This window comes from Micromonospora sp. A202, from assembly GCF_006715105.1.
Taxonomy (GTDB): domain Bacteria; phylum Actinomycetota; class Actinomycetes; order Mycobacteriales; family Micromonosporaceae; genus Micromonospora; species Micromonospora zamorensis.
Map to the genome: position 1 here is coordinate 3,507,913 of NZ_VFMP01000001.1, position 55,860 is coordinate 3,563,772.

The window sequence follows — 55,860 nt, forward strand, 5'->3', positions numbered from 1 at the left end:
CGCCTGCGCATCGCCCGGGATCTGCACGACTCGCTGACCCACAGCATCTCCGTGATCAAGGTCCAGGCCGGGATCGCCGTGCACCTGGCCCGCAAGCACGGCGAGGAACCTTCGGCCACGTTGCTGGCGATCCAGGAGGCCAGCGGCGCCGCGATGCGGGAACTGCGCACGACGCTCGACGTTCTCCGCTCCCCCACCGACGGAGACCCCGTCGGACTGGCCCGGGTGGACGAGCTTGCCGAGCGGACCCGGGCGGCCGGCGTACCGGTGCAGGTGACCGTCACCGGTCGGCCCCGGGACCTACCCGCCGAGGTCGACCAGGCTGGGTACCGCGTCGTCCAGGAGGCCCTGACCAACGTGGCCCGCCACGCCGGTCCCGCCACTGCGCAGATCCACGTCGAGTACGCCCCGGCGCAGCTGACCGTCTCGGTCGCCGACGACGGCCAGGCGTCGCCGGACCGGACGACGACGCCCGGCGTGGGCCTGCGCGGCATGCGGGAACGGGTGACCGGGCTGGGCGGCACCCTGCGGGCCGCCGCCCGCGACGACCACGGATTCACGGTACGGGCGACGTTCCCCCTGGACGGCCCACCATGATTCGAGTCCTGCTCGTCGACGACCAGGCTCTGATGCGGGCCGGATTCCGGGCACTACTCGACGCCGAGGACGACCTGGAGGTGGTCGGCGAGGCCACCGACGGCACATCGGCCGTCCAACTGTCGCGACGCCTACGGCCGGACGTCGTGCTCATGGACGTGCAGATGCCGGGGCTCGACGGTATCGAGGCCACCCGGCTCATCGCCGCTGATCCCGCCCTCGCCGCGGTCCGCGTCCTCATCCTCACCAACTACGGGCTCGACTCCTACGTGTTCGCCGCACTCCGCGCCGGCGCCAGCGGTTTCCTCCTGAAGGACGCGGACCCCGCCGACCTGCTGCAGGCCGTTGCCGTCGTGGCTCGCGGCGACGCGCTACTCGCCCCGGCCGTCACACGTACGCTCATCAGCGAGTTCGTGGCCGGTCCACCGCCGGCCGAGCCGGCGGCCGGACGCGAGTTGCTGACCGCGCGCGAACAGGAGATCGTCGAACTCGTCGCCCGCGGGCTGGGTAACGACGAGATCGCCCTGCGAATGGTGATCAGTCCGTTGACCGCGAAGACGCACGTCAACCGGGCGATGGTGAAGCTGCACTGCCGCGACCGCGCCCAGCTGGTCGTGTGGGCGTACGAGTCGGGGCTGATCACACCGCGTCGCCGGTGATCACCGGTCCGGTGGCGCAGACCGTGGTCGGAAACCCCTGCCGCCCGGCCTGCCACCAGCGGAGTCAGCGCCTCAGCCCGCGGCGGGTCGGGCGCGAACGTGCAACCGCTCCCCCTGCGGCCCGAAGAGACTGAGGGCCTCCGCCGTGCCGGGGCCGGGGTTGAGGACGAGGTGCGGGACCCGGGTGTCGAACTCGGCCACCTCGCCCGGGGTCAGCATCAGGTCACGGTCGCCGAGCAGCAGGCGCAGTCGGCCGGACAGCACGTACAGCCACTCGTACCCCTCGTGGGCCTGCGGGGTTCGCTCCCCGGCGGACGGATCCGGCGGGAAGATCTGTTTGAACGCCTGCAGGCCGCCCGGTCGGCGGGTCAACGGCAGGAACGTGATGCCGTGGATGACGATCGGTTTGGGGCGTACGCGAGGGTCGCCGGTGGCCGGGGCGTCGACCAGCTCGTCCAGCGCCACCTGGTAGGCGCGGGCCAGCGGGAGCAGCAGCTCCAGGGTGGGTCGGCGGCTGCCGGATTCCAGCCGGGACAGGGTGCTCACCGAGATGCCGGTGAGGTCGGCGAGCTGGGTCAGCGTGATCGCGCGTTGATTGCGCAGGGCACGCAGCCGGGGGCCGACGGCCGCCAGCGCGGCGGAGTCCTCGTTTGCCATAACGGCAAGGATAGTTGCCACCTGACCGGGGGCGACGCATGGTGGGCTCAGCCGACAGAGTCAGAGGGAGATACCGGTGGAAGAGACATACGACGTGGTGGTGGTGGGCGGCGGCGCCGCTGGGCTCAGCGGAGCCCTGGCGCTGAGCCGGGCCCGCCGGTCGGTGCTGGTGATCGACTCCGGTGAGCCGCGCAACGCGCCGGCCGACCGGGTGCACAACTACCTGGGCCGGGAGGGGACGCCGCCGGGCGAGTTGCTCGAGGTCGGGCGGGCCGAGGTCGCCGGGTACGGCGGGCAGTTCCACACCGGGCGGGTGGAGGAGGTGACCCGCGACGACGACGGGTTCCGGCTCGGCCTCGACGGCGGGGGTTCGGTGCGCGCCCGTCGGCTGTTGGTGACCACCGGGCTGACCGACGAAATGCCCGACGTGCCCGGTCTGGCCCAGCGGTGGGGACGCGACGTGCTGCACTGCCCGTACTGCCACGGCTGGGAGGTCCGCGACCGGCGGATCGGCATCCTGGCGACCGGACCGTTCGCCGTGCACCAGGCCGAGATGTGGCGACAGTGGAGTGCCGACGTGCTGCTCCTGCTGCACGACGCCCCCGCACCGGACGCGGAGGCCGCCGAGCGGCTCGCCGCCCGGGGCATCGCGGTTGTCCCGGGCCCGATCGCCGAGATCGAGGTGACCGGGGACGCGCTGACCGGCGTACGGCTGGCCGACGGGCGGGTGGTGGCGCTCGACGCGGTGGTGGTCGCGACGCGGCTGACCCCCCGCTCCGACCTGCTGGTGGGGCTGGGCCTGGCCCCGGAGGAGGTGACGATGGGCGAGCACGTCATCGGCGCCCAGATCCCCGCCGATCCCACCGGCGCGACGAGCGTCCCGGGCGTCTGGGTGGCGGGCAACGTGGCCGACATCCGTGGCCAGGTGATCACGTCCGCCGCGGCCGGCCTCACCGCCGGCGCGGCGATCAACGCCGACCTGATCGCCGAGGAGACCCGGGCTGCGGTCACCGCGTACCGCCAGGTGGTGGCCACCGCGTTCGAGGAACCGGCGTGGGAGGAGCGCTACCAGTCCCGGCCGTCGGTCTGGAGTGGTCGGCCGAACCCGCAGTTGGTCGCCGAGGTCGCGGACCTGCGCCCGGGGCGCGCGCTGGACGTGGGCAGCGGGGAGGGCGCCGACGCGGTGTGGCTGGCCGAGCGCGGCTGGCAGGTCACTGCGGTGGACATCTCCACCACCGCACTGGACCGGGCCGCCGCGCACGCCGACACCGCCGGCGTCGGTGCTCGGATCGACTTCACGCACGCAGACCTGCGCGACAAGCCCCCCGCCGAGGAGGCGTACGACCTGGTGTCGGCGCAGTTCATGCACCTGCCGCCGGTGCAGCGACAGGAGTTGTTCGCCCGGTTGGCCGCGGCGGTGGCGCCGGGCGGAGTTCTGCTGATCGTCGGGCACCACCCGTCGGATCTGTGGACGACGGCGCGCCGGATGCACATGCCGGACATGATGTTCACCGCGGAGGACGTGGCCGCCACCCTGGAGCCGTCTGACTGGGAGGTGCTGACGGCCGAGGCCCGCCCCCGCGCAGCCACCGACGAGAACGGCGAGCAGATAACGATCCACGACGCGGTGCTCGTGGCGCGCCGCCGCTAGACCGCCGTCGACGCGCGCGAAGCCCACCCCGTCGATCATGGAGTTGTGGTGCCGGAATGGTGATGGTCCACGACCTTTGTCACTCACCACAACTCCATGATCGACGCAGGTGGGGGGTGGGCCGAGGGCCGGCGGGCTCTGAGACGTGAGAGGGGGTGGGGCGGGACTTCGCATGAGGTCGGCTCGGCGGTAGCGTTGCGCCACACTGACGGCCCGCGGGGCAGGCGACCGCCGACCCTCACGCCCCCCGATCGTACGGAGGATGGTGCATGTCCATTGGCGCTGAGCCGCGCGCAGGACGCGACGATGCGGCCTCGCGGCCACACTTCGAGCTCACCCTGCGCGGCTACGACAAACGCCAGGTGGACCGACACCTGGAGCAGCTCGACGGTCAGATCGCGATGCTCAGTGGGGAGCATGGGCGTTCCGCCGTTCGGGTCCGTGAACTGACCGCCGAGGTGCAGCGACTGCGTACCGAACTGGCCGACCTTCAGGAGCAACCGGTGCAGGTGGACCGCGCGACGATCCACGATCTGGGGCCGATGGTCGCCGAGATCATGACGCTCGCCGACAAGCAGGCTGCCATGATCATCGAGTCGGCGACCGACCGGGCGAACGAGCTGCGCAGCGAGTCGGAGCGCATCCTCGCCGACACCCGTGAGCGGGCCGCGCAGGCACGCCAGGACCTGGCCGAGGAGTTGGCGACCCGGCGTACCGAGCAGGAGCAGGCGCACGAGGAGCGGCGCACCCTGGCCGAGGCCGAGCTGACCGCGATCCGCGAGCACGCGGAGCAGTTGCGTGCCGACGGTGAGGCCGCCCACGAGCGCGCCCAGCACGAGGCGAAGCGGATCACCGAACAGAGCGCGCAGCAGCTCAACCAGACGCGGGTCGCCGCCGACGCGTTGATGAAGTCGGCGCGCACCCAGATCCAGCAGGAACTCCAGTCGGCCCGCGCGAAGAACCAGCAGGAGATGGCCCAGTGGCAGGCCAACGTGGAGCGCGAGGTCAACGAGCGTCGGACCGCCGCGGAGCGGGACATCGCCGAGCAGCAGGCCGCCGCTGAGCAGGAGCTCGCCGAGCAGAGCAACGCGACCGAGCAGCAGATCGCCGCGCTGCTGGCCGAAGCGCAGCAGCACGTGACCGAGCTGCGCAACCGCGCCGACGAGCAGGCCGCCAGCCACCAGCAGCAGCTCACCGCCCTCCAGCAGGAGATCGAGGAGCGTCAGCAGGAGGCCACCGAGCTGCGCGCCGAGCTGGACACCGGCCGCCAGCAGCTCGCCGAGATCCGCGAGGAGGGCGAGACGCTGGAGAACGAGCTGTCGAGGATGCAGCAGCGACTCAGTGAGGTCCGCCGGGACCTCACCGCCGAGAGCGCCCGGCTGGAGGAGGCCCGACGGGCCGGGGACTCCGCCGAGCGGCACGCCAAGGAGGTCCGCGCCCGGGTGCAGCGGGAGGCGAAGCGGGTGGCCGACCTCGCCGCCGCCGCGGTGATGGCCGCGGCCGCCGGGGGTACGGAGACCGCCGAGTACCCGATGGTGGGGTCCCGTTCCGGTTTCGATCGCCCCAGCGCCGACCGCTCCCCCGCCGATCGGGTCGCTGAGGTGCGCAACGAGAGCGACCGGCCTGGTGACGACGAGTCCGCCGCCGACCAGTCCGGGAGTGAGCAGTCCGACGCCGAGCGCTCGCACCGGCCGACCAACCTCGACGAGTCGGTGAACACGCCCACCGACCGGCCGGCGGACGCGCCCACGGACGAGGCCGAGCGGATCTTCGCTCGCCCCGACGCCCCGACGCCCGTCCCGTTCCTGGCCTTCGGGCAGCCGGTCAGCGAGAACGGCGCCGCCCGGCACTGATGACGGTGACGGTTGTCCCGGGCCCCTGCGATCCCGCACGGCCCGGGACGACCTCGACGGCGGTCGACCCGGGGGGATTCTGGGCCGAACCGGGCCGGCGTCTTCCGTGCAGCTGGCAGGCTGGGCTGGCCGCCGCGCACCAGCCGTGGCCGCCGGCCTCGCCGGCGACCGAGAGGAGCACCCGGTGACCGACCGACCGGAGGAGTTCGACCTGCTCGTCGTGGGCGGCGGCAAGGCCGGGAAGACGTTGAGCATGGACGTCGCCCGGTCCGGGCAGCGGGTCGCCATGGTCGAACGCGGCATGATCGGCGGCAGCTGCATCAACGTCGCGTGCATCCCGACGAAGGCGCTGGTGACCAGCGCACGGGCAGCGCGCCTGCTGCGTGACGCGTCCGCGCTCGGCCTGGTGGTGGACGGCGGCCGGGTCGACGTGGACCTGTTGCGCGCGCACAAGCAGGACGTCGTCGAGGGGATGGTCGCCGCCAACCGGCAACAGTTCCTCGACTCCGGTCTGCACCTGGTGATCGGTGAGGCCCGGTTCGTCGGCCCCCGGACCGTACGGGTGTCGCTCGCCGACGGCGGTGAGCGGCTGTTGCGCGGCGACGATGTGGTGATCAACACGGGTACGCGTCCGCATCTGCCCTCGGTGCCCGGGATGGCCGAGGCCGGGGTGCTGACCAGCGACAGCCTGCTGCACCTGGACCGGCTGCCGGACCGGCTGGTGGTGCTCGGCGGCGGCAGCGTCGGGGTGGAGTTCGCGCAGATGTTCGCCTCGTTCGGCAGCGCGGTGACGCTGATCGAGGGCGGCCCGCGACTGCTCACCCGCGAGGACCCCGACGTCAGTGACGCGGTGATGCGCGTCTTCGTCGACGACGGCATCGACGTCCGGGTGGGCGTCGCGGTCGCCCGGGTCGACCGCGACGTCGACGGCACGGTCCGGGTGACGCTGGACGACGGAAGCCTCGTGACCGGGGACGACGTGCTGGTGGCGGCCGGCCGGGCACCGGTCACCGACGGGCTCGGCCTGGACGCCGCCGGCGTACGCCTCAGTGAACGGGGCTTCGTGGAGGTCGACGAGCACCTGTGCACGAGCGCCGAGCGGACCTGGGCGGCCGGAGATGTCGCCGGCAGCCCGCAGTTCACCCACGTCTCGCTGGACGACTACCGGATCATCCGGGCGAACCTCGCTGGTGGACAGCGCAGCACCGCCGACCGGTTGATCCCGTACACCGTCTTCACCACCCCGGAGCTGGCCCGGGTAGGGCTCACCGAGACCGAGGCGCGCCGCGCCGGGTACGACGTCCAGGTCGCCCACCTGCCGGTCGCCGCGATCCCCCGGGCGCGCACCCTGCGCCAGACCAGGGGCATGTGGAAGGCGGTCATCGACGCCAGCACCGACCGGATCCTCGGCGCGGCGCTGCTCGGCGCCGAGGCCGGCGAGGTGATCACCTCGGTGCAGTTGGCCATGCTCGCCGGGATGCCGTGGACCGCCCTGCGCGACGCGGTCATCACGCACCCGACCATGACCGAGGGTCTCAACCTGCTCTTCGCCTCGTTGCAGCCCAGCCCGGTCCGCTGACCGTCAACACGTTGGCGGCCGGCCCGGATTGACCGGCGATCTCGTCGCGTACCCGTTGTTGGAAGGCTCGGGCCTGCGCCCCGGTGGGCGGCGGCCCGCCGTGCCGCGCGGCGATCGCCTGGCCGATCACCTCGGCCCGGTCACCGGCGTCGACCAGTCGTTGGCCGGCCGCCACCTTCGCGAGCCAGATGCCGTCGCGGTGCCGCACCAGCGATCGGCACGCGCCGAGCACCGCGTCCTCCGTGCCGGGCGCGGGTTGGTCCCCCGGTGGTGTCGGCAGGGCCAGCCACCAGGACAGCGCCTCGATGAGGAGTCGGCGCAGGTTGGCCGGGGTGAGGTCGGCGAAGACCTCCCCCGCTGGCGGCCCGAGCAGCGGCAGCCCACTCTGGTGCAGGATGCTGCGGTCCAGCCCGTACCAGAAGCGGCCGTCGGCGGCGGGCCGGTCGGCCGGGTCGAGGGTGCACCGGAACGGCATGCCGGCCCCGGTGTTGATCTCGACCTCGAAACCGGGTTCCGGGGTGCCCGAGGCGGCCACTGCCCGGTCGTAGGCGACCAGCTCAAGCCCTCGCGCCGGGCAGGGCAGCGCCTCGTGCCGCAGCCGCGCCACCAGCGCCCGTTTGGCGGTGTCGGTGAGCGGACCGGCGCTGACCAGCGCCACGTCCACGTCACTGCGGCCGGCCTGGTACGCGCCGAGCCCCACCGAGCCGGCCGCGTACGCGCCGACCAGGTCGGCCCCGAGGACGTCGCGGGCGGCGGCGACCAGGTCATCGAGGTAGCGCTGAAGATCGGAGTCCACGGGCCATCATGACGCACGGGTCGGAACCAGGCGGGGCTACCCCGCGTAGAGCAGCAGCAGACCGGCGACGGTGTACGCGACCATGAGCGCCAGCAGCGGCAGCTGGCCGGCCACCGCCCGGGCCCGGGGGAACAGGTACAGGGCGCGGTCGTGGGCGAGCAGCGTGCCGAGCAGGTGCCCGAGGATGATGACGGTGATCTGGAGGGTGGCCACCCCGGACGGCGTGACCAGCCCGGTGTGCGGCTCCCAGCCGGCGGTGCCGAGCCAGTTGGCGCCGGTGCCCAACGGGTCGGAGAGCAGCACGACGGTGCGCTGGCCTTCCAGGATCAGCAGCGAGTAGTAGTGCGCCACCACGTAACCCACCGCGATCGGCACGATCGAGTGGGCGATCTCGCCCGGCACGCCCCGGGCGGCGGTCGGGTCGTGGCCGATGCGCGCGGCGGCTCCGGTGGCGGCGACGTATGCCACCGCCACGGCGGCGACGACCAGGGTCAGCCCGGCGCTGCCGGTGACCGCCGGGTGCAGGCCGTTCTCCTGGCTGAACCGCAGCCAGCCGGGCGCGTTGGAGAGACTGTCGTACATGGTGGAGCCGAGCAGCACGGTCACCACGGCTACCAGTCCGGGGCGGGGCCGCAGCCCGGCGATCCCGTCGAGCGGGTTGCGCCACACCAGCACGCCGTCGGCGGCCCGGCCGACCGGGGCGAGCTGACCGATCAGGGCGCTGTACGTCTCGAACGGGTCGGCGTGGTCGAACCAGCCGGCGCCGAACACCGTCGCGCCGGCCAGCATGACCACCGCGTACGCGGCGAGCCAGGCGGTGATGACCGGCAGGGTGGCGCGGTCGGGTGCGACCAGTTCCAGCCAGACGAAGCCGAACAGGGTGGCGGCGGCCGGCCACCATCCCACGCCGGCCGGCAGCTGACGGAGCCCTCGGCGCGGGTCGCGCCGCGCGGCCAGCGCCGCCAGCAGGTGAACGGTGCGCAGCGGGTTGACCGCTCGCCAGACCGGGCCGAGCAGCAGCGACAGCGGCGCCAGCCCGACCCAGAGCAGCACGTAGAGCGCGCCGGCCGTCGGGTTGTCCGCCGTGTCCGGCCCGCCCAGCAGACCCAGGCAGAACCAGGCGGCTGCGAGCAGGCCGAGCACCCGTAGCACCCACCGGAAGGTGGGCGCGTCGACGAGTCGGGCGAGCCATTCCGGCACCGGTCGGCCCCCGGTCGCGTCCCGGTCGAGTCGCGGCTCACGCCAGAGCAGGCCCAGGGCGAGGAACGTGACGACGAGGGTCAGCGCGGCGGCGACGACGAGCTGCGACAGCGTGATCGGCAGGTCCTGGCGACCACCGACGCCGTGTGCCAGCAGCGTGGGAGCGGCGGCCATGTCGCTCAGCGGACGACGAGCTGGAACAGCACCAGCTCGGTCTCGTGCGTCTCCACCTCGAACAGCCCGGTCTTGTCGGCCCGGAACTCCACCAACCCGGGCGTGCCGGCCGGCAGTCGAGCGCCCAGGTCGTAGCCGTGCACGTGCAGTTCGTCGGACACGTCGGAGGTGACAGTGATCCGAACCAACTCGCCCTTACCCACGGTGATTCGTCTGGTCGGCGGATCGACCCGCCGCTTCGCGATCGTCACGGTGATCTCCCGGTCCGCGGCCGGGGTGCTGGCGGCGGCGCTCGGGGTGGCGCCGACCGTCGGGGTCGGCGCGGTGGTGGCGCTCGGCGGCGCGGCTGACGTCGGTGCCGCCGAGGGGGCGGCGACGGAGGGGTCGTCGTCCTGGCCGCACCCGACGAGGAGCAGGGCGGTGAGGGCGGTGGCGGCGAGAGCGGCACAGGTGCGGCCGGCGGGGGTACGGACGGACACGGGCGGGCTCCGAACGACGCGAGGGGACGGGTGTCGGGTTGATCGTCGGGGATGAGAACTGTACGTCTTGTTCGGCGGCGGGGATATGACCATGATGAACCAATGCAATCGAGGCTCGTCACTATGCGTCACATCCTGAGCCGCACCCTGGCGGCCGTGGCCGCGACGGTGGTGGTGTCGCTGTTGCTACCGGTCGCACCGGCGTCCGCGCACGGCCAGTTGGCAACCAGCACCCCGCTGACCGGCACCGTCGTGCGCGAGCCGCTGACACAGTTGGGGTTGTACTTCACCGAGAAACCGGCCTCCAACGCCCACTTCACCGTCACCGGGCCGGACGGGTCGCGAGTGGACAGTGGTTGGTCGTTCGGCGAGCCGAAGCGCCTGAACAAGCCGGTCCAGGAGTACTTCATGGTCAACGGTGTGTTCGAGCCGCGGCTCTACCACACCGGCTTCCCGGCCATGGTGACCGTCGCCCACTGGCCGGCGAAGGGTCGCTACACCGCCAGCTATCTCTCCGTCGCCTCGGACGGTGAGGCGGTGCGGGGCAACGTCACCTTCGACTACCAGGGGCCGAGTACGCCGGCGCCAGCCGGTTGGGTGGTGCCCACGGCGGGGCCGGACGCGGCACTGCTCGCCCAGGCCGAGGGCGAGGGATCGGCGAGCCCCGGGGCGACCGGCGGCCCGGCGGACGCCACCGGCGGCCCGGTGAGCGATCCGGCTGGCGCCACGGAAGAGCGGCGGGACGGCGGGTTCCCGCCCTGGTTGGTCCCGGCATTGATCGCCGCCGTGGTCTCCGCGATCGTGTTGGTGGCGGCCCGCCGTCGACCCGCCGCACGGGGAGGCGCCACCGCGACCCGCCGACCGGTTGGCAGGGCGGGCAAGACGGCCAACGCGGGGAAGGCGGCGAACACGTTTCGCAAGCCCGGCAACCGGGCTGGTGGCCGGGCCCGAGGCGGACGACGATAGGCCGCCAAAACCGCATACCTGCGCGTACTACCGCGAACTTTCGCACGGACACGAGGAACTTTTGATGCATCGAGGCGAAGCCATGGACACTCCAATCGAAACGCCTTAATGTCTCGATCCATCCACCCGGTGTTTCCGCAACGTCACTCGTCGGCGTCGAGGACGTTACGGACCCGGGCCGACGGCCATCCTCACCGCTGCTCCGCGCCGGCCGTCGGACACTCCACCGCCTCCTGGAGGAACGATGGGCACACGCCTGCTACGCCGACTCCACAAACCCGCACTGGGTGCCCTGGCACTCGTCCTCACCGCCGGCCTCTGGGCCGCTCCGGCCACCGCCGCCCCCGCGCAGGAACCGGGTGTCACGCTGCGCGTCTTCGACGTGCAGGTGCCGCTCTCCACGCTCTGCACACTCAAGCCCGCGCAGACCCCGAACGTGGACAAGCTGATGTCCACAATCAACTGGACCTCGGCTGCCGACTTCGGCTTCGAGGACAACTTCGTCTCGCAGGTGCTCGGCAACATCACCACCACCCAGGCCGGCAGCTACACGTTCCGGCTCAGCAGCGACGACGGGTCCAAACTGGCGATCGACAACACCGTGGTGATCGACCACGACGGGTTGCACGGAGCGACCCCACCCAAGGAGGGCACCGTCACCCTCACCGCCGGGCTGCACCCGCTGCGCATCGACCACTTCGAGCGTGACGGCGGGCAGCAGATCACCCTGGAGTGGAAGACGCCCGGCTCGTCGTCGTTCGTGGTCGTACCGAACTCGACGCTGAGCACCGACGCCGGCGTCGTCCGGGTGACCGCACCGGGCCGCAAGGAGTGCGAGGGCATCGCCGACACTCCCGGCGACGGCCTGCCGCTGACCGGGGTGCACCCGGGCTACACGCTGACCAACCTGCGGCCCAGCGGCTTCCAGCCGAAGGTCACCGGGATGGACTGGTTGGCCGACGGGCGGCTGGTCGTCTCCACCTGGGGCGGCAGCGACCAGTCCGGCACGTCCCAGGACGGTGAGGTCTGGATCCTCGGCAACACCGGCGGCGCCACCACTCCGGGCGCCGTGACCACCAAGAAGATCGCTGGCGGGCTGAAGGAGCCGATGGGGCTGAAGATCGTCGACGGGGTGGTCTACGTCTCGGAGAAGCAGCGGCTGACCCGGCTGGTCAACACCGGCGGCGACGAGGTGGCCGAGCGCCTGGAGACCGTCGCCACCTGGCCGTACGGGGGCAACTTCCACGAGTTCGCGTTCGGCCTGCTCTACCAGGACGGGTTCTTCTACCTAAACCTGTCGGTGTCGATCAACTCCGGCGGCGCCACCACCAACCCGCAGCCCGCCGCCAACCGGGGCAGCACCCTCAAAATCAACAAGGACACCGGCGCGGTCAGCTACGTCGCCGGCGGCCTGCGTACCCCGCACGGCATCGGCTGGGGCCCGGAGGGCGGCATCTTCGTCACCGACAACCAGGGCGGCTGGCTGCCCTCGTCGAAGCTGGTGCACGTCAAGCAGGGCCGGTTCTTCAACCACTACACGAACCCGGCCGGCCCGTTCGACACCAACCCGGTCACCCCGCCGGTGCTCTGGATGCCACAGAACGAGATCGCCAACTCGCCCAGCACCCCGCTGTACCTGACCACCGGCCGCTACGCCGGCCAGTTCGTCATCGGCGACGTGACGTACGGCGGCCTGCAACGGGCGAATGTGGAGAAGGTCAACGGCGAATACCAGGGCGCCCTGTTCCGGCTCACCCAGGGCCTGGAGGCCGGCGTCTCCGAGGTGAACATCGGCCCGGACGGCGCGATCTACGTCGGCGGGCTCGGCGCGGGCGGCAACTGGGGCCAGACCGGCAAGCTGTCGTACGGCCTGCAGAAGCTCACCCCGAACACCGCCACCACGTTCGAGATGCTCGCCATGCGCGCCACCACGACCGGCTTCGAGGTCGAGTACACCCAGCCCGTGTCGACGGCGACCGCCGCCGACCTGGCCGCGCGGTACAAGCTCAAGCAGTGGAGGTACGTGGCGACCTCGAACTACGGCGGTCCGAAGATCGACGAGGAGACGCTGACCGTCACCTCGGCCACCCTCTCGGCGGACGGCAAGAAGGTCAGCCTCACGGTGCCCGGACGCAAGGCCGGCAGGGTGGTGCACCTGCGGTCACCGCGCCCGTTCACCTCCACCAGCGGGCAGTCACTGTGGAGCACCGAGGCGTGGTACACGCTCAACTCGATCCCCGGCAGTCCCCCGCCGCCGACCGGTGGGACCATCACCGGCGTCGGTGGCAAGTGCCTGGACGTCGACAACGCGGGCACCGCCGACGGCACGAAGATCCAGCTCTGGACCTGCAACGGCACCACCGCGCAGTCGTGGACGAAGGTCGGCGACACGTACCGGGTGCTGGGCAAGTGCCTGGACGTGGACAACGGCGGCACCGCCAACGGCACGAAGGTACAGCTCTGGACCTGCAACGGCACCGCCGCTCAGGTCTGGCAGCCGCAGTCCGACGGGTCGATCCGCAACCCGCAGTCCGGCAAGGTCCTGGAGGCCGCCGGCGGTAGCAGCGCCGACCGCACCCAGATCCAGCTCGGCACGTACGCGGGCGGCGCCCACCAGAAGTGGGTGGTCAGTGCCGGGGTAACCGGCTGACGTCGGGGGGCGTGGTCCGGCCTCCGGGTCGGGCCGCGCCCCGAACCGTGTGGCGCAGGGTCACCGGCGCGCCGGCCGTACAACGCCAGCGCGGCGGTGAGGCCTGCCGTCGGTCAGGGACCGTGCGGCAGCGGCTGCGCCAGCGCGCGGAGATCCGAGGGGAGCTGGGCCAGGGCGTCCTCGAACTCCCGGTGCCCGACCACCCGGTGCATCGTCTGGAGAACCGCCCGAATGCCCCGCTCTGCGGCTGGACGGTCGATCCCGGCGCGGTCGGCGACCCGGCGGAGGAACTCGTCGTAGCCGAACGCCTCCGGCGGCTCGGCGGCCTTGACCAGCAACGGGCTCAACTCGTCAGCCAGGTGGGGGGCCAACGCGCCCGCCTCACCGCCGCTGAGCCGCTCGGTGAGGGTCCGCAGAACGGCCTCGGTCAGTGGGCGCGCCTGCTCCGGCGGGACGCCCGCCCGTGCCGCGACCTTGTCGACGAACCCCAGCTCGGCCATTCCCCCGCCCTTCGTTTCGGAGATGCGTGGCTACCCGGGCCCGTCGACGGCAAACCCGGCGGGCGGAGCCGGACGGGTCTGATGGTTGCTCCGCGCGGCGCCGTCGGAGTCTCGTACGGTGAGGTCGGACCGGGAACCCGACGGCTGCCCGACGGCGGCCCGTGCCGCAGGAGGAGCAGATGGCCGTCGACCTACCCGACGTGATCGACCGGTACTTTCGGGCCGTCAACGACCGGGACCTGGACGCCTTCGTCGCCTGCTTCGCGGACACCGCGAGCGTCGCCGACGAGGACCGGCTGTACGACGGACGGGCCTCCATCCGCGCGTGGCGGCAGAAGACGATGGATGCCCACTCCTACACGGCCGAGCCGGTACGCGTCACACCACAGGCCGGCGACTCGTACCTGGCTCTCACCCGGGTCTCCGGCGACTTCCCCGGCAGCCCGGTCGAGCTGCGGTACCGGTTCACGCTGCGCGACAACCTGATCGGCGCCCTGGACATCCGCCCGTAGCAGCGGTCGCTGCTCGGCGCCGACGCGGCCCCCTGACCGCCCGGTGCCGGATGCCTGGCCGGTCCGGCGCGCGACGTGATCAACCGCCGAACGGACGAGACGGCCCATGGGTCGGCGGATGACATGATGTTGCGACAACGGCTGTGGCTACGGAAAAGGGTTGCTGGTGTCCGATGGCGCACGTCGAGGCGAACAGGTCCACGGCACCCGGGCGGATCGTGGTGACGCTGACCGGCGACCCGCGGCCGGAGGGCTGATGCCGGCCGGGGGGCTGATGCCGGCCGAGCGGCGCGACACCGTGGTCGAGCAGAGCGTTCCCGCCCATGTCACGGACACCATGGGGTACCAGGTGGCGACCGACGTGCGAGCGCTGCGCGCGTTCGTCAGCGCCGGGGCGCTGGCCCGGGGCCTGCCGCCGCATCGGGTGGAGCTGCTGACACTGGCGGTCAGCGAGCTGGCCACCAACACCCTGCAGCACACCAACGGCGGCGGCCGGGTCCTGCTCTGGGCCGAGTCCGGCCAGTTGTTCTGCGACGTCGTCGACCGGGGGCCGGCGCGTGAGTTCGGCCAGGGAATGCCGTCCGCCGACTCGATCCGCGGCCGGGGGCTGGCGATCGTGGAGCAGGTCTGCGACGAGGTCGCCGTGCTCACCGGACCCGGCGAGACCGTCGTACGGATTCGCCTGAGCCTGTGAGCCGGGCGGCGATCCACGCCCGCTCGGGTCGCGTTGCCTGCCACAATGCGGACAGCCCGGGCCGACGGTGACCCCGGGTCGGACCCGACCGGGAGGACGGCACGATGCCGGACAGCGCACGCGAGGCAGAGCTGCTCGATGCCGAGCGCACCCTGCAGGCCGCCCAGCGGGCCGGCGACGTCGATGCTCTCGATCAGCTGCTGGTCGACCAGCTGATCGCCATCGGCCCGGACGGCCGTCCGCACACCAAGCAGGACGACCTGGCCGCGCACCGGGACCGCCGTTCGGTGGTGCAGGAGCTGGTCGAGGAGGAGCTGGACCTGCTCGTCGTGGGGAAGACCGGGGTGACCTTCTTCCTGGGCCGGGTGTCCGGTGTGTTCGAGGGGGCACCGTTCGCCGCTCGCCTGCGTTACACCCGGACCTGGGTCCACGACGACCCGCACGGCTGGCGGGTCCTCGCCGCGCACATCAGCCCGGTCTGACTCAGTCCTCGTCCTCGTCGTCGAGCAGGCCCTGCTCGTCGAGGAACGCGAACCACCTGTCGTCCGCCGGAGTCAGGTCGGCGTAGCCCGGGCCGAGCAGGTAGTAGTCCACGAAGGATCCGAGGTCGGGGGCCAGCTCCTCGAACGCGTCAGACATGAACCACTCGGTGCCGTTGGGCGGGAAGTACCAGATCGCTCCCGTGCCACGGTCCATGAAGATCGGCTCGTCGCTACGGGTGCCCACCACCAGCCAGCCCGCCCGGTCCTCGGGGATGGTGGAGAAGTCCGGCACGTAGTCGAGGTGGTACTGGATTCCGGCGAGGGTCGACGTGGACGCCAGCTCAAGCCGACCCGCCCGCAGTCCGTCGGCCACCAGCAGGAGATCGCGCAGGTCGGCCGGGAGGCTCGCCGGCACGACATCGATGGCGGCGCCCTCGCCGAACTCGGCGTACGCCAGGCTCGCCGGCTGGTCGGCGAGATCGGCTCGCAGCTCCTCGATGAGCTGCCGCAGCTCGGGATGCACTGCACCACCTCTGTTCGGATGAGGTCCTGTCCGGCAAGCTCCCGGCTGCCCGGAGGCCTGCGAGCCGATGTGCGGATTGGTTCTACCACGCGGCAGCTCGCCGGGGCGTCACCTCGCCGAATCCGCCAACCGGGCCGACACCACCTGTCCAAGATCTGGTGGTGAGGGCGTCCGGGCCGCTGGCGTCGAGCCCTTCCTCAGCTGACGACCGCGTCGACCGGGCCGACGCGCAGCGTGCCGTCGTTGAGGGGCGTGCAGCGGATGCCACCGGTGGTGCGCAGCGCCTTCCACGCTCCCGGGCCGACGGTGACGTCCATCCACGCGCAGGGCCGGGCCGCCCGGTTGACCCGCAGGCTGACCGGGCCGTTGCCGGAGTCCAGCACCAGCACCCTGCCGATCAGCTCGTCCACGGCGATCCCGGTGGTGAGGATGTTGCGCCGGACCTCCGCCAGGCCGATGCCGACCGGCAGCGACTCCTGGGCGATGACCGTGACGCTGGCGTCGCGGTGTGCCTGCTGGCCGAAGTACCGGTCGCCGACGATGCCGAGGCCGGCCCGGATCCGGACCACGTCGACCAGCTCACCGGGCGGAGCCGGGGTCGGGCCGTCGGCGGGCCGGCCCAGGAAGCGGTGCACGGGCGAGGCCAGCAACTCGACGATCTCCGGCATGGCTGGAAGTCTACGAAGCGGACCAGGTCGTCCGGGGCAGGTCGACGGATGACCCGGTGGGGACAGCGGCACGTTCGCCGCCGTCCCCACCGCGACACCGCTCAGGCCGGCGTGCCAGTCACGGTCAGGTTCCGTACCCGGCCGACGTTGTCGAACGAGCCGAAGCCCACCCGCCCCGAGCCGAACGTGGTGTCCTTCGCGGTCATCAGCGGGTCCCGGTTTCCGTCGACGTAGACGGCGATCTCACCCGTGGACGGCAGGTGCACCACCCGGACGCGGTGCCAGTCGGCATCGGTGATCGCCGGGTTGGCGCCCCGGGAGCGGCCGTTCCACTGGTGGTCGATGCGCTCCCGGTCGGCGTTGTCGACCTTGAAGATGCCGTTGTGCGGGTAGATGGTGTTGTCGGTGGAGAGGTGGGCGTAGTAGAACTCGGTGTCCGAGCGCCAGCCGAAGACGATGATCACGTCGCGGTTGCTGACGTCCACCGGCGTGTCGAGGCGTACCCGGGCGTCGACCTGCACCGACGACCACGCCGGGCCGGCGGTCAGCACGGCGTACTCGAACGGCCGGCGCGGGCCCGGCCGGCTCTCCCCGGCCTCGGCGAGGATGACCTGGTCGCGGGTGAACTGCCACTTCGCCGGGGTCACCGGTGCCCAGTTCGACGCCCCGGCGGTGCGGCGCACTGTGGTGTCGCCGACGTCGCCGCTGGCGAACTCCCTCGTGCCGGTCACCTTCCAGATCTTCCCGTTGGCCTTCGCGACGAGGTAGAGCTCACCGGCGGCGTCGGTGCCGAAGCGCAGGTCCACCCGGTTGGGGTCGCCGGGCGCTCCGGGTCCGGAGAGGTCCCGCATCCGGACCGGACCGCCCGCCGCGTCGAAGAGCGCAAGTTGGTGGATCGGGGCCAGGCCGTGGCCGCGGCGCATCTCGTTCGCCTCGGTGTAGAGCACCCGGCCGTCGACCAGGTCACCGAAGACGTACTTGCCGCGCAGCGCGGGCAGCGTGCGCCCCCGGTAGACGAACCCGCCGGCCACCGCGACACCGACGTCGTCGGTGCAGTTCCAGCCCGGTGCGGGGTCATGGTCGTACGCGGCGACGGGGTACGTGTAGCCGTACCGGTCGTCGTCGGCGGGCAGTGGGAGCAGCCGGTCGCAGGGGCTGGTGGCGGCCTTGTCGAAGACGAAGGGGCCCTCGCGCTCACTCCAGCCGAAGTTGTCGCCGGCGCGGACCTCGTAGATCGCCTCGACGGCGTGCTCACCGATGTGTCCGAGGTACATCCGGCCGGTCGCCCGGTCCCAGCTGAACCGGTGCGGGTCACGGAAACCCACGGCGTAGATCTCGCCGAGCGCGCCGGTCTGGCCGACGAACGGGTTCCCCTGTGGGATGCCGTAGCGCCCGTTGGCGGAGTTGGTGCCCCGGGGGTCGATCCGCAACAGCTTGCCGTGCGGCAGCGCCAGGTTCTGCGGGTCGGTGTTGCGGGCGCCCTGGCCGCCGTCGCCGACCGCGAGGTACAGCAGGCCGTAGTCGCTGTCGTGACGCTTGGCCGTGGGGTTGAAGTTGATCTCCTGGATGCCGTGCACCTGGCCGCCGAAGCCGATGCGCAGCACCTCGCGGTGCCTACCGGCGAAGGTGGCAGCGGTCGGATCGGTCGCCGTCCACTCGGTGATGACCCCGTGGAAGAGCGTGTTGGGCTGGGCGTGGTCGGGTGTGGCGGTCGTCGTGGAGGCCAGCTCGGTGTGGATGGTGTAGAACCGTCCGTTGACGCCGAACTCCGGGTGGAAGGCGACGTAGCCGAAGCCCTGGCCCAGCCCACGACCGGAGAAGAACTGCGGCGCGAACGTCGCCGCCACGTCCAGGTAGACGTGCGGCACGCCGCCCTCGACCAGGTAGAGGTTGCCGTTGAGGTCGGGCACCGCCCGCCGGCCGGAGCCGTCGGGCAACTCCATCACCGTGTTGATCCGCGCGGTCCGCATGAGCCGCGCATCGGTCGGGGTGGGCGTGGGGTACGACTGCGGGAAGCTGGCGTACTCACTGAGGACCAGCCCGATCCGGGACTGGACCGGCATCTCGGGGACCGGGTCGTCGACGGCGTCGGCGGCCCGGGCGGGCGACGCGAGCACTGTGGACAGGATCAGCACGAGGGCGGTGAGGCCGGCCGTCAGCGCGGGCCGGCGGGCACCTCGGGCGCGGCGGTGGAGGACGAGCACGCGTGTCTCCTTCTCGGTGGGACGGTGCCGAGGGTGGTCAGCGGGCCAGGTGGTGGTACTGCCTCCGCACGTCGCTCGCGGAGACCACGCTGTCGAGGAACATGAGGCCGTCCATGCGGCAGTCGCACGGGTTGCGCTCCAGGGTGTCCTGGGGGAAGCTCCCGCCGATCTTGATGCCGCGCGGGTCGGAGGCGGTGGTCAGGTGTGGGCCCGGCCCGGACACCAGCCACGGGTCGTCGGTGCGGGTGTAGAAGCCGTCCACCGGCTCGCCATTGCGGTAGAGGGCGAGGGCGCCGGTGTCGAAGTCGAAGGTGGCGGCGAGGTGCACCCACTCCCCCACGGGCAACAGCTCGCGCCAGTCCTGGTTGGCGGCGAAGGTCTGCGAGTTGCCGCCGTCGAGTCGCCGCCCGAGCGCGACCAGGCGCAGCTCCCCGTCGACGTCGATCAGCTCCAGCAGGGCACGCACGCCGTGGCCGTCGGAGTCGCCGGTCAGCACCCCGGCCAGCCCGATCGCGTTGTAGCGGTCAGCTGGGTCGGCGGTGGTGGAGTTGGGCAGCGGGCTGTCCATGTTGAGCTTGAACCAGCCCATCACGGTGGTGCCCGCGGTGGCGCTGAAGGCGCGCAGCGTCCGCACCCCGCTGGCCGACCAGGTGCCGGCCTTCCAGTCGTCGTTGCCGGCAACCGCCGGGTCGACCTGCCGGGTCTGCACCGCGTTGCGGCTGCCCCGGTAGGCGCGGTCCGGCACCCGCATGGCGGCACCGCCGTTGATCAGCTCGATCTCGGTGCCGGAGCGGCCCTGGTCGCGTTCCAGCGCCGGATCGCCGGGCACCGGGTGGTCGAAGTCGTACGCGGCGACCAGGTGTGCACGCAGGGCCGGGTGGACGTCGTGCGAGATGCTCCGATCCGCCTGTGCGGGCGGCGCGGCGGCGCCGGTCAGTGCGCCGATCGCCAGGAGGGAGACGGCCGCTTGGCGGGCCCTGGACATGGCTGTCACCTCGTTTCGCGGCATGACTGATGCCGGTCACGTAAGCGCTTACGTAAGCGCTTACGTACCCTAGGCTCCGATGAATGGCGCTCGCAATAGATCGGGTGACATGGATGTTTCCGGAGGGTTGCGGATGCCCAGGGCCAACCAGCGGCCGCGCCTCGTGGACGTCGCCGAACACGCCGCCGTCTCGCTGGCGACCGCCTCCCGCGCCCTCGCCGGCCGTGAGGGGGTCAGCACCGAGGTGGCCGACCGGATCCGGCAGATCGCCCGTGAGCTGGGCTACGTCGCCAACCCGTACGCCCGCACCCTCGCCGGCGGGGCCAGCTCCACCGTGGGGCTGATCGTCCACCAGGTCGACGACCCGTACTTCGCCGAGATCGCCGCCGGCGTCATCCAGCTCGCCGCCGAGCAGGGGCTGCTGGTGCAGATGTGCCAGTCCGGCCGCGACCCCGGCTACGAGCTGCAACAGCTGCGGCACCTGATCGCCCAGCGGGTGGGCATCGTCCTGATCAGCGGTTCCGGCTACGACGACCCCCGCATGGAGGCCGCCGCCCGCGCCGAGCTGGCCGCGTTCCAGAACCACGGCGGACGGGCCGCCGCCATCGGACGGCACGCGCTCGGCATCGACGCCGTCCTGCCGGACAACGAGGCCGGCGGTCACGCGCTCGCCCAGCACCTGATGGACCTCGGCCATCAACGGATCGCGGTCGCCGCGGGCAGCGCCGGGCTCACCACTGTCGCGGACCGACTGGCCGGCGTGTCGTCGGCCCTGCGGCAGCGCGGGCGGTCCCCGGCCGACCTCGTCGTCGTGCACAGCGACTTCACCCGCGGTGGCGGGCGGGCCGCCGCCGAGCAGATCCTCAACGAGCACCCGGCAACGACGGCGATCATCGCGCTCAACGACGCGATGGCCATGGGTGTGCTGTCGACGTTGCGCTCCCGCCGGGTGCCGGTGCCCGCGCGGATGTCCGTCGTCGGCTTCGACGACGTCTCCGTGGCGGCCGACCTCGCGCCCAGCCTCACCACCATCCGCCTGCCGATGACCGAGATGGGCCGCACGGCGCTCACCCTCGCCCTCAAGCCCCGCTCGACCCGCCCCCGCCGCCGTCCCACCGGGCACCTGCTGGTCGTCCGCGACTCGACCGGGCCCGCGCCGACGACCTGACCGGCGACCACGCTGCCCGAAGGGTCAGACGGCCAGGGCCGCCCGGACGTCCCGTTCCGCGGTGACACCACCGTCCCCCTGCGAGGTGACCCGGCCGGATTCCAGCACCTGGTAGCGGCTCGCCACCCGCAGCGCGAAGCCCAGATGCTGCTCGACGAGCAGCACGCTGAACCCGGACTGCCGGGTCAGCTCGACGATCCGTTCCTGGATCTCCGCGACCACCGACGGCTGGATGCCCTCGGTCGGCTCGTCGAGCATCAGCAACCTCGGCCGGGTGATCAGCGCACGGGCGATGGCCAGTTGCTGGCGCTGACCGCCGGAGAGCAGCCCGGCCCGGCGTCGCAGCAGCGGGCGCAGCGCCGGAAAGAGGTCCAGCACCTCAGCGGTCGCCACCGCGCCGTCGCGCCGACCGTCGGCGACCAGCCGCAGGTTCTCCGCGGCGGTCAGGTGCGGGAAGCACTGTTGACCCTGCGGGACGTACGCCATCCCCCGCGCCACCCGCTCGTGCGGCCCGAGGCGGGTGACGTTCTCGCCGTCCAGCTCGACGGTGCCGGCGCTCGGGCGCAGCAGACCGGCCGCGACCCGCAGCACTGTGCTCTTGCCAGCGCCGTTGTGTCCGAGGACCGCGGCGACCCCGTCGGGCGGGACGGCGAGGTCGATCCCGTGCAGCACCCGGCTGCGCCCGTACCCGGCGTGCACCCCGCGCAGCGTCAGCATCATGCCTCCAGACCGGTGCGGGCCGACCCGGCGTCGACCGGGTGGCCAAGGTAGACCTCCTGCACGCGCGGGTCTGCCTGGACCTGCGCCACAGTGCCCTCGCTCAGCACCCGGCCGGCGTGCAGCACTGTGACGCTGCGCGCGAACCGGCGCAGGAAGTCCATGTCGTGCTCGATCACGACGACTGTGCGGTCCCGGCTCACCGTCTCCAGCAGGACCCCGGTGGCGTCGCGTTCCTCGTGGCTCATGCCGGCGACCGGCTCGTCGAGAAGCAGCAGCCGCGCGTCCTGCACCAGCAGCATCCCGATCTCCAGCCACTGCTTCTGCCCGTGCGCGAGCGTCCCGGCGAGGTGCTCGGCCCGTTCGGCCAGACCGATGGTCTCCAGCGCCGCGGCCACCTCGTCCGGGACGCCGCGACGGCGGCGGGCCAGGGTCGCCCAGCCACGCCGGGCGCCGGCCGCGATGTCGAGGTTCTGCAGCACCGACAGCTCCTCGAAGACCGAGGACGTCTGGAAGGTACGCCCGACGCCCAGCCGGCTGATCCGGTGCACCGGGCGGCCCAGCAGCTCGTCGGCGCCGAAGCGGACCGAGCCGGTGGCCCGGACCAGGCCGGTGATCGCGTCGACCAGCGTGGTCTTGCCGGCGCCGTTCGGCCCGATCAGGAACCGGATGTCACCGGGGGGTACCTCCAGCGAGACGCCGTCGACGGCGGTGAAACCGTCGAAGCTGACCCGCACGTCACGGACGGACAACCCGTCCAGTCGGTCGCCGCTCATGCCGCCGGCACCTCCGTCCCCCGCGGGGCGCGTCGTCGGGCCAGTGGCAACCACCCGCGCCGGGCCGGTGCCGTGCTGCCGTCGCGGCGGCGGGCCAGCGCCCACAGCGACGCCAGGCCGCCGGGAAGGAACGCCACCACGACCACGAAGAGCAACCCCTGAAGGTACGTCCAGGTGCCCGGGAACCGCTCCGAGAGGGCGGTACGCGCCCAGGCCACCGCCACCGCGCCGAGCACCGGCCCGAGCAGTGTGGCCCGACCACCCACCGCGACCCCGATGACGAACTCGATCGACGGGACGATGCCGATCAGCGCGGGCGAGATGATGCCCACCGCGGGCACGAACAGCGCCCCGGCCAGGCCGGCCATCCCGGCCGCGACCACGTACGCGACCAGCTTGACCGAGGCCGGGTCGTAGCCGAGGAACCGGACCCGTTCCTCGCCGTCGCGGACCGCCACCAGCAGCTCGCCGTAGCGGCTGTGGATGAGTTGACGGGTCAGCGCGAGCAGGGCCAGCAGAGCGCCGGCGATGATGAAGTAGACCATCCGCTGGTTGACCGGGTCGTCCAGGTCGTAACCGAAGAAGCCCTTGATGTCGGTCAGCCCGTTGGTGCCACCCGTGGTGCCCTGCTGGCCGATCAGCAGGATCACCATCGCGGCGGCGAGGGCCTGGCTGAGGATGGCGAAGTACGCACCGCGCACACGGCGGCGGAACACCAGCGAGCCGAGCCCGAAGGCCACCGCCATCGGCAGCAGCACCGTCGCGGGCAGCGCGAACCACGGGCTGGCGAAGGGCCTCCACCACAGCGGCAGTTCGTCGAGCTGCCCGTACAGCTGCATGAAGTCCGGCATCCCGGCCGGGCCCGCGTCGGCGAGCTTGAGGTGCATGGCCATCGCGTAGCCGCCGAGGCCGAAGAAGACGCCCTGGCCCAGGGTGAGCATGCCGCCCCGGCCCCAGGCGATCCCGATGCCGACCGCGACCATGGCGACGCAGAGGTACTTGGCGAGCAGGGACAGCCGGAAGTCCGACAGGACCAGCGGCGCTACGGCGAACAGCAGCGCCGCGCCGAGTGCGAAGCCGGCCGCCGTCCGCAGTCGCGAGCGGCCCGCGGGCCTGCTCGGCAGTACGGCGCTGACGGGTGCCGGGCCGAGGGCGGTGTCGGGCGGCGCGGGGGTGACGGCTGTCATGCGAGGCTCCTGGTCCGCAGCGTGAACAGACCCTGTGGCCGCCACTGGAGGAACGCGACGATCGCCACGAACACGATCACCTTGGCGACGCTGAGGGTGGTGAGGTATTCCCCGGTGGCCTGGAGCACGCCGAGGGCGAAGGCGACGATCACGCTGCCCTTGAGCTGGCCGATTCCGCCGACCACGACGACCAGGAAGGCGTCGATGATCAGGTTGGTGCCCATGGTCGGGCCGATCGGGCCGAGCAGGGTGAGCGCCACCCCGGCGAGCCCGGCCAGGCCGGAGCCGACGAAGAAGGTGGTCCGGTCGACCCGGGAGGTGGCGATGCCGGACACCGCCGCGAGGTCGCGGTTCTGCACGACCGCGCGGATGCGACGCCCGAGCGGGGTGAGGCGCAGCGCCAGGGTGAGCGCCGCGACGGCGGCCAGCGCCAGGGCCAGGATGAACAGCCGGTTGTTGGCGATGGTCAACCCGCCGGGGAGCGCCACGTTGCCGGTCAGCAGCTCCGGCGCGCGGGTCTGCACGTTCGGGCTGCCGAAGACGTCGCGGGCCAGTTGTTGCAGCATCAGGGACACACCCCAGGTGACCAGCAGGGTGTCCAGTGGTCGGGCGTACAGCCGGCGGATGAGCAGCATCTCCAGCAGCGCGCCCATCGTGCCGGCGACCACGAACGCCACCGGTAGCGCGACGACCAGCGACCAGCCGGCCCCGGTGATGCTCTGCTGCAGGACGTAGGTGGTGTACGCCCCGGCCATGATGAACTCACCGTGCGCCATGTTGATCACGTTCATCTGGCCGAAGGTCAGCGCGAGGCCGAGCGCGATGAGCAGCAGCACCGCGCCGATGCTGATGCCGGTGAAGAGTTGACCGAAGAGGACTGTCACGGTGGGTACTCCGAACTGCTGGTCGGGTGGCCCGGGCGGGCCGCGCGGCAACGCGCCTCGCCCGGGCCGGCGTCGTCAGCTCAGGCCGCTCGCCCACGGGTAGGTCTTGAGGTACGGGTCCGGCTGCACCGGCTTGCCGGAGTTCCACACCTCGGTGATCAGACCGTCCGCGCCGATCTTGCCGATCCGGGCGGTCTTGGCGATGTGCTGGGTCTTCCCGTCCACCGTGACCAGGCCCTCCGGCGCGTCGAAGGTGATCCCGTCCGAGGCGGCACGGACCTTCTCCACGTCGAAGGCGCCGGCCTTCTCGACCATGGCCTTCCAGAGGTACACGCCGACGTACGCGGCCTCCATCGGGTCGCTGGTGGGCTTGTCCGCGCCGAACTTCGCCTTGTACGCGGCCACGAACTTCGAGTTCGCCGCCCCAGGGGTGGTCTGGTAGTAGTTCCAGGCGGTCAGCTGACCCTCCAGGTACTGGGTGCCGATGCCCTTGACCTCCTCCTCGGCGATCGAGACGGACACCACCGGCATCGCGGCAGCGGTCAGACCGGCGGACTTGTATTCCTTGAAGAAGGCCACGTTGCTGTCGCCGTTGAGTGTGTTGAAGACGGCATCGGCGCCGGACGACTTGACCTTGTTGACGATGGTGCCGAACTCGGTGGATCCGAGTGGGGCGTAATCCTCACCGAGCACGGTCATCCCGTTCGCGGTCGCGTACGCCTTGATAATTTTGTTGGCGGTGCGGGGAAAGACGTAGTCGCTGCCGACCAGATAGACCGACTTCGCCCCCTGCGCCTTGAGGTAGTCGAGCCCGGGAACGATCTGCTGGTTGGTGGTCGCACCGGTGTAGAAGATGTAGGGCGACTGTTCGAGGCCTTCGTACTGCACCGGGTAGAACAGCAACGCCTTGTTCTTCTCGAACACCGGCTTGACCGCTTTGCGACTGGCCGACGTCCAGCAGCCGAAGACGGCGGCGACCCGGTCCTCGGAGATGAGCTTCTCGGCCTTCTCCGCGAAGGTCGGCCAGTCCGAGGCGCCGTCCTCGCCGACCGGCTGGATCTTCTTGCCGAGGACGCCACCGGCCGCGTTGATCTCCTCGACGGCGAGCATGATGGAGTCGCGGACGGTGACCTCGCTGATCGCCATGGTGCCGGAGAGCGAGTTGAGCAGCCCCACCTTGACGGTGTCGCCGGAGATGTCGGCGGTGACGCCTGTCGCGCCACCCTCGTCGGTGGTCTTGCTGCCGCACGCGGTCATCGCGGCCGCGGCGACCAGGGTCATGGCGCCCGCCAGGATGCGGCGGCCCCGGAATAGTGACATCTACTCTCCCTGCGGTGCACTCAAGTGGCGAAAGGACGGTCGGTGCGGTCCGGTGGAGCTGACGTGGGCGATGCCGAGGTCGACGGGTGGACGCCGCTCAGGGCACCGGTTCGGATATGGGCACCGAAAGCGTCGACCGACATGATTGCGCTCATGTTTCCCGGCCCTTAATTGGCTGTTTCCGCGCGGTCGATTCGACGCGCACGAGAAAACGGCCGGCACCGTTGGGGAGGAAACGCTGCCGGCCGTTCGGAAAAACGCAGATTTGGTGTCACCACAATGGTCGGCGGGCGATTCCGTCGATGGTGGGGACACAGTGGTGACATCTGACCCGAGGCCAGATACTTCACGCAGGAAGCATCTTAGGACGGGATCGGGTGGCGCTGTCAAGGGTCCGGGCCGGCTGGTGGCCCCTGGTCTCAGAGCTGGGCGAGCACTGTGAAGTCGAGCCCGTCGGCCTCGGCCAGGTAGATGCGCTGACGGACGTGCCGTTGGCGTAGCCGCAACCGCCCGCGTGGCCCCTGGTAGGCCACCGTGTCAGCGGCCGTCTCGATGGCCCGCACGTCGAGGGTGCGGGCCTGGCCGATCAGCGCGGCGAGCAGCATCACGCCCTCGTAGCAGGACTCCCCGAGGCTGCCCAACGGCGGCGCCTCCACCCCGAAGCGACGGACGAACTCGCCGTGGAAGTCGAGGTTCTCCTGGGTGACCAACCCGGCGAAGAAGCCCGCCGTGCTGTACAGCCGCCGGGTCGCACCGGCACCGCTGGCGAGCAGCATGTTCTCGTCCATCAGCGTGCTCAGCCGCAGGCACCGCTGATCGAGGCCGGATCGGGCGAACGCCCGGTTGAACCGCACGGCGTCCGCACCGACAAGCAGCATCAGCACCCCGTCGGCGTCACTGTGCTCGATGCGGCGCAGCACCTCGGTGAAGTCGTGCGCGTCCAACGGCAGGAAGTGCAGGCCCACCACCTGCCCACCGCCGCGCAACGCGTACCGCTGGGCCGCCCGCGCGGTACGGCGCGGCCACACGTAGTCGTTGCCGACCACGAACCAGCGACGCACCCCCTGCTCTTCCGCGAGCAGCCGCATCGCGGGCCACAGTTGGGCATCCGGCGTCTCGCTGGTCAGGAAGACCCCCTCGGTGCGTTCACCGCCCTCGTAGAGTGCGGTGTAGACGTACGGCACCCGGTGCGCGACGCGTGGCGCCAGCGCCTGACGCACCGACGAGATGTGCCACCCCGTCACCCCCTGCACCGCCCCCACCGACACCAACGCCTCGACCTCGGCGGCCACCTCGGCCGGCGGTGCGCCGCCGTCGACCGGCACCAGCCGCACCTCCCGGCCCAGCACACCACCACATCGGTTGATCTCCTCGACCGCGAGCTGCGCGCACAGCTCGCAGGTGGGGCCGAACATGCCGGCCGGCCCGCGCATCGGGTAGACCAACGCGATGCTGACCACGGCACGGTCGACGGTCAGCCACGGCGGTGCCGGCGCGGACATGAGCACATGATTGCCCGGCCCACGACCGAAGGCCAGGACTCACCACGGACCGGGACACTCGCTACCATGACAGGGCCACCGGACCAGGGAGTTCCATGTCAGACGTGCCCGGGGCGCCAGCCGACCTGCTGCGCTCGCTCACCCGCGCCGAACGGCTGCTCTCTCGCCGGCTGGGCGCCGTCCTCGCCGAGGACGCGCTGAGCATCGAGGCATGGCGGGTGCTCTGCCTGCTCGCCGACGGCCAGGGCCATCCGATGAGCGAGGTGTCCGCCGAGGCGTCGCTGCCTCCCGGCACCCTCACCAAACTGGTCGACCAGCTCGTCGACCGTAACCTCGTCTTCCGCCGGATAGACCCGATGGACCGTCGGCGGATCCGCGCCTACCTCACGGCCCGCGGCCGTCGCGAGCACGATCGCCTCGATGAGCGGGTCCGGGCCAACCTCGCCGAGCTGGGCATGCCACAGGTCGACGATCTGACCGTTCAGCTCGCCGACCTGATCGGTCGTCTCGACCCGGCCCGCCGCCGCGCCGACGCGGTCGGCCCACACCGCTGACGAGGCTCAGTCGACCCTGGTGAGAAGCGGCTTGCCCTTCTCCACGACGTACGTGGCCAGTTCGACGGCGACGCCGTCGCCAACGTTGCGGGCCTGGTGGTGGACGCCGTACGGCACGGTCAGCGCGTCACCGACGTTGCACACCATCGGCGGCTGACCTTCGAGCGTGTACTCCAGAGTCCCCTGGAGCACGCAGATGATCTCTTCGCCCGGGTGGAAGTGCTTGAACGGCGGCGAGTCCGGTGTGAACTCCACCCGACTCTGGACGACCTCACGTCCCGGGATGCTGAGGTCGTGTTTCTGGAGATCGACACGCCACAGCCCCGGCGCCGCCTCCACCGCCGTCGGACTGATGCCCTCGGGCCGATCTTTCCCACTCATCACGGCCTCCTGTGAGCCGTCGCGGAACGGCAGTCGCCCCGGTTGGCATGGCCTTCCGAGGATATGAGCCGCAGACCCGTCCCGGGCCGGGATGGGCGAACACGAAAGCCGAGGACGTGCCGGGGTCGAGTGGGCGCTCGCGTCACACGGTGAGGTGGGCGCGCAGGGTATGCGCGTCGGGAGCGGTGGCGGTCCACAGTGTCGCCGGGCCCCCGGCCAGCGGCAGTCGGGCGACGGTCCCGTCGACCGCGGCCAGTTCGGCGGGCCGCGACGGGTCGACCACCAGCAGCGAGCCGGTGGCCGGTGCGCCGCCGAGCACCGCGGGCCCGGCCCAGCCGGGTGCGCGCGGCCCCACGGCGAGGGACTGGCGCAGCAGCGGCCGGCCCGCGTAGTCGACCTGCGTGTGCACGACGGCACCGCCCGGCGCCTCGCCGTACCGGCCACAGATCAGCTCGTCGCGCCAGCGCAGGCTCGCCCCGGCGGCCACCGCGACGCGGGACCCGGCGAGGTGCGCGCAGCCGGCCGCCGCGACCAGTTGTTCGGGGAGCCAGTGCAGCGTGGCACCGGCGTGCACCACCGCCGACACCGCCATCCGGGACACCGCGCCCGGCCGTCCCGGCAGGGCGATCGACGCCGCCACCGTGTGCACCCGCACCGCGGCGCCCGGTCCCACTTCGATCTCCAACCGCAGGTCGTCGCCGGCCAGCGGGCCGGCCGCCCCGCCGACGAGGTGCACAGTGGCGACACCACCGTCGGCCGGGGTCTGGCGCAGCAGGAGCGGCGTCTCGCCGTGCAGCTCGACCAGGACCGTGCCACCCCGGCCGTCGGCCCGGGCGACCAGCCGGGCGAGCGCCCGCATCAGACCGGTCCGGCCGGTACGGCGAGCGGGTGCAGGGCCGCGTGGTGGGCCAGCTCGTGCCGGATCCAGTCGGCGACCCGGCTCGCCGTCGGGTCTCCCACGATGGACAGGAAGAGGGTCGGAAGGTCGCCGCGCCGAGCCCGCGCGTCACGGTCCATCACGGCGAGGTCCGCGCCCACCATTGACGCCAGGTCGGTCTTGTTGATCACGAGGAGGTCGGCGGCGGTGACCCCCGGGCCGCCCTTGCGGGGCACCTTGTCCCCGCCCGCCACGTCGACCACGAAGATCTGTCGGTCGACCAGGCCCCGGCTGAAGGTCGCGGTCAGGTTGTCTCCTCCGCTCTCCACGAGGACCAGGTCCAACGGGCCGACCGCCTCGGCCAGTTCGTCGACGGCGTCCAGATTGGCGCCGATGTCGTCGCGGATCGCGGTGTGCGGGCAGCAGCCGGTCTCCACCGCGCGGATCCGGGCCGGGTCCAGCACTCCGGCCCGCCGCAGGAAGTCGGCGTCCTCGGTGGTGTAGATGTCGTTGGTCACCACGCCGAGCCGCAACTCGTCGGCGAAGGCCCGGCAGAGCGCGGCCACCAGGGCCGTCTTGCCGGACCCGACCGGGCCGCCGATGCCGACCCGCAGGGCACGACCGGCGCGGGCGAGTGGAGGGTGCGGGTCGACCCCCGGCTCGGGATGGGTGTGCGGGACGCTCTCGTCGTGCGGCGGGGCGGTCGGTGGTGGCGTGGTCGGGTCGACGGGCGCAGCGCTCGGCACAACAGTCTCAGGACGCAAAGAGACGCACCTCCCAGGTGGCATGGATTTCGGCATGGATGTCGGCGAGTGGAGCGGCGGCGGCGGGCAGCCGCTCCGGTGGGTCGTCGGCGGCGCGGGCCGCGTCGGCAGCCGTGCCGTCGCAGACGTCGGCCAGGCTGACCAGCAGGGCCTGGACCTGGTAAGGGTCGAGGCCGAGCAGGCGTACGCCGGCGCTGGCCGCCCCGGTCACCGTCCCGTAGGCGGCGACGGTGGCGGTGTCGAGACGGGACAACCCCGCCGTGGCGCAGAGCAGCCCGAGCACCAGCGGCTGGTGTGTGCCGGCGGGCGTCGTGGGCAGATCGCCGAACGGAGCGTCCGGCCAGATGGCCCGCCCGGCCCGCAGCAGCGCTCGGCCCTGCCGGCGGGAGACGGTTCGCAACGTCGGCGCCGCGGTGCGCGCGTCCAGCTCCGCGTCGAGCTGGGCCAGGGTGGTTGCCAGCGTGGCGGTCCCGGCGGATTCGGCCGCGCCGACGGTCCCGGGCACCGCGGCCCGGTGTGCGGCCGCCGCGAACGCCGCACCGACCAGCCCGGCGGTGGCCAACCGTCCGGCCAGGAACGCCTGCAACGAGGCCAGGTCGGTGACCCGGCCGGCGGCGACGGCCGCCTCCAGACCGCCGGAGTGCGCGTGCGCCCCGGCCGGAAAGCGTCCGTCGGCCAGCAGCAACAGCAGGCTCGGCGTGGCCATCAGAACAGGAAGTAGCGCTGGGCCATCGGCAGCCGGGTCACCGGGTCCGGCTCGACCACCACACCGTCGATCCGCACCGTGAAGGTGTCCGGGTCCACCTCGATGCGCGGCATCGCGTTGTTCTCCGGCAGGTCGGCCTTGCCCCGCGACCGCACGTCGCTCACCGGCACCACCCGGCGGCGCACGTCCAGCCGAAGCCCGGCGTCCAGGGCCGCCGGGGCCACGAACGCCAGACTGGTGGCGGCCGCCGCGGCACCGTACGCCCCGAACATCGGCCGCGGCAGCATCGGCTGCGGCGTCGGGATCGAGGCGTTCGCGTCACCCATCTGGGCGTACGCGATCATGCCGCCCTTGAGCACCAGGTGCGGTCGTACGCCGAAGAACGCCGGGTCCCAGAGCACCAGGTCGGCGAGCTTGCCGGGTTCGACCGAGCCGACCTCGTGCTCCAGCCCGTTGGCCATCGCCGCGCAGATGGTGTACTTCGCGACGTACCGCCGGGCCCGGTGGTTGTCGGCGGCCCCGTCGCCCGGCAGCGCGCCGACCCGCTCCTTCATCACGTGCGCGCTCTGCCAGGTCCGCAGGATCACCTCGCCGACCCGGCCCATCGCCTGCGCGTCGGAGCCGATGATGGAGATCGCACCGAGGTCGTGCAGCAGATCCTCGGCGGCCATCGTGGACGGTCGGATCCGGCTCTCGGCGAAGGCCAGGTCCTCCGGCACGGACGGGTTGAGATGGTGGCAGACCATCAACATGTCCAGGTGCTCGGCGAGGGTGTTGGCGGTGTACGGGCGGGTCGGGTTGGTCGACGACGGCAGCACGTTCGGTTCACTGGCCACCGTGATGATGTCCGGTGCGTGCCCGCCGCCAGCACCCTCGGTGTGGTACGAGTGGATCGCCCGCCCGCCGATCGCGCGCAGGGTGTCGGCGACGAAACCGGCCTCGTTGAGCGTGTCGGTGTGGATCGACACCTGGACCCCGGACTGGTCGGCTACCCGCAGGCAGGCGTCGATCGCCGCCGGTGTGGTGCCCCAGTCCTCGTGCAGCTTGAAACCGCCCGCACCGGCGCGCAACTGTTCCCAGAGCGCCTCGCTGGAGACGGTGTTGCCCTTGCCGAGCAGCAACACGTTGACCGGCATGGTGTCCAGCGCCTCGTGCATCCGGGCCAGGTGCCAGCCGTTCGGGGTGACAGTGGTCGCCCGGGTCCCCTCGGCCGGGCCGGTGCCGCCACCCACCAACGTGGTGACGCCGCTGGCCAGGGCCTCGGTGACGATCTGCGGGCAGATGAAGTGCACGTGGGTGTCGACCGCGCCGGCGGTGAGGATCCGCCCGTTGCCGGCGATCACCTCGGTCGACGGGCCGATGACCAGGTCGGGGTGGACGCCGGGCATGGTGTCCGGGTTGCCGGCCCGGCCGAGCGCCACGATGCGCCCGTCGCGCAGCCCCACGTCGGCCTTGACCACTCCCCAGTGGTCGAGCACCACGGCGCCGGTGATGACGGTGTCCAGTGCCCCCTCGGCGCGGGTGGCCCGCGACTGCCCCATCGACTCGCGGATCACCTTCCCGCCGCCGAAGACCGCCTCGTCACCACCGACGCAGTGGTCGGTCTCCACCTCGATGAGCAGGTTGGTGTCGGCCAGCCGGATCCGGTCGCCGGTCGTCGGGCCGTACAGGTCGATGTAGCGGTCCCGCCGCACGGCGCTCACTCCGGTGACCCGTCGGCCGTCGGCGGGTCCAGTGGGCCCGCACACGCGCCACGCAGCCCCGGCACGACGCGCGCGCCGCCGAACGGGACGAGGTCGACGCTGCGGCTGATGCCCGGCTCGAACCGGACCGAGGTGCCCGCCGGCACGGCGAGCCGCTGCCCCCAGGCGACGTCCCGGTCGAACGCCAGGGCCGGGTTGGCCTCGGCGAAGTGGTAGTGCGAGCCCACCTGCACCGGCCGGTCGGCGGTGTTGACCACGAGCAGCGTGGTCACCGGGCGGCCCGCGTTGATCTCGACCGGGTCGGCCGCCGGCAGGATCTCCCCCGGAATCATGGGATCGGGTGGTGCACCGTCACGAGTTTGGTGCCGTCCGGGAACGTCGCCTCCACCTGCACCTCCCTCAGCAGCTCGGGGATGCCGTCCTGGACGTCGTCGCGGCCGAGCACGCTCCGGCCGGCCGACATCAGGTCGACGACGGACCGGCCGTCGCGGGCCCCTTCGAGCAGGAACGCGGTGATCACCGCGACGGCTTCGGGGTAGTTGAGGCGCAGGCCGCGCTCGCGGCGGGCGCGGGCGACATCGGCCGCGACGTGGACGAGCAGGCGGTCCTGCTCGTGCGGGCTGAGAAACACGGGCTTCTCCCGGTGGCGTGGGCGTGCCCGGCTCGCCGTCGGCCCCGCAGGGGGCCGCACCGGGCAGCAGACACCCGGGGTACGAGCTGGAGTCACACGACCGCCGAGTCCCCGCCGACGGGGCGACCCGGGACTCCACCATCCCGGCCCGCGTGACGGGCAACCGGCGGTGTCTCGGTCGGATGCGGACCGCACCGCCCACCGCTGAGCCGACCGTAGAGGATCACCACCGGCCGGGGCAACAGCCGATCCGGGTTCGCGCCGGCCACTTCTGGGTGCCGGTGCTCATTCCCCTCGCGTACGACCCAGGGCATGATCGCCGGATGACGGTGACAAGGGGTACGCGCGCACTGCTCGGTGTTCTGTTCCTGGCGGCGGCCACTGTCGGGGCGTGGCTGCTCTGGCTGGGCTGGGACACCGACTACACGGTCGATGCGGAGACCGGCGCGAGCAGCGGCCCGTACGAGGCGTGGCAGGTGGTCGGCTGTGTGCTGACGCTCGTCCTGCTGGCCGCGCTCGCCGCCACGCGACTCAGCCCGTGGCTGGTGGCGACGGTGATGACTGTCGCCTTCACGGCGGCCTGGGGGTGGCAGGCCGCCTCCACCGACGACACCGGCCTGTGGGCCGTCGGGGCGGTGCTGGTGCTGGTAGGGATGGCGGCCGGCAGCACGGCCGTGAGTCTCGTCGCCCGGCGGGTCGGTCGACGCGTCGCCGGCCGACCCAGCTAGCCGCTGCCCCGCTCCCGCTCCCTCGTTGCCGCCGGCCGGGGCCCGCGCGCTCAGCGGGTCGCGACGGGTGCCGCCGCCGGCCGGGGCACTCCGGCGAAGGGGATGTCGACGTTGTCCGTCAGGCCGGACTGGCCGTCGGGGTGCCGCCACAGGCCACTGTCGCGCAGGATCGGCAGCACGCCCTCGCCGAACCAGTACGCCTCCTCCAGGTGCGGGTAGCCGGAGAGGATGAACTCGTCGATGCCGAGCGCGTGGTACTCGGCGATCCGGTCGGCGATCTCGCGGTGACTGCCGACCAGCGCGGTGCCGGCCCCGCCCCGGACCAGCCCGACGCCGGCCCACAGGTTGGGCGAGACCTCCAGGCTGTCGCGGGAACCGCCGTGCAGGTCGAGCATCCGGCGCTGCCCCTCGGACTCACTGCGGCGCAGCCCGTCCTGCACCGCCCGGATGTCGGCCTCGTCGACGCCGTTGAGCAGGCGGCGCGCCTGCGCCCACGCCTCATCAGAGGTGTCCCGGGCGATGACGTGCAGCCGGATGCCGAACCGCAGTTCGCGCCCGGCGTCGGCGGCCAGCGCCCGGACCCGGGTCAGCTTCTCGGCGACCTGGGCCGGCGGCTCGCCCCAGGTGAGGTAGACGTCGCTGTGCCGCACCGCCACAGGCAGGGCCGCGGCGGACGAGCCACCGAAGTAGACCGGCGGGACCGGGTCGGGCAGCCGGTGCAGCCGCGCCTGCTCGACGCGCAGGTGGGTGCCGGTGTGGTCGACCGTCTCACCCCGCCACAGCGCGCGCACCACGTGCAGGAACTCGTCGGCCCTCGCGTACCGGGCGTCCTTGTCCAGGAAGTCGCCGTACGCCCGCTGCTCCTGCGACTCGCCCCCGGTGACCACGTTGAGCAGCAGTCGGCCCCGGGACAGCCGCTGGAAGGTCGAGGCCATCTGGGCGGCCAGCGTCGGAGCCAGCAGCCCGGGTCGGAACGCGACCAGGAACTTGAGTCGCTCGGTCACCTCGGTGAGCATCGCGGTGCTCAGCCAGGCGTCCTCGCACCAGGCGCCCGTCGGGGTGAGGGCGCCGACGAAGCCGAGCTGCTCGGCGGTGCGGGCGATCTGGCCGAGGTACGCGACGCTGGCCGGGCGGGCGCCTCCGGCAGCACCGGTCGGTACGCCGTGGCCGCCCCCGACGATGTCCCGGCTGTCGCCGTTGGTGGGCAGGAACCAGTGGAAGGTGAGGGTCATCGCGGCTCTTTCCTCCAGTGCGCGGCGGGTGCGGGTACGGGTGCGCGCGCCGCCGGCGGGCACCTCCTGAGGGGTGGGACGATCCCGCCGACAGCCTACCCATAAAACCTATCGGGTTAGTAGGCTACCGGCCACGGCGCCGACACCTGTCGATGCGCCCCGACCCGCATGCCCGACCCGAGGAGCCGCCATGCCCACCCCGCCGACGAGCCGTCCCCCGCATCGCCGCCTCCTGACGGCCGCCCTCACCACAGTGGCGCTGCTCGCCACGGCAGCGGTGAGCGCGTGCGGCGGGTCCGCCGATGCCGGCGGCACCGCCAGCAAACTCCGGATCGGCTACCAGCGCTTCGGCGGGCTGAGCCTGGTCAAGGCGCGCGGCGCGGCGCCGGATGTGGAGTGGTCGCTGTTCGAGAGCGGTCCGGCGCTCACCGAGGCGCTCAAGGCCGGCTCCATCGACATCGGACAGGTCGGCGAGGCACCACCCGTCTTCGCCGCGGCCGGGAAGATCCCGTTCTCCATCATCGGCACCTCGGAGCCGATCCCGCAGGGCGAGGCCGTGCTCGTCAAGGCCGATCGCGGTTACCGCACCTTCGCCGACCTGAAGGGTAAGACGGTGGCCCTGAACAAGGGGTCGAACGTGCACTGGCTGCTCGTCCAGCTGCTCAAGGCGAACAACATGACCCTGAAGGACATCCAGGTCAAGTACCTCAAGCCCGCGGAGGGGCGGCCCGCGTTCGACGGTGGCCAGGTCGACGCCTGGGTGATCTGGGACCCGTACTTCGCGCTGGCCGAGCAACCGGGCGTCCAGGTGCTCGCCGACGCGATCGGGCTGGCCAGCAACCGCGAGTACGTCCTGGCCGCCCCGGACGCCGTCACGAAGCAGCCGGACGAGATCCGGGCCTTCCTCCAGCGCTACCGCGAGGTGACCGACTGGGGCATCGCCCATCCCGAGGAGCGGGCCAGCACGCTCGCGCCGGAGCTGAAGATCCCGCAGGACGTCACCGGTCGGGCCCTGGCCCGCAGCGCCAGACCCCTCGCCCCCGTCACCCCGGCCATCGGCGACGAGCTTCAGGCGATCACCGACAGCTTCATCGCCCTCGATCTCATCCCGGGCCCGGTCGACATCCGGTCCCGGGTCGACAGCCGGTTCAGCGCGGTGTTCCAGTGAGCCGCACGACCCTGGCCGAGGCGCCCGCCGAGATCGCGGCGGCGCCGCCGGTCGCGCCCCGACGTCTTCGGCCGGCACGACGGTGGTGGCGGTTGGCCAGCCCGGTGGCACTGGTCCTGGGCTGGGAGCTGGCCTCGCGGACCGGCCTGCTGGCACCGGAGAAGCTGCCCGCGCCGAGTGACGTCCTGGCCACCGGCTGGCGGCTGAGCCGGGACGGAACGCTCGGCGTCCACCTGCTGGACTCCCTCACCCGGGCCGGGGCGGGGCTGGTGATCGGCGGCGTCCTGGCCCTTGCCCTGGGCGCCCTGGCCGGGCTGCTGCGGCTCGGTGACGACCTGGTCGACCCGCCGGTGCAGATGGCCCGGATGCTGCCGCACCTCGGGCTGGTCCCGTTGCTGATCATCTGGGTCGGCATCGGTGAGTCACTCAAGATCAGCCTGGTGGCTCTGGGTGCTTTCTTCCCCATCTACTTCAACACCTACGCCGGCATCCGGGACATCGACGAGCGGCTGGTGGAGGCGGCGCGCACCTGCGGTCTGGGGCAGGCCGCCCGACTGCGGCACGTGGTGCTGCCCGGCGCGCTGCCGGCCCTGTTCCTCGGGCTGCGCCTGGCGATCGGGGCGGCCTGGCTCAGCCTGGTCGTCGGCGAGCAGGTCAACGCCCAGACGGGGATCGGTTTTCTGATGATGGAGGCACGCGAGTTCAGCCAGACCGACGTGGTGGTGCTGGGGCTGCTCGTCTACGCGCTGCTCGGGCTGATATCCGACAGTGCGTTGCGCGTCCTGGAGAGGAGGATGTTGACATGGCGTCGCGGACTGCGGGCCACCTGAACGACACCACGCCGGTGCTGACCGCCCACGCGGTGCGCCGGGCGTTCGGGCCGACGGTCGTGCTGGCCGGGGTCGACCTCGCCATCGCACGCGGCGAGGTGGTGGCCCTGCTGGGCGGCAGCGGTTCCGGCAAGAGCACGCTCCTGCGGATTCTCGCCGGGCTCGACGGTGAGGCCAGCGGCACGAGCGTCGTGCACGGCACCGCCGCCGTGGTCTTCCAGGAACACCGGCTGCTGCCCTGGAAGCGGGTGGCGGACAACGTCGGGCTCGGCCTGTCCGGGCCGGACGCCCACGAGCGGATCCGGCGGGCGCTGGCCGAGGTCGGGCTCGCCGATCGGCACCGCGCCTGGCCGGCGGAGCTGTCCGGCGGGCAGGCGCAACGGGTGGCCGTCGCGCGAGCACTGGTCCGCGAACCGGACGTGCTGCTGCTCGACGAGCCGTTCGGCGCCCTCGACGCGCTGACCCGCCTGCGGATGCAGATCCTGCTGCGCCGGCTGCGCGCCGAGCATGGCTTCGCGGCCCTGCTGGTCACCCACGACGTGGAGGAGGCGCTGTTGCTCGCCGACCGGATCCTGCTGCTCGACGAGGGCCGCATCGCCGCGCAGCTGCCCGTCGACCTGGCCCCGACCCGTACGCCCGACGACCCGGCCTTCGGCGCGCTGCGCCGCCACCTGCTCGACCGACTCGGCGTTCCCACCACCTGACGAGCGGAGCTGTGATGACCCGCTGGACCCCCGACCCCACGTTCTATCCCTCGCCCCGGGAGGCGGTGACCGCACCGGCCGAGAAGCTCGCCTACGTGGCCGCCTTCGACCGTACGGCAAGCCGCCCGGACGCCATCGTGGTGCTGGACACCGACCCGGACTCCCCCGACTACGGCCGGGTCGTGGGTTGGACCGACCTGCCCTACGTCGGCGACGAGCTGCACCACTTCGGCTGGAACGCGTGCAGCAGCGCGCTCTGTCCGACCGCCCCGCACCCGCACGTCGAGCGGCGCTACCTGATCGTGCCCGGCCTGCGGTCGTCACGGATCCACGTGGTCGACACCCAACCCGACCCGCGTCAGCCGCAGGTGGTCAAGGTGATCGGCCCGGAGGAGCTGGCGAAGCGCGCCGGCTACTCGCGCCCGCACACAGTGCACTGTGGGCCGGACGGCATCTACCTGTCCGCTCTCGGGGGCGCGGACGGCGCGGAGGGTCCGGGAGGCATCGCCATCCTCGACCACACCACGTTCGAGGTACGCGGGGCGTGGGAGGCCGACCGGGGTCCACAGTTCCTGGCGTACGACCTGTGGTGGCACCTCACCCAGGACGTGCTGGTCACCAGCGAGTGGGGCACCCCGTCGATGATCGAGGACGGCATCATCGGCGAGTTGCTGCTGGGTCGACGCTACGGCCACGCCATCCACTTCTGGGACCTCGCGAAACGTCGGCACGTCCAGCGGGTCGACCTGGGCGATCAATATCAGATGCCGCTGGAGCTGCGCCCGGCGCACGACCCGTCGAAGTCGTACGGGTTCGTCGGAGTGGTGATCAGTGTCGAGGACCTCTCCGCCTCGGTCTGGCTGTGGCACCGCGACGGCGACGCCTGGGCGGTCACCAAGGTGATCGACATTCCGGCCGAGCCGGCGGACCCGACGGATCTGCCCGACCTGCTCAAGCCGTTCGGAGCGGTGCCGCCACTGGTGACCGACATCGACCTGTCCGTCGACGACCGGTTCCTCTACGTCTCCTGCTGGGGCACGGGAGAGCTACGCCAGTACGACGTCAGCGACCCGCTGCGTCCCGTACTGACCGGCTCCGTGCATCTCGGTGGGATCGTGCGCCGCACGGCGCACCCGTCCGCGCCGGACGAGGCCCTGGCCGGCGGCCCGCAGATGGTGGAGGTGAGCCGGGACGGGCGGCGGGTCTACGTCAGCAACTCGCTCTACGGCGCGTGGGACGACCAGTTCTACCCCGACGGGGTGGGTGCCTGGCTGGCCAAGCTCGACGTGGACGTCGAGGCCGGTGGGCTCACCCCGGACCAGCGGTTCTTTCCGCACGGGGACGAGTTCCGGGGCCTGCGGGTGCACCAGACCCGGTTGCAGGGCGGGGACGCGTCCTCCGACTCGTACTGCTTTCCGTGACCGTCTCCACACTGGCGACGCTTGCCGCGCTCGGCGCGTTCCATGGTCTGAACCCGGCGATGGGTTGGCTGTTCGCGGTGGCCCGGGGCCTGCAGGAGCGCAGCCGGGCTGCGTTGCTGCGCGCCCTGTCGCCGATCGCGGCCGGGCACCTCGCCTCGGTGGGGATCGTCGCGGCACTGGTCACCGCGACCCGTTCGGTGACGGCGAGCACCGCCCTCGCGGTGGTCGGCGGCGTGCTGCTGGTCGCGTTCGGGTTGTGGCGACTGCTCTCCGAGCGGCACTTCCGCTGGGCGGGGATGCGGCTGTCCGCGGCGCAGCTCGCCGGCTGGTCGTTCCTCATGTCGTCGGCCCACGGCGCGGGGCTGATGCTGTTGCCGGTGCTGGTGGCCGAGCCGGTGCCCGGGGGCCACTCCGGGCACCTGGCCAGCGCGCCGGTGGGTGCCCTGTCCGGGCTCGCCGCCGCCGGCGTGCACACGGTGGCGATGCTCGGCACCGCGCTGGCCATCGCGATTCTGGTCTACCAGGTGCTCGGGGTCGGTGTGCTGCGTCGGGCCTGGTTCAACGTCGACCGGCTCTGGGCCGGGGTGCTGGTCGCCGCCGGATTGGTCACGTTGCTCCGGGCGTGAACCGACCATCGTGGACGGAGTCGATCTGTGGTCTCATGGCGGCATGATCACTCCGACTCCCCTCATGCGTCTGGTGGCCGGTGTGTGGGGGTTCAAGACCCTCGCGGCCGGCGTCGAACTCGGTCTGTTCACCCGGCTCGCCGGGGGTCGGACGATGACCGTCGAGCAGGCCGCCGCCGAGTTCGGGCTGCCGGACCGGCCCGCGGACCTGTTGCTGGCCGCCAGTGCCTCGCTCGGCCTGCTGGAGAAGGCCGGCGACGGATACCGCAACTCCGAGCTGGCCGAGCAGTTCCTGGTCGAGGGTCGCCCGTACTACTTCGGCGCGCAGGTCCGTTACTCCGACCTGCGCACCTATCTGCCCTGGCATCGCATCGGCGAGGCCCTGCGCACGGATCGGCCGTTGACCTGGGACCCGGAGGCACAGCAGTCGATGTTCGACACCGCCGACCCGGAGATGCTGACGCAGTTCTGGGACGCGATGTTCTCCACGTCCAGCTTCACCGCCGCCGCGTTGGCCGACGCGTACGACTTCTCCGCGCACCGCCGCCTGCTCGACGTCGGGGGCGGGGCCGGGGCGTTCCCGATCGAGTTCTGCCGCCGCCTGCCCGAGCTGCGGGCCACCGTCCTGGATCTGCCGCACGTCTGCGTACGGGCACGGGAGCGGATCGCGGAGGCCGGCCTGACCGAGCGGATCGACGCGGTGGGCGGCGACTTCCTCGCCGACCCGGCGCTGCCGGACGGGCACGACGTCATCCTGCTCAGCATGATCCTGCACGACTGGGACGAGCCGACGAACCGGGCGCTGCTGGCCCGGTGCCACGCGGCGCTGCCGCCCGGCGGGGCGATCGTCGTCTGCGAACTGCTGCTCAACGACGAGCGGACCGGGCCGCCGGAGGCCGCGCTGATGGGGATGAACATGCTCGTCGAGACCGAGGGTGGCCGCAACTACTCGGGCGCCGAGTACGCCGCCTGGCTCACCGATGCCGGTTTCGTCGACGTGCGTACCGTCCCGTTCGACGCCCCCGGCGCCAACGGCGCTGTGGTGGCCCGGCGGGCCTGACCGACGACAACACCCGGCCCCGGTGCGAACCGTGGGCCGGGTGTCGCGGCGCCTCACGGCGCTGGCGTCCGATCGGCTACCGGTACGGGTCAGGCGCGAGCCTTGGCCGGCTGCTTCATGAAGTCCATGATCGCCTTGTTGACCTCGTCAGCGTGGGTCCACGGGATGCCGTGCGGCGCGCCCTTGAGGGTGACGAGCTGGCCGGTCGGCATCATCGGCCCGAGCCGCTGACCGGTCACCGGGTAGGGCAGCACCCGGTCCTGGTCACCCTGCACGATCAGCACCGGAATATTGATCTTCGGCAGGTCCGGACGGAAGTCCTCCTGCCAGGCGTCCACGCTGTCGTGGGTGGCCTTGCCGGACGCCATCGCACCGATCTGCCAGTGCGCCCGGTACGCCTCCTCGCTGACCCGCTTGCCCATGTTCTGATCCGGGTTGAAGAACGCGTCACAGAAGGACGTCAGGTACGCGAAACGGTCCTTGATGATGGCGTCCTGGAAGCCCTTGAAGAGGCTCCGATCGACGCCCTCAGGATTGTCGTTGGCCTTGGCCAGCATCGGTTGCAGTGGGCTGAGCAGCACTGCCCGGCTCACCCGGCGCGCGCCGTAGTTGCCCAGGTAGCGGACCACCTCGCCGGTGCCCATCGAGTGACCGATCAGGGTCACCTCGTTGAGGTCCAGCTCGGACATCAACACGTCCAGGTCCGCCGCGAACGTGTTGTAGTCGTACCCGAAGGTCGGCTGGGCAGAGTTGCCGTTACCGCGTCGATCGTAGGTGATCGTCCGGTATCCGGCGTTGAGCAGCTGGGTGGTCACCTTCTCCCAGGTCGCCCCGTTGAACGGGAAGCCGTGGATCAGCACCACCGGCTTACCGGAACCGTGGTCCTCGTAGTACAGGTCGATGGGCGCGGAGTTTTCCGTTCCCACGGTGATGAAAGGCATGTTTGTCTCCTGCTCCGGTATCGGGCTGTCGGACGTCAGCGCGCTTTCCCGCCGGGTCGGCGGATATGCCGGCCGCCGAAAGCACAGCGACCCCTCCAGCCATCGACAGATATCGACGCTCTCGATAGGGTCGGAGGTAGGAAAGTTTCGGCGTACGGGAGGTGGGCATGCCCCGACGAATCCGGACGACGGTCGCCGCGTTGGCCCTCGGGTCAGCAACGGCCGCGCTGAGCGCCACGCCGGCCCACGCCGACCCGGTGGTGCCCCGACACGCCGTCGTGGTGTGCCAGAGCGCCAGCTTCTACGCCAACTACGACTCCGCCGGCGGCCCCACCGGCCTCAAGCGCACCCTCGCCTACCGCAACAAGATCGGTCACACGCCGGGCGCGCACCCGGTCTACAACGGGTGGGCGGCATCGTTCGACTTCGGCCCCAACGACTGGGGCTACCTGCGCGCCGAGTGCATCGGCGGGTACGACTCATGGTGATCAGACGTCGCGCCCTCGCCGGCCTGCTCGCAGGGATCGTCGCCGCCACCGTGGCCCTGCCGTCCCCCGCGCGGGCCGCCAACGGCACGATCGGGCAACGGGAGACGGTGTGCGCGAGCGACCTGTTCGTCCGCACCCAGCCCGTCGGCGCCTGGATGGGCACCCTCTACCAGGGTCAGACGTTCCTGGTCGAAGGCCCCCGCAGCGGTGGCTACGTCTACGGCTTCGCCTACGGGCACATCAATCGCCGCGGCTGGGTGCAGGACGGCTGGTTCTGCTGACCCCCCGCCCGTCGGTGGACCCAGCCCGCCGGGCTGACCCTGCGAGCGGCGGCACGCGCGGTGTTCGGCTTGCGCGGTGTTCGGCTTGCACGGTGTTCGGCTTGCGCGGACGTCGGCACGAGCATGGCGCCGCCCGCGAAGATGAACACGGGCTTGCTGAAATCGCGGTGTCCCCGCGACCTGGATACCCCGATTTCACGAAACCCGAGTCGATCATCGCCGCCGTCCCGAGAGGCGGAAGGCCCTGACCGAATGCTGGACAGACCGCTCGGTCAGACCGTGGCACCGCCCAAAACCGACGGCCGGACTGCCGACCCGGCCATTGAGGACCCGAGCCGGACGACCCCAGCCGGACGACCCCAGCCGGACGACCCCAGCCGGACGACCCCAGCCGGACGACCCGAGCAGGGCGACCGCCGCTCCCCCGGCGGTCGCCCTGCTCGTCGGCTCAGCTCTGGTAGACCTCCAGGGTCGACAGTTGCCCGGCCGGCCAGCCGGTGTTGCCGGTGACCGTGATGCGCACGTACCGGGTCTGCGCGGCGGTGAAGGTGATGCTCACCTGGTTGCCGGTGGCCGGGTTGAAGGTCCGCCCCGCCGAGCCGGCCAGTGTGCTGAAGCTGCCGCCGTCGGTGCTGCCCTGCACGGCCAGGGTCTGCGTGCGGCTGGCCCAGGCGGCGGCCGGAGGCAGCTTGAGCACCACCCGCCCGACGGTACGGGAGGAACCCAGATCGACCTGGACCCACTGCGGGAACGCGTTGTTGGCGCTCTCCCAGTAGCTGTTCGGGTCGCCGTCGACCACGTTGCCCGACCCGTAACTCTGGACGTGGCTGCTCTCGCTGGTGGGTCGGCCGCGGGCGAGGTCCGCGTTGGTCGGGGCGTCCGTGGTGGCGGTGACCGTGTTGGACGCGCCGGACGTGTTGCCGGCGGCGTCGCGCGCGGTGACCGTGAAGGTGTACGCGGTGGACGGGTTGAGCCCGCTCACGGTCGCCGTGGTGCCCGTGACGGTGGCGACGACAGTGACACCCTGGCGCACCTGGTAACCGGTCACCCCGGTGTCGTCGGTCGACGCCGTCCACGCCAGAGACACGCTGGTCGACGTTCGTCCGGTGACCGTCAGGCCGCTCGGCGCGGTCGGCGGGTTGTCCGGTGTGGTGGTCCCCGCGTACACCTCGACCTGGGCGAGTTGGGCGGCCGGCCAGCCGGTGTTGCCGCCGACGCTGAGGCGGACGTAGCGGGCGGTCGCGGTCGGCAGCGTGCGGGTGACGGTGTTGCCGGTCGCCGGGTCGAAGGCGAACGCGGAGGCCCCGGCGATGGTGGCGAAGGAGCTGCCGTCGACGCTGCCCTGCACGGTGATGGTCTGGGTGCGCGCGCCCCATCCGGCGGGCAGCCGAAGCACCAGTCGGTTGACCTGGTGACCGGCGCCGAGGTCGACCTGCCACCAGTGCGGGAAGGCGCCGCCGCTGCTCTCCCAGTAGCTGCCGACGTTCGAGTCCACCGCGTTCGACGCCGGGAACCCGCCGCCCTGGCTGCTCGCCGAGGTGGGCCGGCCGGCGGCCAGGTTCCCGCCGGTCGGTGGCGGCGTGCCGATCATCGGTGGCGTCGGACGGACCGCGGTGAGCGCCAGCTGCCCTTTCAGCATCCGACCGCCGTCGGCCGTGATCCGCAGGTAGTAGTCGGAGGAGCAGGCCACGCCGTCCTCGTCCAGGGCGCGGATGTTCGCGCCGGCCGGGGTGGTGGCCTGGGTCTCGGAGGTCTTCGCGATCTGGTTGCCCTCGTTGTACTCGTCGTACATGGACACGTAGAGGCCCTGGGAGCCAAGTCGGACCATGTTGTAGATGTGCCGCCAGTAGAAGTCGCCGTGCTTGCGGTGGCCACCGGCGAGGTCCCCGGGCATCACGCAGGGCAGGTAGTCGATGCCGCGTGCCGCGCAGTCGGCCATGTCGCCGACGTTGACGTTGTTGTAGTACGAGTCGAGTTCCTCCACGGTCCTGGCCCGGTAGACCATCCATGGCGAGATCGCGTTGAACGCGTGGTAGACGTCGAGGAAGCCCGGACGGGAGTCCTCGATGCCCTGCCGCCACCAGGTGGGCACGCCACCGATGACGTAGCAGCCCTGCGCCTTGAACCAGTTGATGACCTCCAGGCAGGGCCCGGGGGTGAACGGTCGGCTGGGCTCGCTGAAACCGAAGCCCCAGATGCACACGACCGGCTTGCCGTTCTGCCGGGCGTACGCGGAGGACGCGACGTGCGCCGACATCTTCGTCGTCCAGTCTGTCTTGATGTCCGACTGGAAGGTCAACCAGTCGGTGACGTCGTACATGATGTAGAACTTGCGGCCGTAGCGCTCGGCGGCGGAGCGGACCTTCTGCGTCATCGCGTCGCGGGTCGGCCCCTCGTCGCCCGTCGGGTTGAACCGCTGCAACGCGGCGGTGTCGCACCCGTACTCCTGCATCCACCGGAAGTGGGTGTCCACCGTCTGCTGGTCGTAGGAGGAGAACAGGGTGGCCGGCTGGCCGTTACCCAGGTTGGGGTACGCGGTGGGATAGGTGCGCGTGTACTCGCGCATGTCCGGCCAGGACACGATGGTGGTGTTGGCGGGCGAGGGCGGCTGGAAACGGTCGCGGCTCCAGTGCCACCAACCGCCGATCGGCGCCGAGTCACCGGGGGCGCTGAACCAGCCCTGGTAGCCGACCGTCACCTTGCCGACCACGTCCCCGGGAGGACTGGCGGCGGAGGCGGGGCTGGCCAGGGTGGTGAGCAGCTCGGTGCTGGAGGCGGCGGCGAGGGCGGACCCCGCCATCACGGACGTGACGAACCTGCGGCGGGAGACCGCCATGACGACCACTCCTTCGGGACGGAAGGCATTGACGGCCATCGTGGCAGCAGCGGATGCTAACCCGCAAGAGTTAGACTGATCGATGAAATTCCAGCTCAGATGACGGGAATTTCACGCTGGGTCATGAGTGGGTCAGGGCCTGGTCCAGGGCGCGTACCGGGGACAGAATCCGGCTTCCGGCCTGCCAACGGCGGGCGTCGCGCACCGTCAGCCGTACGCCCTCGGTGAAGCCGAGCTTCGGCCGCCAACCGAGCAGCTCGCGCGCCTTCCTGGTGTCCAGCGCCATGTTGCGCACCTCGCCCGGCCAGGGCAACGACTCGTAGCGGGCGGTGTTGTCGACACCGGACGCCTCCCGGACGGTGTCGTACACGTCGTTGATGCTCGTCTGCTGGCCGGAACCGATGTTGACCATCCCCACCCCGCTGTGGTGGCAGGCGACGGCCACCGCCTCGGCGACGTCGCTGACGTGGATGAAGTCCCGAGTCTGCCTGCCGTCGTCGTAGATCACCGCCTGGCGGCCACCGAGCAGGGCATCCACCATCAGGGACACGACGCCGTAGTCGCCGCCCTCCTGCCGGGACCCGTAGACATTGCCGAAGACCATCGACGTGTACGGCAGGCCGTGCTGGCGTCCGTACCAGTCGAGATAGTGCACGCCGGCGGCCTTGCTGATGCCGTACGGGTCCACCGGTGCGATCGGGTGGTCCTCGCGGACCGGCAGGTCGTGGGCGGGGACGCTGCCGAAGATGGCGCTGCCGGCCGCATTGACCACCAGTCGTACGCCACTGCGGGCGCACGCGTCCAGCACGTTGGCGGTGCCGAAGACGTTCACGTCGGCGTCGTACAGCGGTGAGCGGCGACCCACCGGAGCGTTCGCCTGCGCGGCGAGGTGCACCACGACGTCCGGCTGCCACTGGTGGATGACCTCGACACCCTCCGGCGTACGGATGTCACCGGAGACGACGTCCGCATCGGTCAGACCGCCGCACACGGCGTCCGCCAGATTCTCGAGCCGGCCGGTGGAGAAGTTGTCGAGCACCCGGACCTGGCTGCCCATCAGCATCAGCCGGGCGACCACGTGGCTTCCGATGAAGCCGGCACCTCCCGTGACGAGAACACGCCGGGGCGTCAGGTCGGTCGCCGGGTCGACCCCGACGGCAGTAACTGGCAGGTCCACCTGGAACTCCTTGGACGACAGAGCCTGTCGGCCCGCTTCGCACACCAAGACGGCCAGGCACGACAGTAACCCACCAAATAACCACGAAAGAGACTTTTCGCCTAATGCAGCGGAGCGGACATGAGGGTTCGTCGCGGCCACGGTCGGCTGGCAGCGTTCCCGCGCGGACTGGATCCGTTGACCGTTCCACAGCCGACGGGGCCGGAGCCATGCCGGCTCCGGCCCCGTCGGTACACCCGAGACCCTTACGGAGTCGGGTACTGCGCGAGGTAGACCGGCGCACCCACCTTGGTCATGTCGGCCGCCTCGCCGACGCCGTTGACCACGTGGTCGATCGTGCCGGCGCTGAGGTTGACGGTCATGACGTGGTGCAGCTTCACGCCCGGCCGGTTCGGCACCTCGAAGCCGTTCTCGGTGTGGATCGACGGGTTGTTCTGGTTGAAGACGTACACCCCGCCGCCGTGCAGGGTGTGGTGACGCACCCGGTCACCGACCTTGTACCCGGCCCAGCCCTCGACCGCGCCGTTCATCCAGTCGGCCTGCGTCGGCGGGTCGTACGGCAGCTCGTTCTGGTAAAGGATCGTGGTGCCGTGCTCGCCGTTCCAGACCGTGTTGTAGCGCTGGAAGTGCTCGACGAACAGACCGGTCGCGGTCACGTGGTCGCCGTTGATGACGGCGCCGTAGCGACCGGTGTTGGTGCGCCAGCGGTCGGTGTCACCGTTGACGCCCTCGGTGAAGCCCTCGACGCCGTGGTCACCGCGCCAGACCCAGGTGTGGTCGATGAGCACGTTGTCGCTGTTGACCTCCAGCGCGGTGTTCGTCCGGCCGATGTGCGGGCCGCCGACCCGGAAGTACACGTCGGACAGCGTGGTCGGGTTGTGCGGGCTGCTGGCGTTGTGGCCGTGCTGGCGGCCCACCCGCAGCAGGACCGGCGACTCGACGAGACCGGCGTCGATCGTGACACCGGCGACGATCACGCCGGGGACACCGGCGACGTCGAGCGGGATGGCGCCGTTCACCGCGGTGAGCGTCGCGTGGCCAATTCCGAGCACCACGGTGCCGGGCCGCCGCACCTCGATGCTGCGGGCGATGTCGTACGTGCCGGGGGTCAGCAGCAGGTGCTTCCCGCGCGCGAGTTGGGCGTTGATGACGCGTACCGGGTCGGACGGCTTGGCGACGAAGAAGTCGTCGATCCCGATCGTCCGTCCCGGCGTCATGCCGTCGGCCCAGGAGACTCCCCGGCTGTCGCGCTGCGCGGCGGGAACCCGCACGTTGTAGCGACCCTTGCCGTCGACGAAGAGGTACGGCTTCTCCCGGCTTAGCGGGGTGGTCTCCAGGGTGGTGTACGGCGGGTCGGGGAACGTGGCGTCGTCCGGCGCGCCCTCGACGCCCGCGAAGACCTGGTTCCACACCGCGTTGGACCAGCTGCCGACCTCACTGTTGCGGGTCAGCCACTGCTGTTGCGAGCCGTTGGTGGTGGCCGGCAGCCGCGAGTCGGCGATGAAGCCGCCGCTGGCGAACTGCGGGCCTGCCGTGCAGTAGTCCATCAGCGACAAACCGCCACCGTTGATGTTCAATCGGCGCATCGACACCGCTTGGGACACCGCCCAGAAGTTCGCCGTCGACCGGCAACCGTCCTGACCGGAGGCGTTGATGGTGAGCGACAGGTTGGACAGGGTGCGCCAGAAGTTGACCAGCGCGAGGCAGTTGCCGGTGCCGCCGTCGGCCAGGCAGCGGTTGTAGACCTCGAGCTTGCCGTTCACCGTGACGTCGGTGGGCGAGGCGCCCAGACCGGACACCTCGGTGTAGTAGCCGACCTTGGCCTGCAACGGCTGCTCGGCCGTGCCGTACGTGCCCGGCTTGAACAGGTAGGCGTGCCGCTCGGTGCCCATCTCGTTGTCGACCTGCCGGGCGTGGGCCGCGTCCAGGGTCTGCTGGATCTCGGCGACCGGCATGCCCGGGTCGAAGATCGTCACGTTCGGGCCGAAGTCGGGTGCGCCGTGCGTCGGGCGGCCGGCGCTGGCCGCCGTGCTGGTCATCGTGGTGGCGGTGGTCAACACCAGAGCGAGCAGGAGGGTACGACCGGATCTCCGGCGCACGTCTCGGGACGGGGTTGTCATGTGGTTCGTCCTCTCCGCTGACCGGGCGTACTACCGGCGCAGCTGGGGGCGGTGAGAGCGCTCTCTGACCCTTGCCGCCGGAGGTTGGGCCGGGCCGGAAGGGGTTGAGATGTTTCTACCCGTTAATGCGCCCACACGCCACGACCGGGGGGCGAAACTTCACGCCGAGCCCCGACGCGAGCCCCTCTTCCCGCGATCTTGTATCTTCTGCGGGCGTTATGCGGCTTCGAGCCTTCTGGCACTAGACAAAGCGCAAGATCGACGAGTTGGTCGGAGCGAGGGACGTTTCACGGACTCATGGGCGTGACTGCTATACAGATCGCCATGACGCGTGATCGGATCGTCGCGGGGCTGTTGCTGGTCATCGCACTGCTCAGCCTGGCCGCCTCGAAGGCCGCCCCGTTCCTGGACGATGCCCCGACGGCGGCACGGACGGCGATCGTGATCCTCGGCGTGGTGTGCGGCCTCGGCGGCGTCTGGCTGTGGCTCCGACAAACCCCCGAACAGCAGTGACCCCTCCCGCCCCCACCCCTCCCGCCCTCACCCCTCCCGCCCTCACCCCAACCGCTCCGTCGATCATGGAGTTGTGGTGGTGTACGAAACGGCTTGGCTGTCAAAACTGGCACCACAAGTCCATGATCGACGCTGAGCGGGGCGGCGCGACTGTTTCGGATTAGGCGGCCTCGGTCAGGAACTCGTCGATCATTGGGGCCAGCCAGTCGGCGCGCTGGGGGATCGACGTGTGCGTCGTGCCGGGCAGGATGGCCAGACGGCAGGCCGGCAGACCGGTGAGGTCGCCGGGCACCCCACCGCCGAGCAGCCGGAACATGTGCACCGCGTGCTCGGGTTGGACGATGTCCGCGTCGGCCAGCACGATCATGGTGGGCGCGCCCAGGCTCCAACCGAACACGTCCGCCCGTACGACGCCCTGACGGTCGAGCAGCTCGACCACGTCGGCTGCGAAGTGGCCGGCAGCATCGTGCCGAACGAGGTGCCGATGCCGGCGAGCGCCCCGTGGATCAGCACCAGCGGGCGGCCCTCGTCGTTGCCGTGTGTCTCGTGGTAGATGTCCATGCCCACGCGGTGCCCCGGCGCGCTTTCGGTCCGCTTTCGATCCCCTTGTCGAGGCTGGACGGCGGCTGCCGTACTTAGGCAGCCGGGTTGAGTTCGGTACCCGCCTGCAGCTGGATGAGGTCGGTCGGGGTGACCACCTCCCACGGCTCGCCGACGGTGACCTCCTCGCCGGGCCGGTCGAGGGCATCGCTGACCAGATCGTCGATCGGCGGGTAGGGGTTGTGTCCGCCGCGCCACGGCCTCGGGGTCAGCGCCGGAACTTCCGACGTGGCGAGGTACCGGCCGATGACGTGCTCGTACCCGGCGCGCACCGGCACCATCACCCGGGCCGCGCCGGCCTGCAGGAACACCTGGTGCAGCGGGTCGGAGCTGGTCCGGGTACGCAGTGTGGCCCAGCGGTCCCGACCGGCCCACTGGTACGAGTAGCACAGGTAGCTGATCTTGTCCCACTCGAACAGGTCTTCGCAGAACTGGATGTGGTCGGCCTCGGCGATGAGCTCCAGCCGGTCGATCCGCGGCGCCTCGTCGGCCGGGAAGTCGAGCGAGCCGTACAGGTCGAACTCCTGGCCGGTCAGCAGGGACTGGCAGGCGCGCTTCAACTCCAACTGCTCGACCAGCCGCATTGCCGAAGCCGGCTGGTCGGCCCGGTAGGCGGTCCGGGCCTGCCGGCGAGCCTGGTCGTTGTCGTAGGCGGTGCGCTGGGCGAGGTACCCGGCCCGGATCGCCTCCCAGGCGCGCAGCTGCCACGCGGTGTACGAGGCGGTGGTGCGCTCGCAGCGCACCCGCACCACGACGGTGAGGCCGCCGCGCTGGTCGGCGCTGATCCCGATCGGTACCGGCCCGGGGATCACGTGGTCGAGCGGGACGACGTGCTCGCCGTCGTCGGTGTCGTTGTCGACGATCCGGTCCTCGCCGATGGCGATCTGCACGGCCTGCGGCGGGCTGCCCTCCTCGGCGCTGTACTCGCCCTCCTCCAGCGACCAGGTGACCGTCACGTACGCCTCGGTGGCCGCGTACCCGGCCGGCACGGCGACCTCACCGGTGTACGAGGTGTACCCCCACTCCGGCTGCGACTTGTCGGTGGAATTCTTGCTGTACTCGAACGGCCGGGCGGCCGGGTCGAGGAACGTGGCGGTCGCGAAGATCTCGAAGTCCGGCGGCGGCTCGACGCCGAAGATGTCCCAGCGGGCGGCCTTGTCGGCGTAGTTGTCGTCGTGGAGATCACCCACCTCCAGGAACCAGGCCGGCGGCTCCGGTACGGCGCCCAGGCTGCTGGTCTGCTCCGCCTGCTCGGCGAGCCAAACCAGGGTGCCGGCCGGCTCCGGAACGATGAACTCCAGGATCAGCCGCTCGCCGTAGTTGTACACCTGTGCCTGGTCGACCTTGTTCAGCCACCGGTAGATCCCGGCGATGTTGGTCGCGCCGTCGGCGTTGTCGAACCGGTGCTCGTTGGTCTCGGTGACCCGGGTTCTGCTGGTGGTGGTGCGGCGCTGCGAGGTCTCGGTGCGCAGCAGCTCCGAGGCGCTCTCGGCGAGCGTCTTGGCATACGAGACGGCCGAACTCATGCTGGTCTCGGTGGTGTTGGAGCGGTCGGCGTTGACCTCGATACCGGCCTGGATCGGCCCGAACCCGCCGGAGACGCTGACCCCGAGCGAGGTCGAGGTCTGCTGGGTCGCCGCCGTCTGCAGCGCCCGATCCAGGCTGTTCTGCTCGGTGGACTCCAGCTCCTCGGTGGACTCGGCGATCGTCTGGCTGGCGGTGGTGACGGTCTCCTTGGTGCTGGCGTCGACCGTGTGCACCCGCCCCCGGACCTCGCTGGCCAGCACGTTTTCGACGTGCGAGATGTCGGCCGCCTCATAGCGCAGGTGCGTCGTGCGGATCAGCATGAGGTCGCCGCGGCCGGCGACGCGGGCGTACGCGTCGAACACTGGCACCCGCGGCGGCAGGTAGGGGACGGTGTTGCCGTTGCCGGGAATCGGATTGCCTGGGCTCGAGTCGACGTCCGGGATGCCGGTGGCGGTCCGGGCCGAAGCGCGGCGGCGGGCGTCGTCGCGCTCGGCGTCGAAGACCCGCTGCAGCCCGCGCAGCGTGGTGGCGGCTGGCGCGCCCAGCTCGTCGGCGGCCTGCGCGGTGGCCTCGACTGCCGCGCCGAGGTCGGGGAAGCCGTCGGCCTGCAGGTCCCGCAGCGTCGGGTTGGGCCGGCCGGTCACCCGGGCGCGGGCCAGCAGCCGCTGCGCGGTACCGCCGAGTTCGGCAAACCGGTCGGCGCGCTCGGCGTTCGGGTCGGCCGGCCGCTGCGGCGACGCCGGAGGATCGGGCAGCACCAGGTCCCGCCCGCCGAGCAGGGCGCGCACCAGGCACGCCTCCTGCGCCGCCGAGCGGGCCAGCCGGAGCAGCGTCACGCCCCGCAGTACCCGGACCAGCGTGTCGGCCAAGGGCTGCTTGCGAAGCCGTAGGAATCGGCCGAGCACGAGCGCGTCGACGGCCCAGGCGGTCAGCCGGGCGACCGCGGTGCGCAGCTGCTCCCCGCCGATGTCCCGCTGGGCCGCCCAGCCGGTGAGGGCCTCCCGCAGCTGCCCGACGGTGAGGCGGGCGTCGACTCCGGCGCGGCGCAGCAGCAGCAGGGCGAGCCGGCCGGTCTCGTCCAGCAGCTCGTCGTGCTGCGCCAGCAGTGCCTTGAAGAGCTGCTGGGCGGCGTCGCGGTCACCGGAGGTGATCGCGTCCCGGACCGGCCCGCTCCAGTCGTCGCGGAAGTCGACGAGCGGACCGGTGGTCTTCGGGCCGGTGGTGCAGGCGTCCTCGTCCGGCCCGCCGACGCGGCGTAGCTGGACGAAACGCACTGTGGCTTGTGCCGGTGTGGTCATCGGATCGTCCTCTCCACCCGGCGGGGTGGTCCCGCCGGCGACTTGCGATCAGATCGTGGGCAGTAGCAGAGCCTTCGGCATGCCGTACGCGACGAGCTGGGCGTTCAGCCGCCTGACGAGGTCGTTCCAGTCGGCCTGGGCGCCCGTGGTGGCCCGCACGGCGGCCTGCCACTCGTGCTCCTGCAAGGCGGCGGTCAGCTCGGCGAGGGTGTGCTGGTCGAAGGCGACGATCGGCTCCTCCGCCCGGGCCAGGTCGGCGAGCGAGAACGCGCTGAGCGGTTCACCGCTCTTCGAGGCGTAGTCCGCGGCCCGCGCCGCCAGGTCGTACTCCTCGGCCCCGGCGATGGTGGCCACCGCCCGGTTGGCGTACCGGTCGACACGGGTCGCGCCGCCGAACATCCGTCCGGCGACCAGATCGGTGCGGGCATGCTCGTACGGCGAGAGCAGCTGCAGGTTGCCCGGCTCGGACGCGCCGGTGAGCATGGACAGCCGGCTGCTCCAGAAGTCCTCGGCCTCGGGCAGCTGATCGCCCAGCCTCCGGACCCAGCGCTGCATCTCCCGGATGAACCGTTGCGGCCTGGCGTGCTCCCACTCGTACACCACGTCCCGGACGTCGATCGCGTGCGGCAGGCCTAGCGCCATCTCGAACAGCTCGTCGCGGGAGAACCGGTAGTAGGGGTCCCGGCCGTAGCGGGTGCTCAGATTGGTCGGGTCGCCGGTGCGCCGGGCCGCGTCCGAGCCGTGGGACTTCCAGAGCCGCTGAAGGCCCGCTTCGTCCGCGTCGAGGATCGCGTCGTCGCCGAGCCGGGCGGCCAGCTCCCAGCGGGCCTGCGACCGCGCGCGCGGCCGAGGCGGCCCGCTGAAGATCTGGAACCGGTACGCCGGCCCTTCGCCGGTCGAGATCATGTGCGCAATCTGCACCTCGGACATCAGCAGGTCGGGGTCGTAGTCCCAGCCGTGCAGCACGTCCCTGCTCTCCAGCCCCAGCTCGTTGAAGAGCTCCTTGCCACGGGCGGTGAGGGAGATGTCCCGGCCCCACGCTCGGCCGGCCATCACCGTGCCGATCGCGCGGTGGCCGCGCGCGGTGACCACGCCGCCGTAGGCCGGGTAGCGCAGGTCGCTTCCCACCACGATCGGCGCGTTCATCGGCAGGACGTTGAGGTTCTCCGGCAGCTCGACGTGCAAGCCGGTCTGGTAGCGGTAGGAAGCGTAGGCGACGCCCCCGTCGAACGGGGTGGGGACGACCCGAAACTCGCGGTACACGTCCTGCAGCGCCCGAACGTACCGGGCGGCGTCGATGGTGCGCAGCATTGTGGCCGAGGCGTGGCCGAGCAGGTCGTCGACGACCCCGCGGAAGATCGAGTCGAATCCACCGCCGGCCAGGTACTCCAGCAGGGTCAGGTCGGGGTCCGCCTCCCGGGCGGCGACGAACCCGTTCTGCAGGTACCCGGAGCGCAGGGCGATGCCGGACCGATCGATCAGCTCGGTCGGGTCGCGAACGAACGCGGGCAGCGGTGGCGGTGCGCCGTCCGGCATGCCGGACGGGAACTGCCGGGTGAGGCGCTGCTCCGGGATGAGCAGGCCCAGTTCCTCGAGCATCGACATCGGCCGGGTCATCGGGTCGCCTCCGAGAGCGTGTGGACGAACGCCTCGGCGACGCGCGCGTCCACCGGCTGGACGGCCGCGGCGGCGCCCCGCAGGCGGTACAGCGGGGTGTCGCCCAGGGTGAGCACGCGCCGCGCCGCAGTCAGCAGCGTCCCGCCGGCCCGTTCGGCGATCTCGGGCAGCAGCACCCCGCCCAGCGTGAGGGCCGCCTCCAGGCCGGTCATCGGCTCGCCGTACAGGTTCCGGCCGGTGAGCACGTAGGCGGCGACGCTGCCGAGGTCCTCCAGGTCGTACATGTTCTGCACGATGGGGATCGGCACGAACTGGCCGAGTGTGTGGATCACGTGGACGATCTCGGCGAGCGTTGCCGGACGGTCGGGCAGCACCGCCTCCGGCACCAGCGTCTCCTCGGTGATCTCCAGCGGTACGTCGTCGAAGTACTTCACCTCCCGCGCCCGGTACTCGACGATGCCGCTGATCGCGTCCGGCCCCTCGGCTGCGGCGTTGCCGACGGCCAGGTCCAGGAAGACCTCTACCCCGGGGGTGTGCACGACGGAGAGCCGGAATGCCGCCCGGCCCTGCTCGGCGGGGACCGGCCGGCCGGTCGGCTTGCCGTCGGCGTCGAGGTGGTCGAGGCGGTACGCGAAGCGGTCTTCGGCGCTGGCCGGATCGACCCGGATCCGGATCGGCAGCGGCGTCGTGTCCGGCAGCCCGCCCAGCCACTGCACGTACGAGTCGTACATGTCCTTGGCCAGGGCGAACAGGGCGTCGTCGAGGATCGTCGCGGCGGTGACAAACCAGGCCGGCTGCCACGACCACGGTTGCGCGCGCGGCGCGCTGCGCTGGTCGGGCTTCACCAGCAGCAGATCGATCCCGTCGGCGCGGACCTGGTGCGTGGCGGTCGCCAGCGGGCCGCCACCAAGGTCGAAGCCCGCAAAGCCCTCGAAGCCCGCAAAGCCCTCGACGTCGGGTTCGCCACCGCCCGCGTCGGGTCCGGCGCTGGCCGCGGCGCGCATCGCCACGGCACCGGCGACCAGGTCCGCCTCGGCGGCCGGGACGGTACGCAGCGGTTCGCCGAGCGGCGGCACCGTGCCGGGGTGGCGGTGGCGTTCGAACTCGAACGACAGTGCCTGGTCGCAGGTGGTCGGCCCGTCGCCGATCACGTACGCCGCGCGCAGCGTCGTCAGTGCGGCGGTGCTGAGCAGCGGCCGGGCGGAGTAGGCGACGCCGGGCGCCGCCGCCAGCCGCAGCCGCAGCGCGCTCCAGTGCACCAGCGGCGTGGATCCGGCCCGCGCCTCCTCGATCAGGTACCCCCGTGCGGGCGTGAACGCGTACCCGAAGGGCAGCGGCCGGTACGCGACGGCCTCGCCGGCAACAGTGACGCTGCGGTACGCGCCGTCGATCGGGTTCTCGACGGTCAGTTCGAACACCAACGGCTGGGCCGAGTCCAGGTCGGCAACCAGGATCTCCGGCGGGTCCGGGCGCCGGTCGGCGTGCGCCGCGGTGGCCGCCTCGTAGCACCAGCCGGGCAGGTAGCTGAGGGTCAGCGTGGTGGCGTCGCGGAACTGAACGTGCAGTACGTTGCCCATCACGTCGATGCACACGAAGACCGGGTCGGCCGGGGCGCCGCGGTACACCTCCAGCCACCGGCCGTCGCCGACGGGCCGGGCGTCGAGCGTCAGCCAGGCGTCCTCCAGCACGCCGCG

Annotated in this window: 53 protein-coding genes (2 of these 53 cut by a window edge); 22 read left to right on the top strand and 31 right to left on the bottom strand. The window is 71.6% G+C overall.

What is annotated here, in order from left to right:
• Both FBZ33_RS16410 and FBZ33_RS16415 read left to right on the top strand, forming a co-directional pair.
• Positions 1-597: the 3' portion of a sensor histidine kinase gene (locus FBZ33_RS16410; RefSeq protein WP_141909727.1), read on the top strand. The gene continues 534 nt to the left of window position 1, outside the view; 597 of the gene's 1,131 nt are visible here — the last part of the coding sequence; the start codon falls outside the window, past its left edge; its stop codon occupies positions 595-597.
• Positions 594-1,256: a response regulator transcription factor gene (locus FBZ33_RS16415; RefSeq protein WP_141909728.1), complete on the top strand. Its 663-nt coding sequence runs from the start codon at positions 594-596 to the stop codon at positions 1,254-1,256. Before FBZ33_RS16410 ends, FBZ33_RS16415 begins: the two co-directional genes overlap by 4 nt.
• A 72-nt stretch (positions 1,257-1,328) precedes the next feature.
• Here FBZ33_RS16415 and FBZ33_RS16420 read toward each other — a convergent pair whose 3' ends face one another.
• Entirely contained in the window at positions 1,329-1,913 is a 585-nt protein-coding gene (locus FBZ33_RS16420; protein ID WP_141909729.1) for a helix-turn-helix domain-containing protein, read from the bottom strand.
• 70 nt (positions 1,914-1,983) lie between these two features.
• Between FBZ33_RS16420 and FBZ33_RS16425 the strand changes: the two genes are divergently transcribed.
• From FBZ33_RS16425 to FBZ33_RS16435, 3 genes are all read left to right on the top strand, one after another.
• Positions 1,984-3,564: an FAD-dependent oxidoreductase gene (locus tag FBZ33_RS16425; protein ID WP_370453092.1), complete on the top strand. Its 1,581-nt coding sequence runs from the start codon at positions 1,984-1,986 to the stop codon at positions 3,562-3,564.
• Between the two features lie 269 nt (positions 3,565-3,833).
• Positions 3,834-5,417 (top strand): DivIVA domain-containing protein, encoded by a 1,584-nt coding sequence (locus FBZ33_RS16430; protein ID WP_141909731.1) that lies wholly within the window; start codon positions 3,834-3,836, stop codon positions 5,415-5,417.
• Positions 5,418-5,601: 184 nt separating this feature from the next.
• Positions 5,602-6,996: an FAD-dependent oxidoreductase gene (locus FBZ33_RS16435; RefSeq protein WP_141909732.1), complete on the top strand. Its 1,395-nt coding sequence runs from the start codon at positions 5,602-5,604 to the stop codon at positions 6,994-6,996.
• Here FBZ33_RS16435 and FBZ33_RS16440 read toward each other — a convergent pair.
• From FBZ33_RS16440 to FBZ33_RS16450, 3 genes are read right to left on the bottom strand one after another with little or no spacing between them, the layout of a single operon-like run.
• Entirely contained in the window at positions 6,953-7,792 is an 840-nt protein-coding gene (locus FBZ33_RS16440) for a nucleotidyltransferase domain-containing protein (protein ID WP_255508897.1), read from the bottom strand. The genes FBZ33_RS16435 and FBZ33_RS16440 overlap by 44 nt on opposite strands.
• 36 nt (positions 7,793-7,828) lie before the next feature.
• Positions 7,829-9,166 (bottom strand): hypothetical protein, encoded by a 1,338-nt coding sequence (locus tag FBZ33_RS16445; RefSeq protein WP_141909733.1) that lies wholly within the window; start codon positions 9,164-9,166, stop codon positions 7,829-7,831.
• Positions 9,167-9,171: 5 nt separating this feature from the next.
• The gene (locus tag FBZ33_RS16450) at positions 9,172-9,645 is read right to left on the bottom strand and encodes a hypothetical protein (protein ID WP_141909734.1); all 474 of its coding nucleotides are present in this window, start codon (positions 9,643-9,645) and stop codon (positions 9,172-9,174) included.
• 123 nt (positions 9,646-9,768) lie between these two features.
• On the opposite strand from FBZ33_RS16450, the gene FBZ33_RS16455 reads away from it, so the two are divergent.
• Positions 9,769-10,611, top strand: a complete 843-nt coding sequence (locus FBZ33_RS16455; protein ID WP_185755321.1) for a copper resistance protein CopC — start codon at positions 9,769-9,771, stop codon at positions 10,609-10,611.
• Positions 10,612-10,855: 244 nt separating this feature from the next.
• Complete coding sequence (locus FBZ33_RS16460) at positions 10,856-13,261, top strand: ricin-type beta-trefoil lectin domain protein (protein ID WP_141909736.1); 2,406 nt, start codon at positions 10,856-10,858, stop codon at positions 13,259-13,261.
• Positions 13,262-13,374: 113 nt separating this feature from the next.
• Here the strand turns inward: FBZ33_RS16460 and FBZ33_RS16465 are convergent, their stop codons facing one another.
• Complete coding sequence (locus FBZ33_RS16465; RefSeq protein WP_088948561.1) at positions 13,375-13,761, bottom strand: DUF2267 domain-containing protein; 387 nt, start codon at positions 13,759-13,761, stop codon at positions 13,375-13,377.
• A gap of 179 nt (positions 13,762-13,940) precedes the next feature.
• Between FBZ33_RS16465 and FBZ33_RS16470 the strand changes: the two genes are divergently transcribed.
• From FBZ33_RS16470 to FBZ33_RS16480, 3 genes are all read left to right on the top strand, one after another.
• The gene (locus FBZ33_RS16470; RefSeq protein WP_141909737.1) at positions 13,941-14,273 is read left to right on the top strand and encodes a nuclear transport factor 2 family protein; all 333 of its coding nucleotides are present in this window, start codon (positions 13,941-13,943) and stop codon (positions 14,271-14,273) included.
• Positions 14,274-14,529: 256 nt separating this feature from the next.
• Entirely contained in the window at positions 14,530-14,967 is a 438-nt protein-coding gene (locus tag FBZ33_RS16475) for an ATP-binding protein (RefSeq protein ID WP_255508898.1), read from the top strand.
• Positions 14,968-15,071: 104 nt separating this feature from the next.
• Positions 15,072-15,449: a nuclear transport factor 2 family protein gene (locus tag FBZ33_RS16480; RefSeq protein WP_088948564.1), complete on the top strand. Its 378-nt coding sequence runs from the start codon at positions 15,072-15,074 to the stop codon at positions 15,447-15,449.
• 1 nt (position 15,450) lies between these two features.
• Here the strand turns inward: FBZ33_RS16480 and FBZ33_RS16485 are convergent, their stop codons facing one another.
• From FBZ33_RS16485 to FBZ33_RS16500, 4 genes are all read right to left on the bottom strand, one after another.
• Positions 15,451-15,972 carry an SUKH-4 family immunity protein gene (locus tag FBZ33_RS16485; RefSeq protein ID WP_141909738.1) on the bottom strand — a complete coding sequence of 174 codons (522 nt, stop codon included), beginning with the start codon at positions 15,970-15,972 and terminating at the stop codon, positions 15,451-15,453.
• Positions 15,973-16,169: 197 nt separating this feature from the next.
• Complete coding sequence (locus FBZ33_RS16490; protein WP_141909739.1) at positions 16,170-16,640, bottom strand: molybdenum cofactor biosysynthesis protein; 471 nt, start codon at positions 16,638-16,640, stop codon at positions 16,170-16,172.
• Between the two features lie 101 nt (positions 16,641-16,741).
• Positions 16,742-18,844 carry a sorbosone dehydrogenase family protein gene (locus FBZ33_RS16495; protein ID WP_255508899.1) on the bottom strand — a complete coding sequence of 701 codons (2,103 nt, stop codon included), beginning with the start codon at positions 18,842-18,844 and terminating at the stop codon, positions 16,742-16,744.
• A 37-nt stretch (positions 18,845-18,881) separates the two neighbouring features.
• Positions 18,882-19,829 (bottom strand): LamG-like jellyroll fold domain-containing protein, encoded by a 948-nt coding sequence (locus FBZ33_RS16500; protein ID WP_199177133.1) that lies wholly within the window; start codon positions 19,827-19,829, stop codon positions 18,882-18,884.
• 109 nt (positions 19,830-19,938) lie between these two features.
• Here FBZ33_RS16500 and FBZ33_RS16505 point away from each other — a divergent pair, with 109 nt between their 5' ends.
• Positions 19,939-20,997 carry a LacI family DNA-binding transcriptional regulator gene (locus tag FBZ33_RS16505; RefSeq protein ID WP_255508901.1) on the top strand — a complete coding sequence of 353 codons (1,059 nt, stop codon included), beginning with the start codon at positions 19,939-19,941 and terminating at the stop codon, positions 20,995-20,997.
• Between the two features lie 24 nt (positions 20,998-21,021).
• On the opposite strand, the gene urtE is transcribed toward FBZ33_RS16505, so the two are convergent.
• The 6 genes from urtE to FBZ33_RS16535 form a co-directional block, all read right to left on the bottom strand.
• Entirely contained in the window at positions 21,022-21,714 is a 693-nt protein-coding gene (gene urtE, locus FBZ33_RS16510; protein ID WP_141909740.1) for an urea ABC transporter ATP-binding subunit UrtE, read from the bottom strand.
• Positions 21,714-22,490, bottom strand: coding sequence for an urea ABC transporter ATP-binding protein UrtD (gene urtD, locus FBZ33_RS16515; RefSeq protein ID WP_141909741.1), 777 nt, complete (start codon positions 22,488-22,490; stop codon positions 21,714-21,716). The genes urtE and urtD overlap by 1 nt, the downstream gene beginning before the upstream one ends.
• Positions 22,487-23,677, bottom strand: coding sequence for an urea ABC transporter permease subunit UrtC (gene urtC, locus FBZ33_RS16520; protein ID WP_141909742.1), 1,191 nt, complete (start codon positions 23,675-23,677; stop codon positions 22,487-22,489). Before urtC ends, urtD begins: the two co-directional genes overlap by 4 nt.
• The gene (gene urtB, locus FBZ33_RS16525) at positions 23,674-24,561 is read right to left on the bottom strand and encodes an urea ABC transporter permease subunit UrtB (protein WP_088948572.1); all 888 of its coding nucleotides are present in this window, start codon (positions 24,559-24,561) and stop codon (positions 23,674-23,676) included. The genes urtC and urtB overlap by 4 nt, the downstream gene beginning before the upstream one ends.
• Before the next feature lie 75 nt (positions 24,562-24,636).
• Complete coding sequence (urtA, locus tag FBZ33_RS16530; RefSeq protein WP_088948573.1) at positions 24,637-25,881, bottom strand: urea ABC transporter substrate-binding protein; 1,245 nt, start codon at positions 25,879-25,881, stop codon at positions 24,637-24,639.
• Between the two features lie 419 nt (positions 25,882-26,300).
• Positions 26,301-27,383 (bottom strand): substrate-binding domain-containing protein, encoded by a 1,083-nt coding sequence (locus FBZ33_RS16535; protein ID WP_099854274.1) that lies wholly within the window; start codon positions 27,381-27,383, stop codon positions 26,301-26,303.
• Between the two features lie 95 nt (positions 27,384-27,478).
• Between FBZ33_RS16535 and FBZ33_RS16540 the strand changes: the two genes are divergently transcribed.
• Complete coding sequence (locus tag FBZ33_RS16540) at positions 27,479-27,937, top strand: MarR family winged helix-turn-helix transcriptional regulator (RefSeq protein ID WP_141909743.1); 459 nt, start codon at positions 27,479-27,481, stop codon at positions 27,935-27,937.
• Between the two features lie 6 nt (positions 27,938-27,943).
• Here the strand turns inward: FBZ33_RS16540 and FBZ33_RS16545 are convergent, their stop codons facing one another.
• From FBZ33_RS16545 to FBZ33_RS16575, 7 genes are all read right to left on the bottom strand, one after another.
• Positions 27,944-28,318 (bottom strand): cupin domain-containing protein, encoded by a 375-nt coding sequence (locus FBZ33_RS16545; RefSeq protein ID WP_141909744.1) that lies wholly within the window; start codon positions 28,316-28,318, stop codon positions 27,944-27,946.
• 142 nt (positions 28,319-28,460) lie between these two features.
• Complete coding sequence (locus FBZ33_RS16550) at positions 28,461-29,177, bottom strand: urease accessory protein UreD (RefSeq protein ID WP_141909745.1); 717 nt, start codon at positions 29,175-29,177, stop codon at positions 28,461-28,463.
• Positions 29,177-29,959, bottom strand: coding sequence for an urease accessory protein UreG (gene ureG, locus FBZ33_RS16555; RefSeq protein WP_370453016.1), 783 nt, complete (start codon positions 29,957-29,959; stop codon positions 29,177-29,179). The genes FBZ33_RS16550 and ureG overlap by 1 nt, the downstream gene beginning before the upstream one ends.
• Positions 29,949-30,665 carry an urease accessory protein UreF gene (locus FBZ33_RS16560; protein WP_141909746.1) on the bottom strand — a complete coding sequence of 239 codons (717 nt, stop codon included), beginning with the start codon at positions 30,663-30,665 and terminating at the stop codon, positions 29,949-29,951. The genes ureG and FBZ33_RS16560 overlap by 11 nt, the downstream gene beginning before the upstream one ends.
• Positions 30,665-32,368 carry an urease subunit alpha gene (locus FBZ33_RS16565; RefSeq protein ID WP_141909747.1) on the bottom strand — a complete coding sequence of 568 codons (1,704 nt, stop codon included), beginning with the start codon at positions 32,366-32,368 and terminating at the stop codon, positions 30,665-30,667. The genes FBZ33_RS16560 and FBZ33_RS16565 overlap by 1 nt, the downstream gene beginning before the upstream one ends.
• On the bottom strand, positions 32,365-32,700 hold the full coding sequence (locus FBZ33_RS16570; RefSeq protein ID WP_141909748.1) for an urease subunit beta: 336 nt from the start codon (positions 32,698-32,700) through the stop codon (positions 32,365-32,367). Before FBZ33_RS16570 ends, FBZ33_RS16565 begins: the two co-directional genes overlap by 4 nt.
• A complete protein-coding gene (locus FBZ33_RS16575) occupies positions 32,697-32,999 on the bottom strand; it encodes an urease subunit gamma (RefSeq protein ID WP_088948581.1) in 303 nt (100 codons plus the stop codon). The genes FBZ33_RS16570 and FBZ33_RS16575 overlap by 4 nt, the downstream gene beginning before the upstream one ends.
• Before the next feature lie 323 nt (positions 33,000-33,322).
• Between FBZ33_RS16575 and FBZ33_RS16580 the strand changes: the two genes are divergently transcribed.
• Positions 33,323-33,727: a hypothetical protein gene (locus tag FBZ33_RS16580; protein WP_141909749.1), complete on the top strand. Its 405-nt coding sequence runs from the start codon at positions 33,323-33,325 to the stop codon at positions 33,725-33,727.
• Positions 33,728-33,777: 50 nt separating this feature from the next.
• Here FBZ33_RS16580 and FBZ33_RS16585 read toward each other — a convergent pair whose 3' ends face one another.
• Complete coding sequence (locus FBZ33_RS16585; protein ID WP_141909750.1) at positions 33,778-34,959, bottom strand: LLM class flavin-dependent oxidoreductase; 1,182 nt, start codon at positions 34,957-34,959, stop codon at positions 33,778-33,780.
• Positions 34,960-35,149: 190 nt separating this feature from the next.
• Between FBZ33_RS16585 and FBZ33_RS16590 the strand changes: the two genes are divergently transcribed.
• Genes FBZ33_RS16590 through FBZ33_RS16615 form a run of 6 tightly spaced genes read left to right on the top strand, consistent with a single transcriptional unit; the run spans position 35,150 to position 40,768 of the window.
• Entirely contained in the window at positions 35,150-36,127 is a 978-nt protein-coding gene (locus FBZ33_RS16590) for an aliphatic sulfonate ABC transporter substrate-binding protein (RefSeq protein ID WP_141909751.1), read from the top strand.
• Complete coding sequence (locus FBZ33_RS16595) at positions 36,124-36,957, top strand: ABC transporter permease (RefSeq protein ID WP_141909752.1); 834 nt, start codon at positions 36,124-36,126, stop codon at positions 36,955-36,957. The genes FBZ33_RS16590 and FBZ33_RS16595 overlap by 4 nt, the downstream gene beginning before the upstream one ends.
• The gene (locus FBZ33_RS16600; protein WP_141909753.1) at positions 36,930-37,661 is read left to right on the top strand and encodes an ABC transporter ATP-binding protein; all 732 of its coding nucleotides are present in this window, start codon (positions 36,930-36,932) and stop codon (positions 37,659-37,661) included. Before FBZ33_RS16595 ends, FBZ33_RS16600 begins: the two co-directional genes overlap by 28 nt.
• A gap of 14 nt (positions 37,662-37,675) precedes the next feature.
• Positions 37,676-39,082, top strand: coding sequence for a selenium-binding family protein (locus FBZ33_RS16605; protein WP_141909754.1), 1,407 nt, complete (start codon positions 37,676-37,678; stop codon positions 39,080-39,082).
• Positions 39,079-39,708, top strand: coding sequence for a hypothetical protein (locus FBZ33_RS16610; protein WP_088948589.1), 630 nt, complete (start codon positions 39,079-39,081; stop codon positions 39,706-39,708). Before FBZ33_RS16605 ends, FBZ33_RS16610 begins: the two co-directional genes overlap by 4 nt.
• A 43-nt stretch (positions 39,709-39,751) precedes the next feature.
• On the top strand, positions 39,752-40,768 hold the full coding sequence (locus FBZ33_RS16615) for a methyltransferase (RefSeq protein WP_141909755.1): 1,017 nt from the start codon (positions 39,752-39,754) through the stop codon (positions 40,766-40,768).
• A gap of 89 nt (positions 40,769-40,857) precedes the next feature.
• Here FBZ33_RS16615 and FBZ33_RS16620 read toward each other — a convergent pair whose 3' ends face one another.
• Complete coding sequence (locus FBZ33_RS16620) at positions 40,858-41,709, bottom strand: alpha/beta fold hydrolase (RefSeq protein WP_141909756.1); 852 nt, start codon at positions 41,707-41,709, stop codon at positions 40,858-40,860.
• 167 nt (positions 41,710-41,876) lie between these two features.
• Here FBZ33_RS16620 and FBZ33_RS16625 point away from each other — a divergent pair, with 167 nt between their 5' ends.
• Together FBZ33_RS16625 and FBZ33_RS16630 are read left to right on the top strand one after the other, a co-directional pair.
• The gene (locus FBZ33_RS16625) at positions 41,877-42,197 is read left to right on the top strand and encodes a hypothetical protein (RefSeq protein ID WP_141909757.1); all 321 of its coding nucleotides are present in this window, start codon (positions 41,877-41,879) and stop codon (positions 42,195-42,197) included.
• Positions 42,191-42,478, top strand: coding sequence for a hypothetical protein (locus FBZ33_RS16630; protein ID WP_255508902.1), 288 nt, complete (start codon positions 42,191-42,193; stop codon positions 42,476-42,478). Before FBZ33_RS16625 ends, FBZ33_RS16630 begins: the two co-directional genes overlap by 7 nt.
• A 448-nt stretch (positions 42,479-42,926) precedes the next feature.
• On the opposite strand, the gene FBZ33_RS16635 is transcribed toward FBZ33_RS16630, so the two are convergent.
• The 3 genes from FBZ33_RS16635 to FBZ33_RS16645 form a co-directional block, all read right to left on the bottom strand.
• Complete coding sequence (locus tag FBZ33_RS16635) at positions 42,927-45,314, bottom strand: discoidin domain-containing protein (RefSeq protein ID WP_141909758.1); 2,388 nt, start codon at positions 45,312-45,314, stop codon at positions 42,927-42,929.
• A 121-nt stretch (positions 45,315-45,435) separates the two neighbouring features.
• Positions 45,436-46,491 carry an NAD-dependent epimerase/dehydratase family protein gene (locus tag FBZ33_RS16640; RefSeq protein ID WP_185755322.1) on the bottom strand — a complete coding sequence of 352 codons (1,056 nt, stop codon included), beginning with the start codon at positions 46,489-46,491 and terminating at the stop codon, positions 45,436-45,438.
• 245 nt (positions 46,492-46,736) lie between these two features.
• Positions 46,737-48,611 carry an adenylyl cyclase gene (locus tag FBZ33_RS16645; protein WP_141909760.1) on the bottom strand — a complete coding sequence of 625 codons (1,875 nt, stop codon included), beginning with the start codon at positions 48,609-48,611 and terminating at the stop codon, positions 46,737-46,739.
• Between the two features lie 324 nt (positions 48,612-48,935).
• Between FBZ33_RS16645 and FBZ33_RS16650 the strand changes: the two genes are divergently transcribed.
• Positions 48,936-49,124, top strand: a complete 189-nt coding sequence (locus FBZ33_RS16650; RefSeq protein ID WP_141909761.1) for a hypothetical protein — start codon at positions 48,936-48,938, stop codon at positions 49,122-49,124.
• 160 nt (positions 49,125-49,284) lie between these two features.
• Here the strand turns inward: FBZ33_RS16650 and FBZ33_RS16655 are convergent, their stop codons facing one another.
• The 4 genes from FBZ33_RS16655 to FBZ33_RS16670 all read right to left on the bottom strand — a co-directional run.
• On the bottom strand, positions 49,285-49,563 hold the full coding sequence (locus FBZ33_RS16655) for a hypothetical protein (protein ID WP_255508903.1): 279 nt from the start codon (positions 49,561-49,563) through the stop codon (positions 49,285-49,287).
• A 196-nt stretch (positions 49,564-49,759) separates the two neighbouring features.
• Entirely contained in the window at positions 49,760-52,549 is a 2,790-nt protein-coding gene (locus FBZ33_RS16660; RefSeq protein ID WP_141909762.1) for a hypothetical protein, read from the bottom strand.
• Between the two features lie 48 nt (positions 52,550-52,597).
• Complete coding sequence (locus FBZ33_RS16665; RefSeq protein ID WP_141909763.1) at positions 52,598-54,166, bottom strand: hypothetical protein; 1,569 nt, start codon at positions 54,164-54,166, stop codon at positions 52,598-52,600.
• Positions 54,163-55,860, bottom strand: partial view of a hypothetical protein gene (locus FBZ33_RS16670; protein WP_141909764.1) — the 3' portion only. It continues 57 nt past the right edge of the window; only the last 1,698 of its 1,755 coding nucleotides appear in the window; the start codon falls outside the window, past its right edge; its stop codon occupies positions 54,163-54,165. The genes FBZ33_RS16665 and FBZ33_RS16670 overlap by 4 nt, the downstream gene beginning before the upstream one ends.

Excerpts from the sequence above, each read along its gene's own strand:
- FBZ33_RS16415 (WP_141909728.1), top strand. The coding sequence starts at position 594 with ATGATTCGAGTCCTGCTCGTCGACGACCAGGCTCTGATGCGGGCCGGA.
- FBZ33_RS16420 (WP_141909729.1), bottom strand. The coding sequence starts at position 1,913 with ATGGCAAACGAGGACTCCGCCGCGCTGGCGGCCGTCGGCCCCCGGCTG.
- FBZ33_RS16430 (WP_141909731.1), top strand. The coding sequence starts at position 3,834 with ATGTCCATTGGCGCTGAGCCGCGCGCAGGACGCGACGATGCGGCCTCG.
- FBZ33_RS16445 (WP_141909733.1), bottom strand. The coding sequence starts at position 9,166 with ATGGCCGCCGCTCCCACGCTGCTGGCACACGGCGTCGGTGGTCGCCAG.
- FBZ33_RS16455 (WP_185755321.1), top strand. The coding sequence starts at position 9,769 with ATGCGTCACATCCTGAGCCGCACCCTGGCGGCCGTGGCCGCGACGGTG.
- FBZ33_RS16460 (WP_141909736.1), top strand. The coding sequence starts at position 10,856 with ATGGGCACACGCCTGCTACGCCGACTCCACAAACCCGCACTGGGTGCC.
- FBZ33_RS16465 (WP_088948561.1), bottom strand. The coding sequence starts at position 13,761 with ATGGCCGAGCTGGGGTTCGTCGACAAGGTCGCGGCACGGGCGGGCGTC.
- FBZ33_RS16470 (WP_141909737.1), top strand. The coding sequence starts at position 13,941 with ATGGCCGTCGACCTACCCGACGTGATCGACCGGTACTTTCGGGCCGTC.
- FBZ33_RS16475 (WP_255508898.1), top strand. The coding sequence starts at position 14,530 with ATGCCGGCCGGGGGGCTGATGCCGGCCGAGCGGCGCGACACCGTGGTC.
- FBZ33_RS16480 (WP_088948564.1), top strand. The coding sequence starts at position 15,072 with ATGCCGGACAGCGCACGCGAGGCAGAGCTGCTCGATGCCGAGCGCACC.
- FBZ33_RS16490 (WP_141909739.1), bottom strand. The coding sequence starts at position 16,640 with ATGCCGGAGATCGTCGAGTTGCTGGCCTCGCCCGTGCACCGCTTCCTG.
- FBZ33_RS16500 (WP_199177133.1), bottom strand. The coding sequence starts at position 19,829 with ATGTCCAGGGCCCGCCAAGCGGCCGTCTCCCTCCTGGCGATCGGCGCA.
- FBZ33_RS16505 (WP_255508901.1), top strand. The coding sequence starts at position 19,939 with ATGGATGTTTCCGGAGGGTTGCGGATGCCCAGGGCCAACCAGCGGCCG.
- urtE (WP_141909740.1), bottom strand. The coding sequence starts at position 21,714 with ATGCTGACGCTGCGCGGGGTGCACGCCGGGTACGGGCGCAGCCGGGTG.
- urtD (WP_141909741.1), bottom strand. The coding sequence starts at position 22,490 with ATGAGCGGCGACCGACTGGACGGGTTGTCCGTCCGTGACGTGCGGGTC.
- urtC (WP_141909742.1), bottom strand. The coding sequence starts at position 23,677 with ATGACAGCCGTCACCCCCGCGCCGCCCGACACCGCCCTCGGCCCGGCA.
- urtA (WP_088948573.1), bottom strand. The coding sequence starts at position 25,881 with ATGTCACTATTCCGGGGCCGCCGCATCCTGGCGGGCGCCATGACCCTG.
- FBZ33_RS16535 (WP_099854274.1), bottom strand. The coding sequence starts at position 27,383 with ATGTCCGCGCCGGCACCGCCGTGGCTGACCGTCGACCGTGCCGTGGTC.
- FBZ33_RS16540 (WP_141909743.1), top strand. The coding sequence starts at position 27,479 with ATGTCAGACGTGCCCGGGGCGCCAGCCGACCTGCTGCGCTCGCTCACC.
- FBZ33_RS16545 (WP_141909744.1), bottom strand. The coding sequence starts at position 28,318 with ATGAGTGGGAAAGATCGGCCCGAGGGCATCAGTCCGACGGCGGTGGAG.
- FBZ33_RS16550 (WP_141909745.1), bottom strand. The coding sequence starts at position 29,177 with ATGCGGGCGCTCGCCCGGCTGGTCGCCCGGGCCGACGGCCGGGGTGGC.
- FBZ33_RS16560 (WP_141909746.1), bottom strand. The coding sequence starts at position 30,665 with ATGGCCACGCCGAGCCTGCTGTTGCTGCTGGCCGACGGACGCTTTCCG.
- FBZ33_RS16570 (WP_141909748.1), bottom strand. The coding sequence starts at position 32,700 with ATGATTCCGGGGGAGATCCTGCCGGCGGCCGACCCGGTCGAGATCAAC.
- FBZ33_RS16580 (WP_141909749.1), top strand. The coding sequence starts at position 33,323 with ATGACGGTGACAAGGGGTACGCGCGCACTGCTCGGTGTTCTGTTCCTG.
- FBZ33_RS16585 (WP_141909750.1), bottom strand. The coding sequence starts at position 34,959 with ATGACCCTCACCTTCCACTGGTTCCTGCCCACCAACGGCGACAGCCGG.
- FBZ33_RS16590 (WP_141909751.1), top strand. The coding sequence starts at position 35,150 with ATGCCCACCCCGCCGACGAGCCGTCCCCCGCATCGCCGCCTCCTGACG.
- FBZ33_RS16600 (WP_141909753.1), top strand. The coding sequence starts at position 36,930 with ATGGCGTCGCGGACTGCGGGCCACCTGAACGACACCACGCCGGTGCTG.
- FBZ33_RS16605 (WP_141909754.1), top strand. The coding sequence starts at position 37,676 with ATGACCCGCTGGACCCCCGACCCCACGTTCTATCCCTCGCCCCGGGAG.
- FBZ33_RS16615 (WP_141909755.1), top strand. The coding sequence starts at position 39,752 with ATGATCACTCCGACTCCCCTCATGCGTCTGGTGGCCGGTGTGTGGGGG.
- FBZ33_RS16620 (WP_141909756.1), bottom strand. The coding sequence starts at position 41,709 with ATGCCTTTCATCACCGTGGGAACGGAAAACTCCGCGCCCATCGACCTG.
- FBZ33_RS16625 (WP_141909757.1), top strand. The coding sequence starts at position 41,877 with ATGCCCCGACGAATCCGGACGACGGTCGCCGCGTTGGCCCTCGGGTCA.
- FBZ33_RS16630 (WP_255508902.1), top strand. The coding sequence starts at position 42,191 with ATGGTGATCAGACGTCGCGCCCTCGCCGGCCTGCTCGCAGGGATCGTC.
- FBZ33_RS16635 (WP_141909758.1), bottom strand. The coding sequence starts at position 45,314 with ATGGCGGTCTCCCGCCGCAGGTTCGTCACGTCCGTGATGGCGGGGTCC.
- FBZ33_RS16645 (WP_141909760.1), bottom strand. The coding sequence starts at position 48,611 with ATGACAACCCCGTCCCGAGACGTGCGCCGGAGATCCGGTCGTACCCTC.
- FBZ33_RS16650 (WP_141909761.1), top strand. The coding sequence starts at position 48,936 with ATGACGCGTGATCGGATCGTCGCGGGGCTGTTGCTGGTCATCGCACTG.
- FBZ33_RS16660 (WP_141909762.1), bottom strand. The coding sequence starts at position 52,549 with ATGACCACACCGGCACAAGCCACAGTGCGTTTCGTCCAGCTACGCCGC.
- FBZ33_RS16665 (WP_141909763.1), bottom strand. The coding sequence starts at position 54,166 with ATGACCCGGCCGATGTCGATGCTCGAGGAACTGGGCCTGCTCATCCCG.